The sequence below is a fragment of the Pseudomonas kitaguniensis genome (assembly GCF_049199985.1).
In the GTDB taxonomy this organism is placed as follows: Bacteria; Pseudomonadota; Gammaproteobacteria; order Pseudomonadales; family Pseudomonadaceae; genus Aquipseudomonas; species Aquipseudomonas kitaguniensis.
The window spans coordinates 1-57,671 of record NZ_JBLZPT010000008.1 but is presented as its reverse complement, the minus strand read 5'-3'; the positions used below and the strand labels follow the sequence as shown (position 1 = coordinate 57,671).

Here is a 57,671-nt window from a genome sequence, read left to right as displayed (position 1 = left end):
GCGCGATTGAAGTGGCTTTGAATTTCATTGCGTTGACTCCTGGGGTGGTCGTTGAGCCCACTTTGCCAACCTGCCCGCCCCCCGGCATCGGCCAACCGGAGTCATTTAACTATGCCATTTGGCAGATAGCGCCCAACCCGCCCGGCGAGGTTTAATAGCCTGCCTCGCGTCCGCGAGCCTGTGCCTGCACCGGAGCCTACGCATGCAAAACACGCCACACGACCCCGGTAGTGCCTTGGCTATCCGCGCGCACTATCGACAATCCGAAAGCCGCACCGCGCGTTTACGGCTGTTGGTCGACACCGGGCAGGCGCTCGCGCAATTGGCTCCAAACGCCATGCGCGAATGCGTGCTGGCGCGGGCGTGCGCGTTCCTCGCGATGGACCACGGGCTGATTCAGGAGTGGGACACCGAAGGCAGCGCCACGGCGACCGCGCACCATGGCAGCCAGGAGCGGCTGAGCAGCCTCGGCGCCATCGCCGACCGCAGCCTGCGCGCACCGTGCTGGCTGGAGCTGCCGGGAAGCGCCCTGCCCAGCGTATTGCAAGTGCCGTTGCGCGGCGGCGACGGCGCAGCCTTTGGCGTACTGGTGCTGGGCAACAGCGTGAGCTTGCGCGCGCCAGAGCATGAAGACAGTGAATCGTTGCAATTGCTCGCCACGCTGCTGGCCGCACACCTGGAAAACAATCGCTTGCTCGGCACCCTGCAAACGCGCGACAGAACGCTCTCCGACCTGGTTAACCGCTTGCTTCGCGCGCAGGAAGACGAGCGTAAACGCGTGGCCTACGACCTGCATGACGGCCTGGCGCAAACCCTCGCCGGGTTGCATCAACGCCTGCAAGGGTTTGCCGGCCGTTGCCCGACACTGCCGGGCACCCTCAACGCAGATTTACAGGCGATTCTGAGCCTCGCCCAGCACTCCGTCGGTGAAGGCCGGCAATTGATCGCCGGCTTGCGCCCGACCGTGCTGGATGACTTCGGTTTATTCAAAGCACTCGACAAAGAAGCCGACCGCCTGCGTGACGCTGGCGTCGGCGTGCAATGGACCCTCGCCTACGAGGGGCGTTTGCCCAGCCAGGTGGAAATCGCCTTGTTCAGAATCGGCCAGGAAGCGATCAACAATGTCCTCAAGCACGCGCAGGCCAGCCACGTGCAACTGGCCCTGCAACTGCACGACGACGAGGCCTCGCTGCGCGTCATCGACAACGGCCAAGGCTTTGCCCGCGACCAGCACCCCGGCACTGAAGACGCCCAGCACCTCGGCCTTGCCACCATGCACGAGCGCGCCAGCCTGCTCGGTGGGCGGCTCAGTTGCATCAGCGCGCTCGGTCGCGGCGCCCACCTGCACGCTCGCGTGCCTGCCCTTCTGAATGGAACAGCGCAATGAGCGGCGTATTACGCTTGGTACTGGCGGATGATCATGAAGTCACGCGCACCGGTTTCGTCGCGTTGCTGGCCGGTCATCCGCAGTTTGAAGTGGTCGGCCAGGCGCGCGATGGTCAGCAAGCGGTCGACCTTTGCGAGCAATTGTTGCCCGACATCGTGATCCTCGACATTCGTATGCCGGTGCTCAATGGCCTCGGCGCCGCGCGCCTGCTGCAACAACGCTTGCCGGCGATCAAGGTGGTGATATTCACCATGGACGACAGCGTCGATCACCTGGAAGCGGCGATGAGTGCCGGTGCGGTCGGCTACTTGCTCAAAGACGCCAGCCGCGATGAAGTGATTGGTGCGCTGCAACGCGTCGCTGCCGGTGAAGAAGCGCTGAACACGGCGGTCAGCGCGCGGCTGCTGCGGCGTATGACCGAGCGCAGCGCGGCGGGCGCTACACCGACTGAACATCTCACCCCACGCGAACGCCAGGTGCTTGGGCTGGTCGCGAACGGCAAAAGCAACCGCGAAATAGGCGAACAACTGGGCATCACCACCGGCACCGCTAAAGCCCATGTAGAACGAGTGATTGGCAAACTCGGTGCAGCCGACCGCACCCAGGCCGCCGTGCGTGGCATCGCGTTGGGCCTGGTGACGCAAGCATGAAGGTGTTTTACGCGAAACGCTGGGCCGACCTGCCCTTGCGCGGCAAGGCGCTGGTGGTGATTTCACTGCCGCTGGTGGTGCTGTTGTTGTCGCTGGTGCTGATCTACATCACCGAACGCCAAACCGCGCGCGCGGAAGAGGACGTGCGCCGCGTGCTGCGCGTGCAAGGCGATATTCGCGCCGTGCACACCCTGCTCGCCGAGGCGGCCGCCAGCGTGCGCGGCTACCTGCTGACGCGCCGCGAGGACTTCCTGCCGGGTTACCTCAATGCCAAGCCGCAGATTGAATCGGCCCTGCGCCGACTCGACCGCGAAGTTCGCGATTCGCGCGTGCGCGAACAGCTCGCGTTGATCACGCCACTGATCAACAACAAAATCGATGGGCTGGAAGACATGCTCAGCGACCCGACCACACCCGCTGAGACGCTTACGCAGATTCTGGTCAGCAACAAATACATCCTCGATGCCTTGCGCCAGCACATCGGCACCATGCTCACCCTTGAGGACTCGTTGCTCGCCGAGCGCACCTCGGCGGCGTCCGAAACTCGCCAGCGGCTGTTATTGTCGACCTGGCTGGCGGCCATCTGCGGCCTGTTTGGCGCGATTGTCGCGGTGCTGTTTCTGTCAAAGGGCATCGTCGCGCGGGTGCAACAGGTGCAAGGCAACGCGCAACGCCTGGCCCTCGGCCAACCGTTGCAGCCACAACCGCCGGAAAACGACGAAATTGGCCAGTTGGGCACACGCCTGGTGGAAGCCGGTGTGCTGTTGGCCGAGCGCGAGCGTGCGTTGCGCGAGAATGAAGAACGTTTGCGGCTGATCATCGACGGGGTCAAGGACTATGGCATTTTTGCGCTGGATACCGGTGGCCATGTCACCAGTTGGAATGCCGGTGCCGAACGGATCAAGGGCTACACCGAACAAGAAATCATCGGTCAGCATTTTTCGGTGTTCTACCTGCCGAATGAAAGCCCGCAACACCCGGCGATGGCGCTGGACGAAGCCACCCGCAACGGGCATTACATGGAAGAAGGCTGGCGCTGCCGCCAGGATGGCACGCGGTTCTGGGCCAGCGTGGTGATCACCGCGCAATTCGACGCGACGGGCGCCTTGCGCGGGTTCTCGAAGATCACCCGCGACATCACCGACCGGCGCGCAGCGGAGATCGCACTGGGCACCGCGCGCGAGGAAGCCGAACGCGCCAGCCGCGCGAAAAGCGAGTTTTTGTCACGCATGAGCCACGAGCTGCGCACCCCGCTCAATTCGATCCTGGGCTTTGCGCAACTGCTGGAGATGGACTCGGCAGCGGGGCAAAAAGCCCACGTCGGTCACATCCTGCGCGCCGGCCAGCACCTGCTGACGTTGATCAATGAAGTCCTCGACATTGCCAAGATCGAGGCCGGACGCCTGCCGCTGAACATTCAACCGATGCCGCTGGCGGGCACGCTGCAAGAGGCCCTGGCGCTGGTCTCACCGATGGCCGCCGACGCGGGTATTCAGTTGCAGCCGCTGCCACCCCTGGCGGCGCACCTCGGCATCGTTGCCGACCGGCAACGCCTGACCCAAGTGCTGCTTAACTTGCTGTCGAACGCGATCAAATACAACCGGCCTCAAGGTCAGGTCAGCATTGAAGTCACACTGGCGGAGCAGCGCATCCAGGTGGCCGTGTGCGACACCGGCAAGGGCATCGCCGCCGACAAGCTCGGGCAACTGTTCAAGCCGTTCGAACGCCTCGGCGCCGACCCGAATGTAGAAGGCAGCGGCCTCGGCCTGGCGCTGAGTAAAAGCCTGCTGGAAAAAATGCACGGCCAGCTCAGCGTGCACAGCCAACAGGGCATCGGCTCACGCTTCAGCCTCGAACTGCCGTTCGTGCACGTGCAGGCACCGCATGGGCTGGCGGCTGCCGTGGTAGAGATGCCGTCGACAACGCCGGCCGTGGCGGCGCCCGCGATTCACGGCAAGGTGCTGTATATCGAAGACAACCTCTCCAGCCTGGCGCTGATCGAAACCCTGCTGCAGCGCCGGCCAGGGATAAAACTGCTGTCGAGCATGCAAGGCCAACTCGGCCTGGACCTGGCCGCACAGCATGCGCCACAACTGATTCTGCTCGACGTGTCACTGCCCGACATCGACGGCTTGACCGTTCTGCAGCGTTTGCGCAGGTTGACGATCACCCACGCCACACCGGTGCTGATGATCACCGCCGACGCCAGCGACGTCACCCGCGAGGCGTTGCACAACGCGGGCGCGACCGCCGTATTGAACAAGCCAATTAACGTGCCCGCGTTTCTCGCCCACCTCGACCAGTATTTTCCGGAGCCTGTGTGAACCTCGACCTGCGCATTCTGATCATCGACGACCAACGCCCGAACCTCGACCTGGTGGAGCAACTGCTGGCACGCGAGGGCCTGACCAACGTACTGAGCAGCACCGAGCCGTTGCGCACCCTGGAACTGTTCAACAGCTTCGAACCGGACTTGGTGATTCTCGACCTGCACATGCCGGAACTCGACGGCTTTGCGGTGCTGGAGCAACTCAACCGGCGCATCCCCAACGGCGAGTACCTGCCGATTCTGGTGCTGACCGCCGACGCCACCCGCGACACGCGCCTGCGCGCGCTGGCACTCGGCGCGCGGGACTTCATCAGCAAACCGCTGGACGCGCTGGAAACCATGCTGCGCGTGTGGAACCTGCTGGAAACCCGCGTGCTCTACAAAACCCTGCGCACGCTGGTGCCGGCCGATCAGATCGAGCTGTTGCACCGGCGCGGGGCAGCGCCTGCGCAAACAGCGATTATCCGTCGTTGCTAGCAGGCACGGCTTGCCTGAGCAGGGCAATGTCAGCGACAGCCTATCTTGAGCTGATAGCTACATCATCGCCAAGGCGGTCACATGGAAAACTCCGGGCTATCTTGGTCTAGGTCCTTTTTGTGTTTTTTTTTAGAAACCTCCAGTTGTTTTTTTGCAGACTGGTATTGCTCGCGCACCCGCAACTGCAGGGCCATGGCGAAGGGTTCATCCTCGATCGCCACCACGAACAACCGCAGCGGAAGCTCGCCTGTCTCGCCGCTGCCGAGGATGCGCATTGCGTCGTCAACGGTGTCGAACGGTTCGCCTACGTTTGAGGCGGCATTGCACAAGCCAAAGCTGATAAAGCTGGCCCAGTCGCAACCCGTGGTGCGCACATCCAAATGAAGTGAGGCGGCGTCTGGCTGCCTGTTGCTATCAAGGATGAGTTGCTGCAATGCCTGCGCGGAACTTACCGTCGGCACGGGTGAGTCGAACCGAAAGTCAGGCGACTCGTGATAGAACAGGTAGTAACCCGCTCGCGGCAGTTTGGAAAGCTTGGGCAGTTGCGCCTTCTCGCTGCCGATGTTCGCTGCCCAGTCCTTGGCGCGCTTGGCTTGCAGCAGCACCGCTTTGCGGCACACCAACCCGCCGATGTTGAGGCAGATGATCACCCCGATGTCGGCCCCCAAGCGGGACTCTTCCGGGGTGCCGGCCAAACCCAGAGTGCCCATGTAGGACTGCGACGCCGGGTAGCCGAATAGCGGAATATGCTGGAAAGCGAAGCCAGACAGTGCGTCTTCGACATAGCCGCTGAACCGGCCGTTCAGGGGGTCTTCCATGGCGACGGCACTGGCCAAATAGTCCGCCATTTTTTGTTGGCACTGGAACATCGCCCAGTAAATCGACCAAAGTGCATCAACAGCGTAGTGCTCAGGCGATGCCGCCAGCGTGGTCAGCAACTGCCATTGATCAGCGCTGTGCAGACCGCCAAGCAATTGATCTGAACACGCCGCTTTCAAGTTGGGCGCTGCCAGCTTGGCACTGGCTTCTACGATAGCCGGGAAGCTGCCGGTGATCGGTACGCCGTGATGCCTGGAATAGGCTCGCGTGCGAATGTCCAGAGCCTGGTTGTGCAGGCGTGCGTAAACCGCTGCATCCGGCCGCCGCTGAAAGGCCAATTTAGCCAGGCACTCGCGCGCCGCGCTGAATTTTGCTTCGCGTATCGCCCGGTCGATGCGCATGAGCTTGTCGCCAAAATCCGCCGCCAGCCAGCCCTCGCCGCGCGCCGCCGCCAATGCGGGGGCCGCTTGCGTGGACAACTCACTCAGTGCGCGATGAAACTGAGTGAGTGTGTCCAACGTGATGTTCAGTTTGGCTTTTTCCGCGTGCTGGTCGGCCACGTGTTGATTATGGGCGGCGATCTGGCTGTCGCGCGCGGCCTGAGTCGCAGGCTCATCGTAGGCAAGCGTCGCCTGTTGATGGTCGTGCCTGGCCTGATCGAGTTCGCCGCTGGCATGATAGGTATCAAATGGGCTCAGCAACCAACCCAAGCCATGGCCCTCTTTCTTGTGCTGGTCGTAGCGTTGCTGGCACGTGTGAAGGTGCTCGCGGGTTTGCCTCAGCGCCTCAGTGCGTTCCTCGCTCGCGTCACGCGTTTTCATCTTATTAATCTGCGCAATCCGCGACCGGGTCTGAGTGATTCGCGCGGAGCAATCGCTCAGAGTCTTTGCGAGAAGCTCGCACAGGTCGCAACCCAGTGTGGCGATACCATGACGGTCAGTGGCGTGCAGCGGGGTCATCAACGACTTCCTTGGTCTATTAATGCGGCGGTGATCGAACCTGCCGCCGAGAGGGCTTTGCAAACGAATTTTGCCGTGGCCACACCGCCGCTCACAAGTGGCAATTTTCGCAACCGCTGGTTTAAAAGCCCGATACTTGCGCTTATCGCAACAGTCCTTTGCCATCAAGCGTATTGATAGCTCCCTAACGAAACCCGCATTCTAGAGGGCTAATCTCGCGCTTATATCATTCCGAATGATAGTTACCTTTGCCTCATTCGATTCGTGACACAGCACCTCGCCGCGCATGATCCGCCCATCTTAAATACATTGGCGGATGCACCCATGGAACACTCACTCAAACATTTGCGCTTCCCCCTGGCGATATTGGCCGTGGTGGTGATGAGCGCGTGCGGCAAGACCCCGGATCAAGCGGCCGCCATGCCGGCACCAAAAGTCAGCGTGGCCAAAGTGCTCGAACAACCGGTCAACGAGTGGGACGAGTTCACCGGGCGCCTCGAAGCCCCCGAAACCGTGCAGATTCGTCCACGGGTCTCTGGCCAGATTGACCAAGTCGCTTTTACCGAAGGCGCTTTGGTCAAGAAGGGCGACCTGTTGTTCCAGATCGACCCACGCCCATTCCAGGCTGAAGTACGTCGCCTTGAAGCGCAGTTGCAACAAACCCGCGCCGCCGCCAGCCGCAGCGATAACGAAGCGCAACGCGGCGACCGCCTGCGCCAGAGCAACGCGATTTCCGCCGAACTGGCTGACTCGCGCACCACCGCCGCCCAGGAAGCCCGCGCCGCAGTGGCCGGCATTCAGGCGCAGTTGGACCTGGCCAAGCTGAACCTGAGTTTCACCCGTGTGGCCTCGCCGATCAGCGGGCGCGTCAGCCGTGCCGAAATCACCGCCGGCAACCTGGTCACCGCCGATGTCACGGCGCTGACCAGCGTGGTCTCCACCGACAAGGTTTACGCCTACTTCGACGCCGATGAGCGTGTGTACCTCAAGTACACCGAGCTGGCCCGCCAAGGCCGCCGTGGTGCTACCACGCCGGTTTACCTGGGCCTGTCGAATGAAACCGGCAACCCGCACTTGGGCCAGATGAATTTCGTCGACAACCAGGTCAACCCGGCCACCGGCACCATCCGTGGTCGCGCGGTGTTCGATAACAGCAAAGGCGAATACACGCCGGGCCTGTATGCCCGCCTCAAACTGGTCGGCAGCGGCACCTACTCCGCCGTGCTGATCAATGACGAAGCGGTCGGTACTGACCTTGGCAAAAAATTCGTACTGGTGATGGACGGCGACAAGCCGGCTTATCGCGCGGTGGAACTGGGGCCGAAGATCGAAGGGTTGCGCATCGTGCGCAGCGGCCTGAATAAAGACGACACGATTATCGTCAAGGGCCTGCAGCGTGCTCGCCCTGGGTCGCCGGTCGCCCCGGAAACCATCCCGATGGCCAGCAAGGAAACCCTGGCGGCCTTGGCCCAACAACGACAAGCACTTGAAGCCAGCAACGTGGAGCAAGTGGCGCCGGATAAAACCGCGCCAAAACTTGCGAGCAGCGCGACTCCACGCGGTTAAGGGATACAACTCAAGATGAATTTTTCCAAGTTCTTTATTTCGCGGCCGATCTTCGCAGCGGTGCTCTCGCTGTTGATCCTGATCGCCGGCGCGATCTCGCTGTTCCAACTGCCGATCAGCGAATACCCGGAAGTGGTGCCGCCGACTGTAGTGGTACGCGCCAACTTCCCGGGCGCCAACCCTAAAGTCATCGGTGAAACCGTGGCCGCGCCGCTGGAGCAGGCGATTACCGGCGTCGAGAACATGCTGTACATGTCCTCGCAGTCGACCGCCGACGGCAAACTGACGCTGACCATCACCTTTGCCCTCGGCACAGACCTGGACAACGCGCAGGTGCAGGTGCAAAACCGTGTGACGCGCACTCAGCCAAAGCTGCCTGAGGAAGTTACGCGTATCGGCATCACCGTGGACAAGGCCTCCCCCGACCTGACCATGGTGGTGCACTTGACCTCACCGGATCAGCGCTACGACATGCTCTACCTGTCGAACTACGCGATCCTGAATATCAAAGATGAGTTGGCGCGCCTTGGCGGCGTGGGCGATGTGCAGTTATTCGGCATGGGCGATTACTCCCTGCGCGTTTGGCTGGACCCGAACAAAACCGCCTCGCGCAACCTTACCGCCACCGATGTGGTGACGGCGATCCGCGAGCAGAACCGCCAGGTCGCGGCCGGTGCCCTCGGCGCGCAGCCTGCGCCGAGTGACACCAGCTTCCAGCTGTCGGTGAATACCCAGGGCCGCCTGGTGACCGAGGAAGAGTTCGAGAACATCGTGATTCGTTCCGGCGAGAACGGCGAAATCACGCGGCTCAAGGACATCGCGCGGGTCGAGCTGGGTTCCAGCCAATACGCCCTGCGCTCGTTGATCGACAACCAGCCGGCGGTGGCAATTCCGATCTTCCAGCGCCCCGGCTCCAACGCCATCGACATCTCCAACGACGTGCGCAGCAAGATGGCGGAGCTGAAAAAAAGCTTCCCTGAAGGCATGGATTACCGCATCGCCTATGACCCGACGATCTTTGTGCGCGGCTCTATCGAAGCAGTGGTTCACACCCTGTTCGAAGCACTGATTCTGGTGGTACTGGTAGTCATCCTGTTCCTGCAAACCTGGCGCGCGTCGATCATTCCGTTGGTAGCGGTGCCGGTGTCGTTGATCGGTACGTTTGCGGTGATGCACCTGTTCGGCTTCTCGCTGAACGCACTGTCGCTGTTCGGGCTGGTGTTGGCGATTGGTATTGTGGTGGACGACGCCATCGTGGTGGTGGAGAACGTCGAGCGCAACATCGAGCTGGGCCTGGAACCGTTCCAGGCCACCGAAAAAGCCATGAGCGAAGTGACCGGGCCGATCATTGCCACGGCGCTGGTGCTGTGTGCGGTGTTCATTCCGGCGGCCTTTATCAGCGGCTTGACCGGGCAGTTCTACAAGCAGTTCGCCTTGACCATTGCGATTTCGACGGTGATTTCGGCCTTCAACTCGCTGACGCTGTCGCCTGCCCTGGCCGCCGTGTTGCTGCGTGGGCATAACGCGCCGAAGGATCGTTTCTCGAAGTTCCTCGACAAAATTTTCGGCGGCTGGCTGTTCCGTCCGTTTAACCGCTTTTTCGAAAAAGCCAGCCATGGCTATGTCGGCACTGTGCGCCGAGTCATTCGCGGCAGTGGCATTGCGCTGTTCGTGTATGGCGGCCTGATGGTGCTGACGTTCTTCGGTTTTGCCCACACGCCTACCGGTTTCGTACCGGCCCAGGACAAGCAATACCTGGTGGCGTTTGCGCAATTGCCGGACGCTGCAAGCCTGGACCGCACCGAAAACGTGATCAAGAAGATGTCTGACATCGCCTTGAAACAGCCGGGCGTTGAAAGCGCGATTGCGTTCCCGGGCCTGTCGATCAACGGCTTCACCAACAGCCCGAACAGCGGCATCGTGTTCGTGACCTTGAAACCCTTCGATGAGCGTAAAGACGCGAGCATGTCGGCAGGTGCGATTGCCGGTGCCTTGAACGGCAAGTACAGCGAAATTCAGGAAGCCTACATGGCGATCTTCCCACCGCCGCCGGTACAGGGCCTGGGTACGATTGGCGGGTTCCGCCTGCAGATCGAAGACCGTGGCAACCTGGGTTATGACGAGCTGTACAAAGAAACCCAGAACATCATTACCAAAAGTCGTGGCGTGCCTGAGCTGTTCGGCCTGTTCACCAGTTACACGGTGAACGTGCCTCAGGTTGATGCGGCGATTGACCGTGAAAAGGCCAAGACCCACGGCGTGGCGATCAGCGACATCTTCGACACCCTGCAGATCTACCTGGGCTCGCTGTACGCCAACGACTTCAACCGTTTTGGCCGCACTTACCAGGTTAACGTGCAGGCTGAGCAACAGTTCCGTCAGGACCAGGACCAGATCGGTCAGTTGAAAGTGCGTAACAACAAAGGCGAGATGATCCCGCTGGCGACCTTCATCAAGGTCAGCGAGACCTCCGGCCCGGACCGCGTGATGCACTACAACGGCTTTATCACTGCCGAAATCAACGGCAACGCCGCACCGGGCTACAGCTCCGGCCAGGCACAGGTGGCGATCGAAAAACTGTTGAAAGATGAGCTGCCCAACGGCATGACTTATGAGTGGACCGACCTGACGTATCAGCAAATCCTCTCGGGCAATACCGCGCTGTTCGTGTTCCCGCTCTGCGTACTGCTGGCATTCCTGGTACTGGCCGCCCAATACGAAAGCTGGAGCCTGCCGCTGGCGGTGATCCTGATCGTACCGATGACGCTGCTGTCGGCAATTACCGGGGTGATTATCTCGGGTGGCGACAACAACATCTTCACCCAGATCGGCCTGATTGTACTGGTGGGCCTGGCGTGCAAGAACGCGATTCTGATCGTCGAGTTCGCCAAGGATAAACAACAGGAAGGTCTCGACCCGCTGGCTGCGGTACTGGAAGCCTGCCGCTTGCGTCTGCGGCCGATTCTGATGACCTCGTTCGCCTTCATCATGGGCGTGGTGCCGCTGGTGTTGTCCAGCGGTGCCGGTGCCGAGATGCGCCATGCGATGGGCGTGGCGGTGTTCTCCGGGATGATCGGGGTGACCTTCTTCGGGCTGTTGCTGACGCCAGTGTTCTACGTACTGATCCGTCGCTATGTGGAGCGCCAAGAGGCGCGCAAAGCGGCCAAGGCCTTGAAGCTGGAGACACAGCAATGAGCGTGAAAGTCTTTCTGCCGAGCTTGCTGGTACTGGCGTTGAGCGCCTGTGCCGTAGGCCCGGACTATAAAACCGAACAACTTGAGGCTGCCAATATCACGGCAGCCGCCGACACCAAAAGTTATGACCATGCCAAGTACGAAGGCATTTGGTGGCAGCAGTTCGACGACCCTACCCTCGACCAGTTGGTAACGCAGTCGTTGAACGGTAACCGCGACCTGCGCGTGGCATTCGCCCGTCTGCGAGCGGCCCGCGCGATTCGCGATGACGCCGCCAATGACATCATGCCGGTCGTCACCAGCCGTGCCAGCAGTGAGGTGGGCAAGGGCCAGATTCCCGGCCAGACCACCCAGCGCGTCAACAGCGAGCGTTATGACTTGGGCCTCGACATGGCCTGGGAACTGGATTTGTTCGGCCGCATACGCCGCAACCTCGAAGCCAGCGACGCTGACCAGCAGGTCGCCGAAGCCGACCTGTACCAGTTGCAAGTCAGCATGATTGCCGAGCTGGTGGATGCCTACGGCCAACTGCGTGGCGCACAACTGCGTGAACGCATCGCCCTCGACAACCTGAAGAACCAACAGGACTCGCGCACCATCACCGTCAGCCTGCGCGATGCCGGCGTGGGTGATCAGCTCGACGTGGAACGCGCCGATGCGCGCCTGGCTTCGGTTGAAGCCAGCGTGCCGCAACTGCAAGCCGAGCAAGTGCGCGAGCGCAACCGCATCGCCACCCTCCTCGGCCAGCGCCCCGACAAACTGAGCGTCGACCTGAGCCCCAAAGACCTGCCGGCGATTGCCAAGGCATTGCCGATTGGCGATCCAGGGCAATTGCTGCAACGTCGCCCGGACATTCTCAGCGCCGAACGCAAACTGGCCGCCGCCACCGCGCGTATCGGCGTGGCCAAGGCCGACCTGTTCCCACGGGTCAGCCTCAGCGGCTTCCTCGGCTTTACCGCCGGGCGGGGTTCACAGATTGGTTCAGCGGCAGCGAATGCCTGGTCCCTCGGCCCGAGCATCACCTGGGCCGCGTTCGACCTGGGCAGCGTGCGCGCGCGTTTGCGCGGTGCGAATGCCGAGGCTGAAGGCGCGCTGGCGACCTATGAGCAGCAAGTGTTGCTGGCATTGGAAGAATCGGAAAATGCCTTCAGTGATTACGGCAAACGCCAGCAGCGGTTGGTCTCGTTGATACGCCAGAGTGAGTCGAGTCGCGCCGCGGCTGACCTAGCCGCAATTCGTTACCGCGAAGGCACGGTGGACTTCCTGGTGCTGCTGGATGCGCAACGTGAGCGTTTGGCAGCCGAAGATTCGCAGGCGCAGGCCGAGGTGGATTTGTACCGCGGTATTGTCGCGATCTACAAGGCCCTCGGTGGGGGCTGGCAGCCGAACACGGTAGTGGCCAGCAGCAAGTGATTTAATTTAAAGCGCTCCTTTGGTTGGTCGCATCCAGCCAATTTTTAGCCCCGTGGTCCATTCGGTCACGGGGCTTTTTTTTGAGTTTTTTGGGGTGGTTGGAGTATGTGTTGTGTATACGTTTCTTTGGTTACGGCCGCTTATGATTCCGCCCTTGCGGCGGGTCACTTTTGATAGATCAAGATCACGATCAAAAGCAGGCGGCCCGAAAGCCGACCCAATCTCCCAAGCAGAATGCAGTCAAATGTGGGAGCGGGCTTGCTCGCGATGGCATCAACTCGGTGTACCTCATATACCGAGGTGCCTGCATCGCGAGCAAGCCCGCTCCCACAGAAAGCAGATCTGCTGTGTATGCGAGTGGTGGGGCGAGAGCGGTTTGGTTACTTTTGACTGGGCCAGCTTCCGGCTCTATCAAAAGTGACTCGCTGTAAATGCGAAACCGATATAAGCCGTCACCCAAATAACGGACATACACTCAACCCGCATCGTCGAGAATCAAACTCCGATAATGCCCAGGGTTCGACCCCGACCACTTGCGAAACGCCTTGTAAAACGAACTCGCATCCGCAAACCCCAGTCGCGCGGCGATCTCGGCAAAACTGATCTGCGGCTCAGCCAGCCATACAATCGCCAACTCCTTGCGCACGCTGTCCTTGAGGCCTTGGTAGGTCTGCCCCTCTTCTGCCAGGCGGCGACGCAGAGTGGACGCCGAGATGCAGTGGCTGGCCGCCAGGCCCTCGGTCTCTGGCCAGCTATCGGGAGGCATCTGCCGCAAGTCGTGCTTGATCCGCGCGGCCAGGCTTTCCGGGTCGCGGTATTTGACCAGGATGTTGGCCGGCGCGCGCGCCAGGAAACGCTTGAGTTCCTCAGGGCTGCGCTTGACCGGCAGGTCGAGGCAGTCGGCGGAAAAGATCATGCGCGTGCGTGGACGGTCAAAGCGCAGGTTGTCGGAAAACATCACCCGGTAGTCGTCGCAGAAATCCGGCTGTGCGCACCGCAGCTCTATCGCCAGAATCGGAATGCGCCGCCCCGCCAGCCAGCAGGCAACGCCGTGCACGATCATCCAATAGGTAAAATAGGTAAACGCCCGCTTGGGCTCAAGCGCTGGCTCCAACAGCACGATCTCTGCCAGGCTTTGCTGGCGCACAAGCTGCGCGGGCAAATGCTCGAGCATCAACGACAGAAACCCCAAGCCAGTCTCCAGGCTGGCGCCCAGGTTTGGCTGGGCCATGCACGCACGGCACAAGAACTCCAGGCTGCCGGACTTGAGCTTGCGCGGGTCCATGCCGAAAAACTCATCGTCCCTGCGCCGCGCCAACAACCGCCACAATCGCGCATACGCGGTGGCGGGCACACGGGCGTCGGGCTGCGCCAGCAGCACCGGGTCAATGCCGACTTTGCTCAACGCCTCAAGCGTGGCCGCGCCCGGCGCGCAGCTTTGCAGCAAGGCCTCACGGACAAGATGGATGGAGATGGTGTCTTTTTCCGCCATTGGAAGTCGGTTAATCAACGCTGTAAAAGAGGTTTTGCATCATAAGCGGCTATGCAATTCGCCACCACCGTTCAGGCGCAGTTCAGTAAACAGGCAGATTGCCTGTTTAGTAATGAGTATCATTATGTTACAAATTAGCATCCTCTCCCGTCATGATGCGGTGCCAAATGCTTGTTCCTTTTTTAATCATGCTGCGCGAAGGCATTGAAGCTGCACTGATCGTCGGCATTATCGCCAGCTACCTGCAACAAACCGGCCGTGGCCAGTGGATGCCCGCCGTGTGGATCGGCGTGTTCCTGGCAGCCGCCCTGGCCCTGCTGGTCGGCGGTGGCCTGGAACTGGTCAGCGCTGAATTTCCGCAAAAACAACAAGAGCTGTTCGAAGGTGTGGTCGGTCTGGTGGCCGTCGGCATCCTCAGTTCCATGGTGTTCTGGATGCGCAAAGTGGCGCGGTCCATCAAGCACTCCTTGCACGAATCACTTGATCACGCATTGGCGGGCTCCAAACACCAAGTGATCGCGCTGATCGCCATGGTGTTTTTCGCGGTTGCGCGCGAAGGCCTGGAGACGGTGTTTTTTCTACTGGCGGTGTTCCAGCAAAGCGAAGGCCCGGGCGCGCCGATTGGCGCCCTGCTCGGCCTGATTCTGGCGATCATCACAGGCTTTTTGATCTACACCGGCAGCATGCGCCTCAACCTCGGCGCGTTTTTTCGCTGGACCGGCCTGTTCATCCTGGTGGTGGCCGCCGGCATTCTCGCCAACTCAGTACAAGCCCTGCACGAAGCGGGCGTGTGGAACCACTGGCAAACCGTGTTGTTCGATGTCAGCGCGACGCTGCCGATGGACGGCCCGTTGGGTTCGGTGCTGGCCGGGATGTTCGGCTATCAAGACGCCCCAACCGTGAGCACGCTCGGCGCTTATCTGATTTACCTGGTGGTGGCCCTGGTGATGTTCTTCCTGCCCTCGGCCCCCGCCACGCCTGTCGCCAAAACCTCTTCCGTTTCCAGCCAGTAAGGACCGTCATTTGTCCAGCCAAACCCCTCAACCGGCTCCGCCGTCCCGCGCCCTGCGCTGGGCGGTGGCCGGCTCGGTGGTCGTTATGATCGCCGCCGGTGGCCTGTTTTATTACGCCTCGCAATTGGCCGCCGCCAAACGCCAGACCAACCACGATGAAATCACCGTGACCATTCACGGGCACGCCTGTGAACCCAACGCACTCACCGTGCCCGCCGGGCGCGCAAGCTTTCGTATCATCAACCGCTCCGAACGGGCGGTGGAGTGGGAAATTCTCGACGGCGTGCTGGTGATCGAAGAACGCGAAAATATCGCGCCGGGCTTGAGCCAAGTGATCAATGCCAACCTCGCGCCCGGCGACTATGCGATCACCTGCGGCTTGCTGAGTAACCCGCGTGGCACCTTGCACGTGACGCCGACGGCGGAGTCCGACGCCAAGGCCAAGGCCAAGCCATCGATGGTGGCGTTTATCGGCCCGCTGTCGGAGTTCCGCGTGTACCTGAGCGGCCAAGGCAGTGCACTGATCACCGCCGTCACCGCCCTGGCGCAAGCCGTCGAAGCCGGTGATTTGGCCCAGGCGCAATCGCTGTATGTGCCAGCGCGCGAAGCCTACCAGCGCCTGGCGCCGGCGTCGCAACGCCTGGCCGAGTTGGACAACGCGATCAACGCGCGCGCCGACTACTTTGAAAAACGCGAGCAAGACCCGGCCTTCACTGGCTTCCATCGCCTGGAATACAGCCTGTTCCAACAGCGCAGCCTGGACGGGCTGGCGCCAATCGCCCAAGGCCTGGTCAGCGACGTCACGCGCCTTAAGCAACAACTGCTCGCCCAGTCGCTGCCACCGGAACAACTGGTGAGCATCGTGGTGCGCAACCTCAACAGCCTGGCGGATGTGCGCGCGGCCAGCGGTGAAGAAGAACGCTACAGCCACATCGACCTCAACGGCTTTGCCGCCAACCTGCAAGCCGCGCACAAGGTGGTCGAGCTGATGCGGCCGTTGCTGAGCAAGTCGGCGGCTAACGTGTTGAGCAACGTTGACAGCGCGCTTGAGGCGTTCGATGCACAACTGAACAGTTTGAAAGTCGACGGCCACTACCGCCGCTACGACAGCGTGACCGCCGATCAGCGCAAGCAGATCGCCGACAAGGCCAAGGCTCTGGCCGTTGCACTCGATGGAATCGACCCCGCCCTTGGCCTTTCCGGCCTGCAGTGAAGACGACCGCACACATGAGTGATTCAGAACAATTTTCCGCACAACGTCGCCGTGTCTTGCTGGGCATGGCGGCCACCGGCGCGGCTATTGCCGGTAGCAGCCTGAGCTGCCCGGCGCTGGCCGCCGCTGCCGAGCAGGTCACCACTGCGCCGCGCAGTGACAAGACGCAGGACCACCACGACTTTTTCGGCAAGCACCAAACCGGCATCGTCACGCCGCGCCCGGCGTGCGGCATGCTGGTGGCGTTCGACGTATTGGCCAGCGACCGTGAAGACCTTGAGCGGTTGTTCCGCACCTTGAACGAGCGCATCAGCTTCCTGATGACCGGCGGCACCGTACCGCAGGTCGACCCGAAGCTGCCGCCCACCGACTCGGGCATTCTTGGCCCGGTGGTCACCCCGGACAACCTGACCATTACCGTGTCGGTCGGCGAGTCGCTGTTTGATGAGCGCTTCGGCCTGACTGCGGTCAAACCCAAGCGCCTGACGCGCATGGTGGGCTTCCCCAACGATGCGCTGGAACCGGCGCAGTGCCACGGCGACCTGAGCCTGCAATTTTGCTCCAACACCACCGACACCAATATCCACGCGCTGCGCGACATCGTGAAGAACCTGCCCGACCTGTTGCTGGTGCGCTGGAAACAGGAAGGCAGCGTGCCGCCTCAAGCCCCGGCCAAACCTGGCGAACCGGCGCAGAGCGCGCGTAACTTCCTGGGCTTTCGTGACGGTTCGGCCAACCCGAATTCCAACGACGACAAGAGCATGGACCAGATTGTCTGGGTGCAACCGGCCAGTGACGAACCGGCCTGGGCCGCCAATGGCAGCTACCAGGCGGTGCGCATCATCCGCAACTTCGTCGAGCGCTGGGACCGCACGCCCCTGCAAGAGCAGGAAAGCATCATCGGCCGCGTCAAAACCACGGGCGCGCCCATGGACGGCCAGCAAGAATCGCAAGTGCCGGATTACAGCAAAGACCCGCACGGCAAGTTGACCAAGCTCGATGCGCACATTCGCCTGGCCAACCCGCGTACCGCGCAAACCCAGGCCAACCTGATTCTGCGTCGGCCGTTCAACTACTCCAACGGCGTCAATAAAAACGGTCAGTTGGACATGGGGCTGCTGTTCATCTGCTACCAGGCAGACCTGGAGAAAGGCTTTATCAGCGTGCAAACCCGGCTCAACGGCGAGCCGCTGGAGGAATACCTCAAGCCGGTCGGCGGCGGGTACTTCTTCACCTTGCCAGGCGTCACCGGGCCCAAGGATTTCATTGGGCGCACGTTGCTCGCTGCAACGCACCCGCAAACCACTGCCACTACCTAAAACACACCAGAGCGCACACCTCCCATGAAGAAGTCGACTATCGCGTTGTCGTTGTTAATGACCCTTTCGCCGCTGGCAGCGTTCGCCGCCACCGCGCCGCTGGACCTGGTAGGCCCGGTGTCGGATTACAAGATTTACGTCACCGAAGAAATCGGTGAACTGGTCACGCAGACCAAGGCGTTCACCGACGCCATCAACCAGGGCGACCTGGCCACCGCCAAAAAGCTTTACGCGCCAACCCGCGTTCACTATGAGTCGATCGAGCCGATCGCCGAGCTGTTCAGTGACCTCGACGCCTCAATCGATTCGCGTGTTGATGACCACGAAAAAGGCGTGACTGCTGAAGACTTCACTGGCTTCCACCGCATCGAATACACGCTGTTCTCGCAGAACACCACCAAAGGCCTGGAAACCCTGACCGCCAAGCTCAACACCGACGTCAACGACCTTAAAACCCGTGTCGACGGCCTGACCTTCCCGCCCGAGAAAGTCGTGGGCGGCGCCGCTGCGCTGCTGGAAGAAGTCGCTGCGACCAAAATCTCCGGTGAAGAAGACCGCTACAGCCACACCGACCTGTACGACTTCCAGGGCAACATTGACGGCGCGAAAAAAATCGTCGACCTGTTCCGTGGCCAGATCGAGAAACAAGACAAAGCCTTCCTGGCCAAGGTCGACAAGAACTTCGCCAGCGTCGACAAGGTGCTGGCCAAGTACAAAACCAGGGATGGCGGCTTTGAAACCTACGACAAAGTCAAGGAAAACGACCGTAAGGCGCTGGTGGGCCCGGTCAACACCTTGGCCGAAGACCTGTCGACCCTGCGCGGCAAGTTGGGTTTGAACTGATAAAAAGCGCCCAGGTCTGGATTCAGGCCTGGGCGGTTGTCTCGAGCAGTCATCCCGCTCACAGGCGTCAACTCGATTCGGGGGTGAACTCCTGCAGTGGTAGCCCGCCAGGTCTATGACTGAAGGGGTTGATTGCATACCACACGCCGTCTTTTTCAACTGCAGTGACTTCCTGGTTTCCACTCCAGCCTTTCCTGGCGCCCGGCCAAGCGCTCTCTGCTTGACTGGAACCATCCAGCGTATCCCACGCGCCCAAGGTCCACCGCAACTGCTCGGATGCTTTGATCGGCAGGTAAATATCCGACCCGATGTGAGTCGGCAAGCCGGCATTTATCTTGTTTAGCGCGGGGATCCCCTTCGGCCCCCCGCGCACAAGCGTAGGGATGTTTTCCAATGGGTTGAACAGACCGCGAATAAATGAACCTCCTCCTTTCAGCCCAGTCATGCTGAACGGCTTGCCGCTGAAAGGAATCAACATTCTTAAACCCTTGGCGAAAGTCTTTGCACCCGCCAGCCCACCGGTAGCAAGAAAAGACGCAAGGTCAATCAGCAAGCCTTTCACTCCCGCCTCTATTTTGCCCTCTACCAAATCAGCAACGGCACCCACAAAAGGGATCAGGCTGACTACCGCGCGGGCATTTTCAGCCGTGAATATAGTGGTGTCGGTGCGCGCTTGCAGCGCTGACGGTTTGTTGGCATGAGCGATCCGCGCATCACGGTTGCCGTCAAAGCTATGGGCCAACAACCTTTCCACGATCCTGGACGTCTTGGAAGAAGAAAAAGTGTTGGGTATGCGCTGAGTTGCGGTATCCGACGTTGGTGTCTGCGGCAACTCGGCCCCGAGGCGCTCGATAATCACCTGCGATATCGCTCCGGAACGTGGCGCAGAGCCTGTGCTATAGGCATCAAAATCAAACGGCTGTGCCATACCGTTGCGGATTACAGGGCCAGCATAGGTATAAAGCCTGTCACGTAACACCTTGTTTTCCACCCTCCCGTTCAGCTGCAACTGGATGCCCAAGTTTCGTTTGACCATTTTCATGGAGCCCGGAAAAACTTCGTAGTACCCGAACCTGGGCCAGGCGTCGGGGGTTTCATAACGCAGCAAGAGGCCATGAGTGCCCTTGCTCTTTTCGACTTTCGAGTCTTGACCTTCATCGACCCGCAAAGAGTCTCCGGTTGTTTTGCGCAGGGTGTAGAACGTAATCTTCCCCAACTCCAACCCCTTGCGTTCGTTAAGAGGTAAATCAGCAATCATCAGCTTCAATGCAGTGGCTTGGGCCGACCGGGAGTCGGTGATGAAGGTGTCAATGGCAGGCACCACCAAAGGTTTAAGCTTTGGCAGTTGGTCGAGACGTTCCCTGAACGCAGCAAGGGAAATATTTGGATGAATAAACTCATCACCCACCCAGCTCTCGTCTTCACCAAATGGCGGATTACCTTTCCCAAGATTCATCATGATTATATCGACCAACGACGTCGGGCCCAGATAACGAAACGGTTGCGGATTGTCGTATTCTATAGAGGGCCTGGAATTAGCTGTGTTTGTTACAAAATCGGGATACTTTTTCAACGTGATATTGCTAATTGCCTCCGCGGTCATCTCCGGGTACAACTTGGCCAATTGCTGGACCAACACGGTCCTTTGGGTAGGCGACTCGCTCGATAACGTGCCAAAGGCCTCGCGCGTTTGGTTTTCGCGCTGGGTAAAGGCGTTCGCCGCAGCCTGGTAGTCCACCAGAGAGTATTTGCCATCTGAAGTCGCGGGAAAAACGCCCGACATTACGGCCCAGTCCAACAGCGCCTGAGTGCCCAGCTCTTTGATCAACGCTTCTTGCACAGGCCCGCCAACCTCCTGGCGTGCCAACGCCATGGCTTGCGTAAAATTCAACCGTGAATCGCCGGCTATTGCACTGCCCAGGCGCAGGTTCATCCAGCCGGTAGATCCGACCTTGATGTTTTCCGGGTCCCGGTTGAGTACTTGGTCGGTAGTGGCAGATACCGTAGGGTCTTTCTTGACCAGCATCTCTGGTGCTGACTGGGCCAGAAACACATGGGCCATCAACGACGCGACATTAGGGTCAACACCTTTGCTTTGCAGATGCGCCTCCACGTCACCACGCACTTGTTTGAGCGTGCGCCCCAAATTGCCCGGTTGATACAAACTGTACCCGGCCACAGTGCCTGGCTGGCCCGGGATAGACGCATCCACACTGGACTTCATGGCCGTGGCCAGAACCTGATGGCGGTCTGCCCTTGAAAGCGCTTGCCCATCGAACACGGCGTAATGCTTGAGGGACCTGGCAATCTCGTCGGCTATGGCGATGGCCTTCGGAGAGTCAAAAAATGAAGCGAGCTTATTATCTGGATCAGGGTAATTCTGGAAGCCGGTGGTGCTGGTTGAAAAAGCCTTGAACAACGCCATGACCTGCGTCGACGCCTTTTTCAAGGTGCTACCGGCCTCGGCGGATAACGCGCCATCAACCTGCGAATAAGGTGTCATAGCTGCATAGTCGCCTGCCAATGGGGGCGTTGCCAGTTGTATGCCCAACCATCCCAGCGAACCGCGTAACTGGCCGACGTTTTGCGGTGTGTCGAGAGCATACAACGCAAAGGTTTGACGCGCGTCATAGGTACGGGTGGAGTACAACGCGTTCCCGACTTTCTCGCTCTTCTTCACTAGCTCGTCGAAATCCGAGTTCATCCTGCGGGCGCTGTGCCCATCTGCGTCGTCAACCCTGGACGCGCTCTCGACTTCATAGTCGAACTTCTCCTGCAAAGAATCCCAGGCACCTCTCAGATTGCGCGTCTGCAGGTCGCCGTCAGATAGCCTGAAATCAACACCGGTAAAAGCATAACCGGTCTTCTTGAGAAAGGCCTGGAATGTCGCTGACGCCAGGAACTCGATAAACAGCTCACGCGGTCGCTTACTGTGTTGGTCCAGGGATGAGTTGGGTCCGGCAACCACGGCGTACTCATCCAGTGTGAACACGTTATAGTCGGGCTCATTCTTGAACAGAGATCGAAATTGCTCTACCAGCCCCGCGCGTATCGCACTGTCGTCACGATGCCGGGCCAACTGTTTAAACTGCCCAGCCCACTGATCGCGTTGTGTTTCTGCGATCTGCGGCCACCCGTTCAGCGTGAGTTGTTCGCCCAGTTGCGGCGCAGACTGTTCACTCAGAGGCGGCTTGACCCCGTAAAAATCCAACAGCACATCGTTGCTAATCGCACTGTAGGCAGCGCTCGGGCCTGGGTTTCCGGGCAGGCCAAGATCATTGGGCGAGAGCACTTGTTGTAAGGACACAATGGTCTTACTGACTTGCCCCCAACCCGACCCATCCGTAATGCTAAAACGTTGAATGGTTTCCTTGCCATCGCGCAGGACCACGCCCACCACGTAGCCACTGAATACTCGCACAGTGCCAGGTTTCAAGTGTTGGGATGTGAACCAGGCCTGTACGGCAGGCTCATTGATAGCTTGGTGATACATCTCGATAAAGGGTGCAATAGACGCCTTTTTTGGAATGTTTTCTTCATCCACCTCGCCAGTTTTTAAGCGCTGAATCAGGATTTTTTGTAACCGAGTGTCCGCCGCCGTAGCGTCAGGCTTGGCAGGGTAACGATGCCTCACTTGGCTTTCACTGACGGGCGCAGCTACCGGTTGATCGGGGATACCGCGTTTGGCCCGACCGGCCTGTTGCTCCAGGCTCAATTGCCGAAGTGAGGACGTCGCGCTGAATAATTGATGACCGGAGGGGCTGAAGGCTACACCGGGGGCCGTGGGAGCAATGGGTTTATCGGGTTGTGGCAAGAGCGGCGCAGGCCCTTGATAGGTTGATGGCTGGCTAAAAATAGTTAAGGTATTTTTTGCTTGGATTGTCGACATTTCTACGGGTCTCTATCGGGGGGAACAGAGTCCTTGTCCTTAAGAACAGTCGATAGAAAGCGTATGAAAAAATAAGCTGGCAAAGCATAGGTAAACTCGCACTGAATGTAGGAAAACAACCTGACGCTAAGGCTGCCAGGCTTGCTTCCATTTACCGTGCCAGCCGCGATGGCTTACAGGATGCGGTAAAGCAACCGTTCAATGCGCACCCGGCTGACCCGTCGCAAGAACTTGCCGACCGCTTGCGGGTAATCCACCAGCGTCTGCAACTGCTGGTAACCCGCGATGCGCGTGGTGTGCTGGAAAATCTGCGCCAGTTCGGTACGCCGTGGTGCCAGCCACTCGCCTTGCGGGTCGTCGATCAACAGGGCATTTTCCAGATCGAGGCGGAACGCCCGGGGGTTGAGGTTGTTGCCGGTAAGCAAGGTGTAACGCTGGTCAACCCAGAGGCCTTTGAGGTGATAGGTGTTGTCGCCGTCGCACCACAGGTGCAGGTTCAACTGGCCGCTGTCGATCATCGGCTGATGACGCTTGGCGAAACGCCGCAGGCTGATTTCATACAGGTAAGGCAACGCTGCGATGACCTTGAACGGCTCGCTGGGCGGAATGTAGAAATCGTTGGCGGTTTTGTCACCGACGATGATGTCGATCTTCACCCCGCGCGCCAGGGCGCGGTTGATCTCGCGGGTCACCGGCAGCGGCAAATTGAAGTACGGCGTGCAGAGGGTCAACTGGTGCTGGGCACTTGCGATCAGTTCGAGGATTACCCGGTTCAGCGGGTTGTTTTTGCCGACACCGAGCAACGGGCTCACCGACATGTGGCCATTGGGCACCAGGCCCGTGGTGGTGTCATAGGTCGCGTGCTTGAGGCGGCTGCGCAGGTCGCCAATATCATTGCGCAAGCTGCGGGTGGTGGGCGGGTTGGGCAAGTCCAGGCGATGCACGGCCTTGGAGGCCAACAGGCCGTGTTCCACCAGATGCTGCATCGAATCCGCCAGCGGCGCGCTGTGGATCAGGTGGTAGCGGTCATAGCGGTACTTGTCGAACTTGTGCAAGTACACGTTGTTTAAACTGGCGCCGCTGTACAGCACGCTGTCGTCGATCACAAAACCCTTCAAGTGCAGCACGCCGAACAGCTCGCGGGTCTGCACCGGCACGCCGTACACCGGTACTTCACTGGCGTGCGCTTGGGTCATGGCCTGATACCAGGCGCTGTTGCCCGGCTGCTTGCCGGCGCCGATCAAGCCGCGCTGGGCGCGCAACGAATCGACCACCACCACCACGTCCAACTCGGGCCGCGCCGCCTTGGCGGCGTGCAACGCGTCGTAGATTTCCTGCCCGGCTTCATCGTGCTGCAAGTACAGCGCGACGATATAGATACGCCGCGTGGCGTGGGGGATTTTTTCCAGCAGGCAGCGACGGAACTCAGCGGCGCCGGACAGCACCTCAAGGGTCTCGGGAGACACTGGGAAACCGCGCAGTTTAGGCAACAGGGAGCGTTTGAAGAACGACGGCATAAGGCTCGCAATGGGTCGAATCCGAAGAGGCCCAAAGCTTACACCATGGGGCTGCTCAGGTCTCGCCGGGGAACATGGAAAAAATAAATTGACCATGAAGAACGATCGTTCTAGTGTACGCAACATGAACGACATAGCCCACAATGAAACCCGCGACATTATTCTCGACGTGACCGAGAAGTTAATTTATCGGCACGGCATCGCCGCCACCGGTATGGCGTTGCTGGTAAAAACCGCCGGCGTCTCGCGCAAGAGTATTTACCATTACTTCGCCAATAAAGATGAGTTGGTGCTCGCCGCCCTGCAACGTCGCGACGAACGCTGGATGCACTGGCTGCGCGAGGAAGTAGAGCGCCGCGAAGGCAGCGGCGAGCGCTTGCTGGCGCTATTCAGCGCCCTTAAAGCCTGGTTCGACTCAGCCGACTTTCGCGGTTGTGCCTTCATCAACACCAGTGGTGAAACCGGCAATGCACAAGACCCGGTACGCCGGCTGGCCAAGGCGCATAAACAAAAACTGTTTGAGTACGCACTCCAACTCTGTGAAGCGCATGGCAGCCCCGCGCCCGAACAGCACGCGGCGCAACTGCTGATACTCATCGATGGCGCGATTACCGTCGCGCTGGTCATGGGCGATTCCAGCGCGGCTGATCATGCGCAATGCATGGCGCAAAAATTGTTCGGCCTGTGAACGCAGGCCTTTGCACACGTCGATAAACCTTACTACTTCAGGAGTTGCCCCATGTCATCTGATGCCGAAGTACGCCCACCGTTGCCGCCGTTTACCCGCGAGTCAGCGATTGAGAAAGTCCGCCTCGCCGAAGACGGCTGGAACTCCCGAGACCCGCAACGCGTGTCGTTGGCGTACACCGTGGACACCCAGTGGCGTAACCGCGCCGAGTTTGTGCAAAACCGCGAACAAGCCAAGGGTTTCCTGACCCGTAAATGGGCCAAGGAGTTGGATTATCGGCTGATCAAGGAATTGTGGGCGTTCGGTGGAAACCGTATCGCCGTGCGGTATGCCTATGAATGGCACGACGACTCCGGTAACTGGTTCCGCTCCTACGGCAATGAGAACTGGGAGTTTGACCAGAACGGTCTGATGGCCAAGCGGTTTGCCTGCATTAACGACCTGCCGATCGAGGCCAGCGAACGCAAATTCCACTGGCCGCTGGGGCGGCGCCCGGATGATCATCCAGGGCTGTCGGACCTCGGGCTTTAAGGCCCACCTGTGGGAGCGGGCTTGCTCGCGATGCAGTGAACTCGGTTTGCCTGATGTACCGAGATGCCTGCATCGCGAGCAAGCCCGCTCCCACAAAGGCGCTGGCGTTAGTCCTGGTTCAAGCCCACCCGATACAACACACCGTCATCCTCATCAGTAAGCACATACAGATACCCATCCGGCCCCTGCCGCACGTCTCGGATACGCGCATTCAAACCGCCCAGCAAGCGCTCCTCATGCACCACCTTGTCGCCATCAAACTGCAAACGAATCAGCTCCTGACTCGCCAACGCACCGATAAACACATTGTGCTGCCAAGGCTTGAACCGGTCAGCGTCGTAAAACGCCATACCCGAAATACCCGGCGACTTTTCCCAGACATGATGAGGCTGCACTGTACCCTCAACTTCCTTGCCCTTGGCCTCGGGAATCGGCGTCAGGGAATAGTTGATGCCGTGCGTCGCCAGCGGCCAACCGTAGTTCTTGCCACGCTCGATGATGTTGATTTCATCACCGCCACGCGGCCCGTGTTCGTTTTCCCAGATCGTCCCACTCCAGGGGTTCAACGCCAGCCCCTGCGGATTGCGCTGACCATACGACCAGATTTCCGGTCGCACACCCGCCTGACCGACAAACGGATTGTCATCCGGCACACGGCCGTCCGGGTAAATGCGCACCACCTTGCCTTGCAACTTGTCCAGGTCCTGCGCGGTCGGCCGGTCGTTATTCTCGCCCAGCGTCACAAACAGGTAACCGTCACGGTCAAAGGCCAAACGCGAGCCGAAGTGATTGCCGGTGGACAGCTTGGGCTCCTGGCGCAGGATCACTTTAAAGTCCTTCAAGCCGCTCAAATCATCGGCCAGACGCCCACGCCCAACGGCGGTGCCGGCCTTGCCGCCCTCACCGCCGCCCTCGGCATACGACAGGTAAACCATGCGGTCTTGCTTGAAGTCCGGCGACAGCACCACATCCAGCAAACCGCCCTGCCCTTTGGCCCATACCTGGGGCACACCGCTCAACGGCGCAGAAAGCTTGCCGTCAGGGCTCACAAAGCGCAGGTGGCCTGGGCGTTCGGTGACCAAAAAGCCTTGCTTGTCCGGTAGAAACGCCACGGCCCAAGGATGGTCCAGGCCTTTGGCAATCGGGGTGGCGGTGACACTGCCCTGCTCACTCGGAAACTGCTGGGCATCGGCTGCAAAAACCGCCGTGACCGGCAGCAGCGAGGTGGCACACAGTGCGGCTAGAAGCGTTTTGCGTAGCAACATAAGACGGAGTCCTTACCGGCGATTGCCGTTGGCATCGTAAGTGGGGGCTTTGGTTTCGGTGTTTGGACGGCTGGGCGCGGCGTCGCGCTTGGGATAGCTATTGCCGATACCGCCGTTTTGCAACGTGGGTGCGGGGCTGCTCGGCCCGGTCTGAATGCCGCGAGTGGCCGGCGCATTGGGCTGGGTGCCCTGCATGCTGTTGGGGTTGGCGCGATGAATCGGGCTGTTGTTGGAGTCGTTGCTGCCGGGCAGGGTTTGCGCCTGGGCCAACGAGGTGAATGCCAAGCCCAACGCCAGCACGGCAAGGTGACGCACACAACTGTTCATAACAAAGCCTCTCTTGAGCGAGTGGTACGTGCTTTCGATAACACGCTACGCCTTGGGTTCGGCTTTCGACACTAAATACTTCCTCATCAGGTGTAACACGATTTGTCCACGCATCTACCCGCCGAAACTTTTGCCAGCGCCTGCGAGTCACCAGAACACAGTCTTTTCTCAAGGAATCGCAACCATGCCACGGGCAATCTGGAAGGGCGCAATCAGTTTTGGCTTGGTTCACATCCCGGTATCACTGGTTTCAGCCACGTCTTCACAAGGCGTTGACTTTGATTGGCTGGACAAACGCAGCATGGCCCCGGTCGGTTACAAGCGCATCAACAAGACCACCGGCAAAGAAGTCACTAAAGAGAATATCGTCAAGGGCGTGGCCTTCGAAAAAGGCCGCTATGTGGTGCTCAGCGAGGACGAAATTCGCTCGGCGCACCCCAAGTCCACGCAGACTATTGAGATCATCGCGTTTGTCGCAGGCGATCAGATCCCTTTGCAAAATATCGACACGCCCTACTTCCTGGCCCCGGACAAACGCGGCGGCAAGGTTTACGCCTTATTGCGCGAAACCCTGAAAAAAACCGGCAAAGTGGCGTTGGCTAACGTGGTGTTGCACACCAAGCAACATCTGGCGGCGGTAATGCCGCTGGACTCGGCGCTGGTGCTGGTAATGCTGCGCTGGCCCGCCGAAGTGCGCAGCCTGGACGAGCTGGAATTAGGCGCCGATGTGACCAAACCGAGCCTGGCCAAAGGCGAGTTGGACATGGCCAAACGCCTGGTGGAAGACATGAGTGCAGACTGGCAGCCGGACGAGTACCGCGACAGCTTCCAGGAAAAGATCATGGCGCTGGTGGCCAAGAAGGCCAAGGCCGGCAAGATCGAAAATGTCGAAGACCAAGAGGACAGCGAAACACGCCAGTCAGCCGATGTCATCGACCTCACCGAGTTGCTCAAGCGCAGCCTGGCGGGTAAACCTGCGGCCAAGACCACGGCGAAAAAACCAGCGGCAAAAAAGGCCACTAAAAAGGCTTCTTAAGCCTGCCATACGCCGGAGAACGACATGGCAAAGCCCCTGAGCGAATACCAGCGCAAACGCGATTTCCAGATCACCGCCGAGCCCTCGGGCAGCGCAACCACAGGCAAACGCGCGGCGTCGGCGCTGTCATTCGTGATTCAAAAACACGACGCGCGCAACCTGCACTATGACTTTCGCCTGGAACTCGATGGCGTGCTCCTGAGCTGGGCCGTGCCCAAAGGCCCAAGCCTGGACCCCAGCCAAAAACGCTTGGCGGTACACGTTGAAGATCATCCGCTGGGCTATGGCGATTTCGAGGGCAATATTCCTGCCGGCCAATATGGCGCAGGCGATGTGATTGTGTGGGACCGTGGCGTTTGGCAACCGCACGACGATCCGCATAAGGCGTATGCCGCCGGCAAGCTCAAATTCACCCTGGTCGGTGAAAAACTCGCCGGCGACTGGGCGCTGGTGCGCACGCGCCTTAAAGGCAGCGGCGACAAGCAGCAATGGTTGCTGATCAAGGAAAAAGACCAGCAAGCGCGCGCGGCGGCCGACTACGACATCCTCAAAGACCAACCGAAAAGTGTGCTCAGCGACGCCTCGGTAGGCACCCCCAAAGCGCGTGCAAAACGCCCCAAAGCGTCCGCGACTAAAACCCGCCAAGCCCTCCCCGAGCAATTCACGCCGCAACTGGCAACCCTGGTCGACCGCGCCCCCGACGGCGATTGGCACTACGAAATCAAATTCGACGGCTACCGCATGCTCGCGCGCATCCTCGACGGCGAGGTGCGCCTGTTTACGCGCAACGGGCATGACTGGACCGACCGCCTGCCGCGTCAGGTCAAGGCTTTGCAAGCGCTGAAGCTGGGCGACAGTTGGCTGGACGGTGAAGTGGTCAGCCTCAATGACGACGGCTTGCCGGATTTTCAGGCACTGCAAAACGCGTTCGAGGTCGACCGCAGCCTGGACATTGTGTATTACCTGTTCGACGCGCCGTTTCTGGAAGGTGAGGATCAGCGCGAGGCCCCTGTAGAGGCACGCCGCGCGGCGCTCAAGTCCGCGCTGTCGAGTAGCCGCAGCAAGCTGCTGCGGTTCTCCGAAGCGTTTGTCGCCAACCAGCGCGACATCTTCGAAAGTGCTTGCGACCTCGCACTCGAAGGCCTGATCGGCAAACGCCTCGGTAGCCCGTATGTGTCGAGCCGTAGCACCGACTGGATCAAACTCAAATGTCGCCTGCGCCAGGAGTTCGTGATTGTCGGCTACACCCGGCCGCAAGGCTCGCGCAGTGGCTTTGGCGCGCTGCTGCTGGCAGTCAATGATGATACGGGGCTGGTGTACGCCGGGCGCGTGGGCACTGGTTTTGACCAGGCGGCGCTGAAGGCGGTTTATGCGCAGCTCAAACCGTTGGAGCGCAAAACCTCACCGCTGCAAAAACCGCTGACCAGCCCCCAGGCGCGCGGCGTTCACTGGGTTGAGCCGAGCACGGCGTGCGAGGTGAATTTTGCCGAATGGACCCGCGAGGGTGTGGTGCGCCACGCCTCGTTCATTGCGCTGCGCAGCGACAAACCGGTGGCGCAGATCATCCATGAACAGCCACGCAAGGCCAGCTCGGTTAAACCGGCGGCACCCGCGAAAAAAACCAGCGGCGGCGTAAACATCACTCACCCGGAGCGCGTGATTGACGCGCAAAGCGCTACGCAAAAACATCAGTTGGCGGCGTTTTACCAGAATATCAGCGAGTGGATATTGCCCTTCCTGCGCCATCGCCCGGTCTCACTACTGCGTGCGCCCGAAGGAGTCGACGGCGAGCAATTCTTCCAAAAACACTCGGAGCACCTGGCCATTCCGCACATTAAGCAGTTGGACCCGGCGCTGGACCCGGGCCATGCACGCCTGATGGAAATCGATCAACCAGGCGCGCTGATCGGCGCCGTGCAGATGGGCACCATAGAACTGCACACGTGGGGCGCCACCTCGGACAAAATCGAAACCCCCGACCTGTTTGTGCTCGACCTCGACCCGGACCCGGCGCTGCCCTGGAAAACCATGCTGGAGGCCGCGCAACTGACGTTGTCGGTGCTCGATGAGCTGGGGCTGGCAGCGTACGTCAAGACCAGCGGCGGCAAAGGCCTGCACCTGATCGTTCCGCTCGCGCGCCGGGATGACTGGGGCACAGTAAAGGCCTTCGCCAAGGCCATTGCTCAGTTCATGACGCAGCAACTGCCCGAACGCTTTACCGCGACTTCCGGCCCGAAAAACCGCATCGGCAAGATCTTCATCGACTACCTGCGCAACGCGCGCGGCGCCAGCACCGTAGCGGCTTACTCTGTGCGCGCCCGGCCAGGCCTGCCGGTGTCGGTGCCGGTGAGTCGAGAGGAGTTAAAGGGCTTGCGCGGTGCCCAACAATGGACAGTGGCCAACCTGCACGAGCGGTTGGCGCACCTGAAAGAAGACCCGTGGGCCGGTTATGCCAACCGGCAAAAGATCAGCAAGAAGATGTGGGACAAGCTCGGCGCGAAACCACCCGCGTGATTCGCGCCCAACGCTGGGTTAGATAAGGATAAAGATCAGCGCCAATCCCGCAAAAATCGCCCACTTTTCCAAGTAGTAGCGCGTGCGGTTGCGCTTTTTCAGTTCTTTGCCGCGCAGGCGAATCTTGTACAGGCGCGTGAACGCTCGATTCAGGCCGCCGGTCTTGTCGCCCGCATCATTCGGCGAACCCGCCGACGCCATCACATTACGGCTGAACCAGCGGTTGAACGCCGCCGCCCAGCGGTACTTCATGGGCCGCTCGATGTCGCAAAACAAGATGATGCGGTTCTGCTGCGTGGTGTTTTCCGCGTAATGAATGTAGGTCTCGTCGAACATCACCGGCTCGCCGTCGCGCCAGTAATAGCTTTCGCCATCGACGTTGATGTAGCAGCCAGGGTCGTTAGGCGTATCCAGACCCAGGTGATAGCGGTAGGAGCCAGCGTACGGGTCGCGGTGGCGAACCAGCTTGGAGCCCGGTGGCAGCTCGGCAAACATGGCGGCCTTGATCGAACCGATGCTCTGCACCAGTTCAGTCGTGCGCGGGCACAGCTTCATCGCAGACGGGTGACTGTCGCCATACCACTTAAGGTAAAAGCGCTTCCAGCCCGACTTGAAGAACGAGTTGAAACCCACATCGTTGTACTGCTCGGAACGCTTGATCTCGCCGGCGCGCATCAGGTTCTGGGCTTCCTCGCGGATCTCCTGCCAGTGCTCCTGCAACGGGCTCAAATCAGGAAAATCGCCGGGGGCCAGATAGGGGCGGCTTGGCTGCCTGGAAAACAGGTAGAGGAAGCAGTTGATCGGCGCCAGGAACGTCGAGTGATCGCTGAGCTGGCGACCCAACTTGTGTCGCACCCGGCCGCGCAGGTGTACATACGCGATGGAGGCAACGTAGAGAAAAACAATGATGAGTTTCAAGAGATTCGTCACATGTCAGTAGAAAACAGGCTGCTCCTGCGTGCCCACAACGGCCGAGGATTGAAGATGCAGCACCTGAAATCACAATTCACAAATACGCGGCATTAGCGGTTTGTCGACAACCGGTTCATAGCCATTGGCAGTTATTTAGCCACAGTTTGTAACCAAAGGTTAGCTAAGATTTGTGAAAAGCTGTCTATGGAACCGATAGATTTGCCAGTGGGCAGGGGTTTCCACCCGCCCACTGCCCGCCCTGTTTACGGCAGCGGCTGATCATCCTTGCTCTCGTAGCGAGGCAAGCGGCCATCGGTTAATGGCGAATGATATTCAGCCTTTCGATGGTTCCGGATGAAGTAGCGCAACACCGCTATCAGCACGCCCAGGAACAGACCTGCGATCAAACTGATAGCGATGATCAGCGATTTTTTCGGCTTGATCGGCGACAGCGGCTCCTGAGCGCGGCGGTCAATGGCTACCAGCTTCAAGTTAGTCATGTCGATATTCAGCGAACGCAAGCGGGCCACTTCAGCGCGGAGCGGTTGCACGTCCTGCAGGAAAATATCCTCGTTGGCGCGTTTTTGCAGAACCTCAACTTCACGGTTCGACTGCAGCAGTTGCAGTTCCTTGCCAATTTCAGCGATGCGCGTGCTGGTGAAGTCATCGCTGGTGCGCTTTTGCAATGCGCTTTGCTCGGCTTCCAGGGCTTCGGTACCCATGAAATACAACGGTATTTTCTGGTTGTTGACCTCGGTGCGCATCACCTGATTGGAACCTGAACGCGTGGCATCGCCCATCGCTGACGGTGTGGTTGGGGTTCGGATACCCATCGATTTGGCAATCGAGATCGCTTCGGCCAACTCTGCCAAACGATCGCCACGCTCCATTTTCATCTGCAGGCGCAGTGCGCTGAGTTCATCTTGCAACTGGGCACGTTTGAGCCTGTCAGCCTCAAGCAGCTTGGCGATCTTGGATTCTTTTTCGGTCTCGTAATTGGCGCGAGCGGCGTCGATCTTGCCTTTGAGTTCGCTCAAGCGGTTATTCACGATGACCTTGAGGTCGGCCCCCACCTGCTCACGTTCCGCCGCAATCGCGTAGTCGACAAACCCGTTGAGGATGGCCACGCCATCCACGTCCGACGGGTATTGCATCTCCAGACGGATGTAACTGGACAGCGAATCTGATTTTTTCGAGTCCGGCGCGATCACGTTGACCGCGTTCCGGTTGAAATCTTCAAAACTCTGCTCAAGGCTTTGCCCGGGCTTGCGGAAAGCCTGGAACAATTGTTCATGGCTTTTGAAAAAATCCAGGCGCGCGCCGTAGGAATCCAACTGAGCACCGACTTTTGCCAGCGCATCTGCGGGCGGCAGTTTGTAGACTTCCGAGCGGTTCAAGGCATCCAGTTCGTTGATCGCCGCAGGCCGTAGCACACTGCTGACCTCATACACCTTGGGCGCCAAAAACGCATAGCTGGCGCCCAAAACTCCCACCAGGATGGTGCAACCCAACACCAGTTTTTTTTGCCGCCAAATCGAGTCAGCTACCTCAACCAAGTCAATTTCATCTGACACTGCAGGCACATTGAGCGAAGAAGTTCGATTCAAAATAAGAACACCTTAAAACTGATATTAAAAAGCCGCTACGCCCTGAACCCCGATTTTTCAGCCCGAACGGCCTGAGAATCAGAAACAACGCCCTAATCACAACTGGCTAATGGCAATCTGACCATTTCACTGCAGGAAAAGTCCGACGTCATTAGAGATTATTTCTACTGCATGTCAATCACTGCAGGATAGCTTTCATGCGGGCGATCATGCTGCCAAAAGCATAGCTAATGCAGGATAACGGGCTGTCAGCCAAAAAAATTTAGCTTCAGGGCCTCAGTTCCAGCGTGCTATCGATACAATTCCAACTGCTTAACCCTTAGCACTTTTGCACTCATCCAGCGTTTAAGCCCTCAGCAAGAAGGAATTTGCATGCACGTTTCAGACCCGGACTATCAACAGCTTCAAGGCACGTGGGAACAAATATCCCTGGAAGACAGCGGCGTGCTCAACCCCGCCGATGCGCACACTGCCCCTGGCGCGATCACCACCATTGCAGGCGACCAGTTCGAGGTGAGAACGGTGAGTGGCGAAATTTTGCTGGCTGGCCGGTTTCTTCTGGACAGCACCACCGCGCCAAAAAGTATCACCTGGGTGGACGCCATGGGCGAAGACGCCGGCAAGGCATTGCCCGCCAGCTATCGCCTCGAAGGCGATGACTTCGTGTTTATTGCCGCAGATGAAGGCATGCCGCGGCCGACACTATTCAGCACCGGGCCAGGGCAAACCATGCGCACCTTCGTACGCCGCCGCGCAAAGGCGCTCGCCGAGTAAAAGCACGGGGCGTAGCCGAAACTAATTTCAAGGCGTGCAGGTCATTAACACACGAAGCATTCAGCCCCTGAATGCCCCTCTCGAAGACCTCGCCATGGCCCTTCAGCCCGACCTGCGTAATAACTTGCCTCTGGACAGCCTGAATTTCTTCCTCGCAGACGTCCGCGACGGGCTTGGCCCGTACCTGGCGATTTACTTGCTGGCCGTGCACCACTGGGACCCCGCCAGCATCGGTGTGGTCATGACCCTGGCGGGCATTGCCGGGCTGGTCACCCAAGGCCCGGCCGGCGCGCTGATCGACCGTACGCGCAGCAAGCGCGCGGTGGTGGTGGTGGCCGCGATCCTCGTCACCGCCAGTTGCCTGATGCTGCCGTTTGTCAGCGCGTTCAGCTGGGTGGCGTTGACCCAAGCTGCGAGTGCCGTTGCCGCCTCGGTATTTGCGCCGGCTATTTCAGCAATCTCGTTAGGCATTACCGGGCCGCGTGCCTTCACCCGCCGCACCGGGCGCAACGAAACCTTCAACCACGCGGGCAATGCCGTCGCGGCGTTACTCGCCGGTGGCCTGGCGTACCTGTACGGCCCGGTGGTGGTGTTTTACTTGATGGCGTTTATGGCGCTGGCAAGTATCGTCGCGGTCAGTTGCGTGCCGGCCAAGGCGATTGACCATGAAGTTGCACGCGGCTTCGACCCGGCGCACAGCAGCGATCACGAGCAACCGTCCGGCGTGAAGGCGTTGCTGGGTAACCGCCCACTGTTGTTGTTCGCCATTTGCTGCGCCTTGTTCCACCTGGCCAATGCCGCGATGCTGCCGCTGGTCAGCCAGAAGTTATCGCAAATTAACCTGCACATGGCCACGCCGCTGACGTCGGCGTGCATCGTTGCCGCACAATTGGTGATGGTGCCGATGGCCTGGCTGGTGGGGCTCAAGGCCGACGTGTGGGGGCGCAAGCCGCTGCTGCTGGCCGGTTTCATGATTCTGCCGCTGCGGGGCGTGCTGTATACCGTGTCCAACGACCCCTATTGGCTGGTCGCCGTGCAAATGCTCGACGGCATCGGCGCGGGGATTTTCGGCGCGCTGTTCCCGGTCATCGTCAAGGACCTGACCCAAGGCACCGGCCGCTTCAACGTCAGCCTTGGCGCGCTGTCGACGGTATTTGGCCTCGGCGCGGCACTGAGTAACAGCCTGGCCGGGTTTGTGGTGCAACAGGCCGGCTACAACGCAGCTTTCCTGACGCTGGCGGCGGTCGCGGCCGTGGCCCTGGCGTTGTTATGGCTGGCCATGCCGGAGACGCTGGCAAAACCATCCCTCGCTCGCCATACAACTGTCGCCTGACATATGCGACAATGCGCGCCAAATTCCAACACACATTCAAAATTTTCTGCTCAGCGACCGGGTTTCGCGCCTTGATGTCGCTGTTGACGCATGCCTGAAGGCTCCTGCCGCCACGCTCGCAACTCATTGATAGGTAAAGTAATTGATCTCCACAGCTAACATCACCATGCAGTTCGGCGCCAAGCCGCTCTTCGAGAACGTCTCGGTCAAGTTCGGCGCCGGTAACCGTTATGGTTTGATCGGTGCCAACGGTTGCGGCAAGTCGACCTTCATGAAAATCCTTGGCGGCGACCTCGACCCGTCCGGCGGACAGGTCATGCTGGAGCCGAATGTGCGCCTGGGTAAACTGCGCCAGGACCAGTTCGCCTACGAAGAATTCACCGTGCTCGACACCGTGATCATGGGCCACGAGGAGCTGTGGAAGGTCAAGGCCGAGCGCGATCGTATCTACTCGCTGCCGGAAATGAGCGAAGACGACGGCATGGCCGTGGCCGAGCTGGAAACCGAGTTCGCCGAGATGGACGGCTACACCGCCGAATCGCGTGCCGGTGAACTGCTGTTGGGCCTGGGTATTCCGCTGGAACAACATTTCGGCCCGATGAGCGAAGTGTCGCCCGGCTGGAAACTGCGTGTATTGCTGGCGCAGGCGTTGTTCTCCGACCCGGAAGTGCTGCTGCTCGACGAACCGACCAACCACTTGGACATCAACACCATTCGCTGGCTGGAAAACATCCTGACCCAGCGCTCCAGCCTGATGATCATCATCTCTCACGACCGTCACTTCCTGAACAGCGTGTGCACCCACATGGCTGACCTGGACTACGGCGAGCTGCGCCTGTTCCCGGGCAACTACGACGAGTACATGACCGTGGCGACCCAGTCCCGCGAGCAACTGCTGTCGGACAACGCCAAGAAGAAAGCGCAAATCTCCGAGCTGCAATCGTTTGTCAGCCGCTTCTCGGCCAACGCCTCGAAAGCCAAGCAGGCCACTTCGCGTGCCAAGGCGATCGACAAGATTCAACTGGCCGAGGTCAAGCCTTCGAGCCGTGTGAGCCCGTTCATCCGTTTCGAGCAAACCAAAAAGCTGCACCGTCAGGCGGTTATCGTCGACCGTATGGCCAAAGGCTTCGACGGCAAGCCGCTGTTCAAGGACTTCAGCTTCCAGGTTGAAGCCGGCGAGCGCGTGGCGATCATCGGCCCTAACGGTATCGGCAAAACCACCCTGCTGCGCACGCTGGTCAACGAACTGACGCCGGACGCCGGCAGCATCAAGTGGACCGACGCCGCAGAGCTGGGCTACTACGCCCAGGACCACGCCTCCGACTTCGAAGACGACATGAGCCTGTTCGACTGGATGGGCCAGTGGACCCAAGGCGAGCAAGTGATTCGCGGCACGTTGGGGCGGATGCTGTTCTCCAACGACGAAATTCTCAAGTCGGTCAAAGTGATTTCCGGTGGTGAGCAAGGCCGTATGTTGTTCGGCAAGCTGATCCTGCAAAAGCCGAACGTGCTGATCATGGACGAACCGACCAACCACTTGGACATGGAATCCATCGAAGCGCTGAACCTGGCGCTGGAAAACTACCCGGGCACGCTGATCTTCGTCAGCCACGACCGTGAGTTCGTATCGTCCCTGGCCACCCGCATTATCGAGTTGAGCGCCAACGGCGTGATCGACTTCAGCGGCACCTACGATGACTACCTGCGCAGCCAAGGCGTGGTGTTCTAAATAGCGCCAGCTCTGTGGCGAGCGGGCCTGTGTGGGAGCGGGCTTGCTCGCGATGGGCTGCGCAGCGGCCCTAAAACCGGACACCGCGTTTTGCCTGGCAGAACGCGGTGTTTTTTTTGGGGCCGCTGCGCAGCCCAGCGCGAGCAAGCCCGCTCGCCACAGGAAGCCCTGTCGCCATAGAAGCCTGCTCGCTACATAAGCCCGGCACACCACAACAATCCCGAGCTCCCCACTCGCCAAAGTAGTTAGCCTGCTTCCTTTTCCCCCAAGCCCTTGCCATCATGCGTTCACCGCCCGCCCGCGAATAAGTGACCATGCCTGCCACCGCCCCCAGCTCACTGTCGATCACCCTGCAGATCGTCTCCATCGTTTTTTATACCTTCATCGCCTTCATCTGCATCGGCCTGCCGATTGCGGTAATCCCTGGCTATGTGCATGAACAACTGGGGTTCAGCGCGGTGGTAGCCGGTGTCACCATCGGCTCGCAATACCTGGCCACCCTGCTCAGCCGTCCCATGGCCGGGCGCATGTCGGACAACGTGGGCACCAAACGCGCGATTGTGCTGGGCCTGGCCGGTATTCTCGTCAGTGGCGTGCTCACGTTGCTTGCGACGTTGGTTGAAAGCCTGCCCGCGTTGAGCTTGGGCATTCTGATCGTCGGCAGGCTGCTGCTCGGCGTGGCGCAAGGGCTGATCGGCGTGGGCACCATCAGTTGGTGCATGGGCGCGGTGGGTGCCGAACACACCGCACGCTCAATTTCGTGGAATGGCATCGCCTCCTACGGCGCCATTGCGATTGGCGCGCCCTTGGGCGTGGTGATGGTGGCCGAGTTTGGCTACACCAGCCTCGGCATTGCGCTGTCGGTATTGGCGGCGCTGGGTTTGTTGCTGATTCGGCATAAACCTTCGGTGCCGGTGGTGCGCGGCGAGCGGCTGCCGTTCTGGGCGGTATTCGGGCGTATCGCACCGTTTGGCGCGAGCCTGTGCCTGGCGTCGATCGGCTACGGCACACTCACCACCTTTATCACGCTGTACTACCTGGATCGCGGTTGGGCGGGCGCGGCGTACTGCCTGACGGTATTTGGCGTGTGCTTTATTGTGTCGCGCCTGGTGTTTATTTCCGCTATCAGCCGTTTTGGTGGGTTCAGCGCGGCGATTGCCTGCATGACCATCGAAACCCTCGGCCTGACGCTGCTGTGGCTGGCACCGTCCACCGGCGTCGCGTTGATGGGTGCGGGGCTGACTGGCTTCGGCTTGTCACTGGTGTACCCGGCATTGGGCGTTGAAGCCATCAAGCAAGTGCCCAATAGCAGCCGTGGCGCCGGGCTAAGTGCTTACGCGGTGTTTTTTGACTTGGCCCTGGCGATTGCCGGGCCGTTGATGGGCGCCGTGGCACTGAACCTCGGCTATGGCTGGATCTTCTTTTGCGCCAGCCTGCTGTCGGTCGCGGCGCTGGGCCTGACGCTGCTGCTCAAGCGCCGCGTTTACTGATCAGCGGTCTGCAACCCCGCGCGGGTCGACTTGCCAAGGGTGTGCACGAAAAAACGCCCCGCCTCGGAAATCAGGTCGCGGTGGATGCCTTCGCGGTCGACACCGTCGGCATCCGTGCAAATCGCCGGCATTGCCATCAATTGATCATCGTCACACGGCGCCATGAACACGAAGTGCCCTGCCCCGGCCAACAACTTGAAGTCCGGCGGCTCCGGCAGTTTGCGCGCCAGCGCTGCGGCGTTCTTGTCGACGGCCACCAGTTTGTCGCCATCGCCGCTGTAAAGCAGCACCGGCACGTGCACGTCGGCCAGCGTGTGGCGACCGAACATCAGGCTCAGTGGCGCCATCAGCATCAACGCGTGGATGCGCGGGTCGGCCTGCGGCTGCAGGTCGTCGCGGTCGACCACCAGCTCGCCTTTGGTGGTGCAGGCATCGTGGTCTTCCGGGCGTTCCTGGCAATAACGGCGCAGTCGGTCGAAGTCGGGCTTGGCGCCCGCCAGGATCAGCGCGGTTTCGCCGCCAGCGGAATAACCGATAACCCCCACCTGGTCGACGTTGACGAACGGCGACAGCATCGGGTCGCCCAACGTGGCGGTGATCGCTTCGGAAATCTGGATTGGCCGGCCATACAAGTTGCTCACGGTGCCGAGGCGGCTGTGATCCTTGTAGTTATCGCCGGGGTGCAACACCGCAACTACCACAAACCCCTTGCGGGCCAGCGAGGTGGCCAAGTCGTGCAGGGCCAGCGGCGTGCCTGTGTTGCCATGCGACAGCAGCAACATCGGGAATCGGCCGATGGCGACCTTGGAGTCTTCGGCGGCGGCAACGTGGTACGCGCCTATTTGCGTGGCCTGCTCAGCGTCGGTCGAGGGGTAAAACGCGATGGCTTTCATCGGCTGCGAATCCAGCGGGTCGAGAAAAGTCATGCGATGAAAGCCCACACTCCAATGTGGGTGCGGCGCAGAGGCGGCCTGCACTGAAATCAGGCCAGCGAACAGGGAAAGAACCAAAACGGCACAAAGACGCATCATGGGGATGTCCACCTTTGCTGCGCAATCACGTCAACACCCGCGGCATGTCTGTTTGAAAAGTCCATAGTTCAAGGCGCTCAAGCCGGGTGATAAACCCATACGTGCATAACCTGGGCCAAAGTAGTGACAGCGGGTAAACGAAAAAACTCCATACTCCGGTCGTTTTCAGGCGACCAGAATACAGAGTTTAGGCGCCCGGCTTCAGATTGAAACCGGTCAAAGGCGAAATTTACACAAGCCTTACGCGGCGGCGAACAATTGCTCGTTGATCGCTGTGTTGGCATCGCTCAACGCCTTGCTGCGCACTTCTTCACCGTAAGCCAAGCCTTGCGCGCGGACAAACTCGATGTCAGTGATGCCGAGGAAGCCGAATACCAGCTTCAAATAGTCTTCATGGCCGACGTTGCTCGCCTGGCCGGCGTGCAGGCCACCGGCGGTGGAGACGATGATCAGCTTTTTGCCACCGCACAGGCCTTCAGGGCCGGCTTCGGTGTAACGGAACGTCTGGCCAGCCACCGCGATGCGGTCGATCCAGGCCTTGAGCTGCGAAGGCACCGAAAAGTTGTACATCGGCGCGCCAATCACGACGGCGTCGGCAGCGATAAATTCAGCCAGCGACGATGCGCTCAGCTCAGCTTCGTGCTGTTGTACCGCGTCACGCAGTTCGGCAGCCGTGCCCAGCGCGCCGAGGGTCAGGCCGGAAAAGTGGCTGATGCCTTCGCTCGCCAGGTCACGGTAAGTCACTTGCACGCCCGGTTGTGCTGTTTGCCATGCCTTGACCACCGCAGCGCTGAGCTGACGCGATGCCGAGTTGTCGCCGAGAATGCTGGAATCGATATGCAACAGTTTCATGCGGGATCTCCAAGTGAGGATCGCGACGAGGCGATCGAATGAGGTTAATCCTACAGGTGAAGCGAATGCTCGATTAGAGGGCGCAATTGTGACTGTTCGTTCTATCAGCAGGACAATGCGCAACCCGCCCCGCGCGGCCCCATGCAGTGACTGCACAAGGCTGATAATCCCCACCGGTTTTGTCGGAAAAACCCGTTCCAAATGGAACTCTCAAAGATTCTATTTTCAAAGTTTGATAACGTATCGCCGACTTTTTGGAGCGAATGAAATTGGCGACCTAAAGCTAAGCAGGCCTCCGCCAACCGCTTCTGACGCCTTAAAGAGGAAAGGATTTTGAGCCCCACCGACACCGCACAAGCGCTTCTGGCCGCTATCGATAACTGTGCCCGCGAACCCATCAGAACGCCAGGCAGCATCCAGCCTCAAGGGTTTCTGTTGGTGATTGAAGAAGCCACGATGAGCATCATCCAGGCCAGCGCCAACGTTGCCGAGTGGGTCGGCATTGAGGTGGCCGAGCTGCTCGGCACCCCGTTCGACGAGCTGGTGAGCCATGGCTCTGCGTTTGTCGACCAACTCAGTGAGCTTGACGAAGACCAGTTGCAAGCGTTCCACGTGGGTGACGCAAGGATTCTCAAGGGCGACAAGCAGGGCATGCTGGTCGCGATGATGCTGCACCGAAACGACGGCGTGCTGATTGCAGAATTTGAGCCCGCCAGCGATGTGGCTGTTGGGCACGGCCGTCTGTATCCGCTGATTCGCGCGTTTATCAGCCAAATGCGTGAAGACGAAGGCATTGATGAGCTGTGCCTGCGCGCCGTCGGGTTTATCAAACGCATCACCGGCTACGGACGTGTCAACGCGTACCGCTTCGATGCCGCGGGCAACGGCGTGGTCAACGCGGAGTTGGCGGATGAAGGCTTTGACCGGTATTACGGCCTGTGCTTCCCGGCCTCTGATATTCCGCAGCAAGCGCGTGATCTTTATTGCGCCAACCGCATCAGGATCATCGCGGACGTCGACTACACGCCCTCCCCGATCGTGCCCGCTGAAAACCCGAAAACCGGCCTGCCACTGGACCTCAGTTACGCCACGCTGCGCAGTGTTTCGCCGGTGCACCTGCACTACATGCGCAACATGGGCACCGGTGCGTCCATGTCTATCTCAATCGTGATGGACGGCACGTTGTGGGGGCTGATTTCCTGCCACAACACCCTGCCACGCGCCGTCAGCTTTCAATCACGCACGGCCTGCGAGTTATTGGGCCGTGTGCTGTCGTTGCAGCTGGAGACCAAATCTGCGCATTTGCGCGCCCACAAGTTGCTCAGCCTGCGCAAGCAAATCGTGCAAATGCTGGCCGCGATGGCCGACCACGACAGCGTGTTAAAGGGCATTCGAGCCGTGCCTGAAGTATTTTTGGGCTTTGTCGGTGCCTCGGGCGCGGCGGTGGTTTCCGACACCGAATGCGACCTGTATGGCATCACCCCGACTGAAAGTCAGGTGATGGCGCTGACCACTTGGCTGGATGAACGCGGCGGCTCCCACCTGTTCTCCAGCGACAATGTGGGGCGCGATATTCCTCATCTGCCCGGCATTGCCAAGTCGGTGGGCGGGCTGCTGTCGGTGTCGATCTCGGAGGTCCATTCCAGCTACATCATTTGGTTTAAACCGGAACAAGTCCAAATCGTCAATTGGGCGGGCAAACCTCAAAAGCGGGTTGAGGATAACGGCCAACTTTCACCCCGCCAGAGCTTTGCCATGTGGCAAGAGACGGTCGAGGGTTTCTCCACGCCATGGGACAACAGTGAAATCGAAGGCGTGTCGGAACTGCGCCTGGCCGTGCTTGGCATCGTCTTGCGCAAGGCTGAAGAACTCGCGCAGCTGGCGAATGAGTTGAAACGCTCGAACAAAGAGCTGGAAGCGTTCTCGTACAGCGTTTCGCACGACCTGCGCGCGCCGCTGCGCCACATTGCAGGCTATGCGGAGCTGCTTGGCGACATGGAACAAGGCAACCTGACGGAGCGCGGGCAGCGCTTTTTGGGCACGATTGGCGAGTCGGCAAAGTTTGCCGGCACGCTGGTCGACAACCTTTTAAGCTTTTCCCAGATGGGCCGTTCGGCCATGCGGCTAAGCGAGGTCAACCTTGCCGCGATGATCGAATCGATTCAACGCGAGATGAAACCGGAATACGAGGACCGCACGATTGAATGGCGCGTGCTCGATTTGCCGGTCATCGTCGCCGACCCGGCTTTTCTGCATTTAGCGCTGCGCAACCTGGTGTCCAACGCCATCAAGTACACGCGCAATGAGCCTGTGGCGGTGATTCAGATCGAAGCCGTCAACGCATCGGACCATGTGATGGTGAGCATTAAAGACAACGGGGTCGGGTTCGATATGAAATATGCCGACAAGCTGTTCGGCGTGTTCCAGCGCCTGCACCGCATGGACGAATTTGAAGGAACCGGCATCGGCCTGGCAAACGTGAGGCGCATCGTCGAACGTCATGGCGGTACGGTCACAGCGCAAGGCAGCCTGAATCAAGGCGCGACGTTTTCTTTTTCGTTGCCAAAAAAACACCTTAGCCCTTTGGGCTGAAAAAACCGAGATAAAGCCATGCTTAAACCGATATTACTGGTAGAAGACGACCCCAACGACTTGGAACTGACGCTGGTTGCGCTGGAGCGCAGCCAGCTTGCGAACGAAGTGATCGTGGTGCGTGACGGCGCGCAGGCGCTGGACTACCTGTTCAAGCGCGACACATTCGCCGACCGCGCCGACGGCAACCCTGCGGTTCTTTTGCTCGACCTTAAACTGCCCAAAGTTGATGGCTTGCAAGTGCTCGAAGCGATTCGCGCCACCGAAGCGCTGCGCAGCATCCCCGTGGTGATGCTGACCTCCTCCCGGGAAGAGCCCGACCTCTCGCGCGCTTATCAGTTGGGAGTGAATGCCTACGTGGTCAAACCCGTGGAATTCAAGGAGTTTGTCGGGGCCATTTCTGACTTGGGTATCTTCTGGGCTGTCTTGAACGAACCCCCACCGGGATCTGTCAGAGCGGTACGCCGCCCAAATTCCTGATAGCGCTACATTTAAGAACAGCTCATTTCCATGTCCGTGAACACGATCAAAATACTCCTGGTAGAAGACAGCCCTCACGACGCGGAGCTGACCATTCTGGCACTGGAAGCCAGTGGATTCGTGGTTGATTCCTCGCTGGTTCACAACCATGCGCAAGCGGAGCAAGCGCTTCGTTCGGGTGTATTTGATGTGGTGCTGTGCGATTACCTGCTGCCGGGGTCATCCGGTGCAGAGGTGTTGCGCATCGCCCAGCAGCTCGCGCCAAAAACGCCGTTCATTTTTTTATCGGGCATGTTTGGCGAGCAGCAAGCTGTAGAAATGATTCGCCTGGGCGCCGTCGATTATGTTCTGAAGCAGAACATGAAGATGCTCCCCAAGGCCGTCAGACGCGCTGTGCTTGAGGTTCGAGAGCGCGAGCAACGGCTCAAGGCCGAGGCGGCACTGCAGGAAGTAGAGGTGCGCGCACGCCTGGCCATCGAAGCGGCAATGATGGGCGTTTGGGAACTCGACCTGGTCTCGGGCCGGTTGCTGTGGGACGAGCGTTGCAAAGCGTTATATGAATTGCCGCCCACCCTGAATATAGATTTGGACTACTTTTTTAGTCGCTGCCACCCCGATGACCGCCCTAACGTCGAGAAAAACGTTCAGGAAGCAATCACCTTTCAAAAAAACTACCAGGTTGAGTACCGCATAGTGCTGCCCGGCAACCGGGAACGCTGGGTTTTCGCCAACGGCAGATCGGTGTTCGAACACGGAAAGTGCGTGCGCTTCACCGGCGTCGTGCAAGACATCAGTGAACGCAAGCGTGCGACCAAAGAGCTGGTCGAACGCAATGAAGAACTGGGTCAACGCGTTGAGCAGCGAACGCGCGAGCGAGACCGCACGTGGGAGTTGTCCCGAGAATTGCTGGCAGTCTTGCGCTTTGACATGACGCCCATCGCGATCAACCCCGCATGGCGGTCTGCACTCGGTTGGTCTGACACGCAGATCAACGACATGCGCCTGTGGGAGCTGATCCATCCCGAAGACCTTGAGGCCACGGTAAAAGAGACCGAGAACATCGCGCGCGGGCACATCTCGACGCGCTTTGTGAACCGCATGCGTCACGTCTCGGGCGGCTATCGCTGGTTGTCGTGGACGATAGTGCCCGAGAACGGGCTGATGTATGCAGCGGTGCGTGACATCACCGATGAGCGCGCCGTTGTCGAAGAACTCGCCGCGGCCAACCAAAGGCTGCGTGACCAGATTAAAGAGCGAGAGCGCGTTGAAGCGGCATTACAGCAACTGCAACGACTCGAAGTCGTTGGCCAGCTTACCGCCGGTGTTGCGCATGACTTCAACAACCTGTTGACGGTCATTCTGACCAGCACGACGTTTGCCATTCGCGACATTGAAAAGGGCACCTTGGCCAAAACCATCAATCGTCTGAGCCACGTAAAAGAAGCCGGCGAGCGTGGCGCCAAGCTCACGGCGCAGTTGCTGTCGTTCTCGCGGCGCCAACGCCTGGTGCCTGTGGTGATCAATTTAAATGACGTGATCCGGGGCATGGGCAGCCTGATCGCCAGGGCGCTGGGTGCAAAAAACTCTATCCGCTATGAGTTGGCGCCGGACCTGCGCAATGCCATGGGCGACCCTACGCAAACAGAAATGATCATTCTCAACCTGGCGATCAACGCGCGAGATGCCATGCCTGCGGGCGGCACCATTACCTTTTCGACGGCGAACCTCAGCGTCGACCGCCCGCCGCTACACCCTGAGGACCCTGAACCCGGGGTATACGCCGTGCTGACCATCAGCGACACCGGCAGCGGCATGCACGCGGACACGTTACGCAAGGCGTTTGAGCCGTTCTTCACCACCAAAGAAGTCGGCAAAGGTTCAGGCTTGGGACTTGCTCAGGTGTTCGGGTTTGCCAAGCAGTCTGGCGGCGGCGTCAATATTGAGTCGGCGATGGGCGTGGGTACCTCGGTCAGGGTCTACTTGCCCAGCGTAGAGGAATCCCAACACGCGCCAGAACCGCTGATGCCGAGCCCCTCGCCTAAGGTCATTGCCGGCAGTAAAACCGTTTTGCTGGTGGATGATGACTCAGCCGTCAGGGCGGTCACCTCTCAAATGCTTGAGTCACTGGGTTACAACGTAGTCGAAGCCTGCGACGGCGTGCAGGCGCTGGAAAAGATTGATTCTGTGATTGATGCGGTGGTCACTGACTTTGCGATGCCTGGCATGACCGGCGGCGAGTTGGCCTCGACCATTCGCCAGACGCGCCCCACGATGCCGATTGTTTTCGTCACAGGCTACGCAGACGTCGATGTGCTGGGGCTGCAAACGGCCACGGTGATTCAAAAGCCGTTTGATGAAAAAATGCTTCAGGACCGACTGATCATGGCGCTTAGCAACACTGGCATCTGAGCTGCGAGCACTACCGGGCACTGCGCCTTTGACGAATCGCTCGCCCCCATGGGACTACCGTGGGCGGATGGCAGATTCATAATCTCTCTGTAATATGGGCGACTGTACGTTTCCCTAGGTTCGGTTTTCATGCATCAGTTGCTTGAGCAGCTTCTCAATCGTGCGCTCGATGTCATGTCATCCGGCTCACCTGCCGTGCCCCTGCTGGGGGAACTCGCGAGTTTGCTGCAGGGTAATCTGCCGGGCTGCGTGGTGGGCATTAACGTGCTCGACAAGCCCGGCCGAACGTTCCGCCATTCAATTTTCCCCAACCTGCCCGATGAGTTCGCGCGCGAACTGGAAGGCAATGTCATCACCGGAAAAAGAGGCTCGTGCGGGCTGGGCGTGCTGACCGGCCAAATAGTCAACGTGCCTGACGTGGCTAATGACGAGCGCTTTTCGGATGAATGGAAAGCCCTGTTTGCGCAGTATGGATTAGCGTCCCTGGTCTCCATACCCGCATTGAGCGCAGACGGCGAGGCGCATGGCAGCCTGGCGATCATTCATCCTCACGCCGCACCGCTTGCGCCTGAACAGATCAATGACTTGAAACCGGTCGCCGCACTCTGCGCAAAAATCTGCGCGTACAGCAGAACGCGTGAAACCACGCAGTTCTTGCTGGGTGAGCTTGAGCACCGTATTCGAAACCTCTATATGACCGTGGGTGGTTTGGCCAACCTGACCATCAAAAGCTACCCGGACCCGGGTAAATTTCGCAGCGTCTTCGGCGAACGCCTGACCCTGATGCACCGCGCCCACTCACTCGCGTTCAGCGAGCGTGAAATGGGCCTGGCGCAGTTGATAAATGAAATGCTCGCGCCGTATACCCAAGACTATGCCATCAGCATCAACGGGCCAGACATCAACCTCACCCCGGACGCCGCGTGTGCGTTGGCGTTGGCCATCAATGAGCTGGGCACGAACGCGTCGAAATATGGCGCACTGTCCAAGGCCGGCGGCATGCTCACGGTGAACTGGAACATCGTGGCGATGGACGAATCAGGCGCTGGCACAGCCTTCAAACTTCAATGGACCGAACGCAGCGGCCCAACCGTTCTGCCACCCACACGCCAGGGCTATGGAACACGGATGATAAGCGGCACGCTGAGTAACGCATTTGATGGGCGTGCGCTGTTTTCCTTCGAGCAGGAAGGGTTGAGTTGCGAGATCTCTGCGCCGTTTTCTGCAAAGCTCAGCAGCGAACATTCCCGCCTCCGCAACTGACTGAGGTGAACAATGCAAGGTAACGTCTTTAAGGTAATCGGCCTGCTACTGGCCTTGTGCACTGCGCCGGTGGCGAAGGCTGAGGACACCCTGTTCGTGCATCCGGGGATGCTCAGTACGGAGGATGATTTTGCGCGTGCCAAAAGAATGATCAACGCCACAGTATCGCCTGCGATTGACAGTTGGAACCTGCTGAGAAAAAGCCGCTATGCAGCCGCCGACTACACACCCCGCCCGGTCGATAAAGTAGTGCGTGGCAACCCGTCATGGGGCAAAGACAATTACGCCCTGCTCTACCAGGACGCCGCCGCTGCTTACCAACTGGCTGTGCGCTGGAAAATCTCTGGAAATGTCGAATACGCGACGGCGGCCATTGCGGTGCTTGATGCGTGGGCAGGCACACTGACCGACGTGATCGGCACCAGCGATAAATACCTGGCGTCCGGCCTGTATGGGTATCAACTGGCCAACGCCGCAGAGATCATGCGAACTTACCCCGGCTGGACAAAATTCCCGGCGTTCAAACAGATGATGCTCAAGGTTTTTTACCCGATGAACCATGACTTCATTACCCAACATAATGGTTACGGCGAAGCGGGGCTGCATTACTGGGCCAATTGGGATTTGGCCAATCTTGCCTCGATGATGGCCATCGGCATCCTGACCGACCGCCACGACATTTATCAAGAATCGCTTGAGTATGTACGCCACGGAAAAGGCAACGGCGCCTTCAACCACGCCATGTGGGCCGTGTATCCCGGCACAGGAACCGACGTCGGCCTGGCTCAGGTTCAGGAAAGCGGCCGTGATCAGGGCCACTCCACGTTAGACATTGCGTTGATCGGAGTGATTTGCCAAATGGCCTGGAACCAAGGCGATGATCTATTCAGCGCTAACGACAATCTGGTATTGAAAGCCAGTGAATACGTTGCGAAGTACAATCTTTTCCATGATGTTCCGTGGACCCCCTACACCACCGCTAACGGCTCGGTACAGACTCAAATCTCGCCGGCAAGTCGCGGCAGTACCCGCCCGATATGGACGTTGATTTACAACCATTATGCGGGGATCAGCCACCTGCAAGCCCCTTACACCAAACAAATGATGGACAATTTCGGCCCTGAAGCCGGTGCCTATGGAACCACCAGCGGGGGTTTTGATCAGCTCGGTTACGGTTCGCTGCTGTTCAGCAACTACCTGGCATCCACGCCTCTAAAACACTAACGTTCACGCGCGGCGGGTAATTGATCGTCGAGCATCATTGGGTTCTGTTTGATGAAAACGCCGCGCCGACTCTGCCTTGTTTTGGGCGACCAATTGTCGTTTGACCTCGCCTCATTGCAAGACCTGGACGCCGAACACGATACGGTGCTGCTGGTCGAGGTCATGGAGGAAGCCAGCCACGTCCCTCATCACCCGCAAAAAATCGCCTTGATCTTCAGCGCCATGCGCCACTTCGCCGAGGCTTTGCGCCAACGCGGGGTCAACGTGCACTACGTCACACTCGACGATCCGCACAATAGCGGCTCGGTGGCGGGCGAACTGCAGCGCTGGCAGGCGCTGCTGGGGCCAGTTGAAATACACGCGACGGAATGCGGCGACTGGCGTCTGGAACATTCGCTCAAGCATTGTGGCGTGGCGATCGAGTGGCACAGCGACACACGTTTTCTGTGCACACGCGACGAATTCTCCAACTGGGCGCGAGGCAAAAAGCAGCTGCGCATGGAGTTTTTCTACCGCGAGATGCGTCGCAAGAGCGGGTTATTGCTCAATGGCGACGGCACCCCGGTCGGCGGCGCGTGGAACTTTGATGCCGAAAACCGCAAGGCATTGCCCAAAGGCGTGAGACCGCCCTCACCCGCGCGCTATGCCCCGGACGCCATCACCCAGGATGTACTCGCGTTGGTGGCCAAACATTTCAGCGGTCACTACGGCGCACTCGACACCTTCGACTACCCGGTTACCCACGCCGACGCTCAGGCGTTGTGGGCGTATTTTCTGGACTGGGGCCTGGCCGCCTTCGGCGATTATCAAGACGCCATGGCCAGCGACGAGCCGTTTCTGTTTCACGCCAGAATCAGCGCTGCGCTGAATATTGGCCTGCTGGACCTGCGCACGCTGTGCAGCGATGTGGAGGCGGCCTATTGGTCGGGCAATGTCGCACTGAATGCTGCCGAAGGCTTCATTCGCCAACTGATCGGCTGGCGCGAGTACGTGCGTGGCGTCTACTGGTTGAAAATGCCCGACTACGCCGACGGCAATGTGTTCGGCAATACGCGCGCGCTTCCCGAGTTTTACTGGACCGGCAAAACCCGCATGAACTGCATGCGCCAAGCCATCAACCAAAGCCTTGAGCACGCCTACGCTCACCATATTCAACGGCTGATGGTCACGGGTAACTTCGCCCTGCTTGCCGGCATCGCGCCGAGTCAAATCTGCGAGTGGTACCTGGCGATTTACATGGACGCTTTCGACTGGGTTGAGCTGCCCAATACCTTGGGCATGGTCATGCACGCCGACGGCGGTTATCTTGGCTCCAAGCCTTACTGTGCGAGCGGCCAGTACATCAAGCGGATGTCGGACTATTGCGGCGGGTGCGCCTACAAAGTGACTGAAAGTACCACCGACAATGCCTGCCCTTTCAACGCGCTTTATTGGCATTTTCTGATGCGGCACCGTGACCTGCTGCGCGGCAACCACCGGATGAGCATGCTGTACAAAAACCTCGATCGCATGGCTGAATCCAAACAGCAGGCGCTGTGGCACCGTGGCCAGGCATTGCTGGCAAAACTGGATGCGGGTGAGTCACTTTGAAAAAGGCCGAGCTGCCGGTCAAAACCTGCGCGACCTGCGGGCTGCCCTTCGCGTGGCGAAAAAAGTGGGCGCGCAGCTGGGACCAGGTACGCTATTGCTCAGAACGCTGCCGACGCAACAAGTCGGTCGCAGTGGACCCGGCATGAATCCGAAAAATAGGCTGATACGTTGAATATTCAGGTTTTGTTATGACCTTGTCAGATGGCACCGCGAGGAATCTGTCTGACCTCTATTATTTCGCCAAAGTCGTCGAAGCCGGTGGTTTCGCGGCGGCTGGCCGGCTACTCGGCATTCCCAAATCGCGGCTGTCGCGGCGCATTGCCGAACTCGAAGAACGCCTGGGCGCACGCCTGTTGCAACGCACCACCCGGCAACTGACCCTCACCGCGGTGGGCGAGCGCTACCTGCGCCACTGCCAGGCGATGTTGCTGGAAGCCGAAATGGCCGACGAGGCGGTGGCGAGTATGTCCAGCGAACCGCGCGGGCGGCTGCGGGTCAGTTGCCCGGTGGGCATGGGCCAGCACATGCTGCAGGAGATGGTCGCGGGGTTTCTCGCCGCCCACCCGCTGGTGCAACTGGAAATGATTTTGGTCAACCGCCGTGTCGACCTGGTGGCCGAAGGCATCGACGTGGCCCTGCGCGTGCGCGAGCTCGGCGATGAAGACCCGCTGCTGGTGACCAAGCGCCTGCGTCAGGCGCAGACCCTGCTGGTGGCAAGCCCTGAATTCCTGCAGGGCCGACAGGTCACTGCGCTGGCAGACCTCAAGCAATTGCCGATACTCGGTGCGCTCGAAGCCGACCGCCTGGTGCACCTGCGCCTGATCGACCCGCAAGGCCACAGCGAAGTCTTGATGATGGAAGCACGCTTGGGCATCGACGATTTCATCGTCCGCAAGGCCTGCGCCCTGAAAGGCCTGGGCTTTACGCTACTGCCGATGATGTACTGCGAAGCAGAATTGGCCAGCGGCGAGTTGGTACAACTGCTGCCGCAATGGTCGTCGCCGGGCGGTTGGTTGCAGGCGGTCTACCCGCACCGGCGTGGCGTGCTGCCGGCGATTCGGGCGTGGATCGACTATCTGGAAGAAGCCTTTAAAGGCTGCGGGGACCGTTTGTTATGAACATGACCGAGCAACAGGTGGCGGCCTTCTGCCTGAGCCTGCCCGGCGCGCGGGAAGACTACAAATGGGGCGGCGTGAGGGTGTTCTCGATCGCCGGCAACAAGATGTTTGCCCTGCAAAACCTGCGCGGCGAGTCGCTCGCGTTCAAGGTCGACAAAGAGTTGTTTCTGGGCCATGTAGACCGCCCGGGCATCCACCCGGCGCCTTACCTGGCACGGGCGCAGTGGGTGATCATGAACACGCCCTACCCGCTCGGCGCCGAAGAGCTGCGCAGCCTGTTGCAGCGCTCTCACCAACTGGTGGTGAGCAAACTGCCCAAACGCACGCAGATCGGCTTGCGCCTGGACGACTGATCACAAGGTGCCGCCGAGGAACAACTGGTCGAGCCAGAACACTTGGTGCAGCAACACAATCACCCAAAACAGCACCTGGTAAGACACCTTGCGCGTCTTGTGCCGCAGCACCTGCTGGGCGATCAATGCACCCGGCCAGCCGCCCGCCAGTTCCACGGCGTGCAGGATGTTTTCCGGGGTGCGCCGGCCTTCGGTTTGCGCCTTGCGCTTGTCGTTCCAGTACAGCAAAAACGCCAGCACACTGACCACCGCGTAAGCGGCGAGCGGCAAAACCGTCTCGCCGCTCTGCCACACCAATACCGAACCGGTCAGCGGTGCCGCGCACACCAACGCAAAGATCAGCGCCTTCAAGCGTGGCCGCTGAAGGGTCATGGTTTTACGGCGGTCCAGTCGATCCAGCCAAACTGCCAGGTCGCCAGGATCACCAGACCGAACGCAATCCGGTACCAGGCAAACGCTGCGTAGCTGTGGCTGGCAATAAACTTGAGCAAGGCCTTGACCGCAATCATCGCGAAGATGAACGAGGTGACAAAACCGATGGCGAAAACCGGCAGGTCATCGGGCTGGAACAGGTGACGGTACTTGTAACCCGAATACACCGCCGCGCCGACCATGGTCGGCATCGCGAGGAAGAACGAAAACTCGGTTGCGGTCTTGCGCGACAGGCCAAACAGCAAGCCGCCGATGATGGTTGCGCCGGAACGCGAGGTGCCCGGAATCATCGCCAGGCATTGGGCCAGGCCGACCTTGAGTGCGTCTTTCCAGGTAATGTCGTCCACGCTGTGTGCATGCACCGCATGTTCGCGGCGCTCGGCCCACAACATGATCACGCCACCGATCACCAACGCTGTGGCCACGGTGATCGGGTTGAACAGGTAGTGCTTGATCAGGTCGGCGAAAATCACCCCCAGCACCACGGCCGGCAGCACCGCGATGATCAGGTTGACGGTGAAGCGCTGGGCATTGCGCTGGGTTGGCAAGCCAATCACCACGTCGAAAATCTTGCGCCGAAACTCCCAGACGACGGCGAGGATCGCACCCAACTGGATAATGATGTTGAACGCTTCGAAGCGTTCGCCGCCGAAGCCGATCAAGTCGGCGACGATGATCTGGTGGCCGGTACTGGAGATCGGCAGGAACTCTGTCAGCCCCTCCACCACGCCAAGAATCAATGCCTGTATGGCGGTCCAAAAATCCATGCTTTCTCCAAAGGTCATGCCCATCGGCGTGCCTTGTTAGTCTTTTTTAAGGGTTCACCGACGACGAGCGCACTCAAGGCCCGGGGTTGATTCTCAACACCGGACTGCAAAATTTCCGTGAAAAATCAGCGAGTACTCAGGTTTTTCAATTTCAGGCCGAAAGCCTATCAGACACGCGGGAAATGTCGATGCAGCGCCCACAATTATAAAAAGCACGGAGTGACAGTACGATGAACAGTTTGCGCAGCATGTCGATCAGCCGCCGGCTCTGGCTGATCCTGGTAGTTGCCGTGTTGATGCTGCTGACCCTGGGGCTGCTGATGCTCAAACAGATCCATGGCGACCTCTACCAGGCCAAGCGTCAACAAACCCAGCACGTGGTGCAAACCGCCAGTGGCGTACTCACCTATTACCAGAACCTCGAAAAAACCGGCGTACTGACCCGCGAAGCGGCGCAGCAACAAGCCCTGAGCGCGGTGCGTGGCCTGCGCTACGACCATGACGACTATTTCTGGATCAACGACCTGACGCCCGTGATGATCATGCACGCGGCCAACCCCAAGCTCGACGGCCAGAACCTCTCGGCGATTCGTGACCCTGACGGTTTTGCGGTGTTCAACGAGTTTGTGATCCTGGCCAAGGCCAAGGGCGCCGGTATCGTCAACTATCGCTGGCCCAAACCTGGCGCCGACGCGCCGGTGGAGAAAACGTCGTATATCCAGTTGTTTGAGCCGTGGGGCTGGATTATCGGCTCCGGCGTGTACGTGGACGACGTGCAGGCCGAGTTCAAGGGCCAGGTGTGGAAAGCCTCGCTGATCGGCCTGGCTATTGCGCTGGTGATGGCCGCCTTGGTCATGCTGATCGCGCGCAGCATCGTCAACCCGTTGCAGGCGGCGGTGAACGCCATGGCCAACATCGCCAGCGGCGAAAGCGACCTGACCCGCAGCCTCGACACCCACGGGCACGACGAAATCAGCCAATTGTCTGTGCACTTCAACAGCTTTACCGCCAAGCTGCACCGCGTGGTCAGCCAATTGCAGACCTGCGCCAGCGCGCTTGGCCAGTCATCGACCGAGCTGGGCAACAGCGCCAGCCAGGCGCATGACCGCAGCCAGCAACAGTCGCAACAGATGGAACTGGTGGCGACCGCGGTCAACCAAGTCACCTACGGCGTGCAGGACGTGGCAAAAAACGCCGAACATGCCGCCAGCGAAATGCGCAATGCTCAGGCCCAGGCGCAACAGGGCCAAATCAATATCGACGGCAGCTTACAGCAGATCGACCAGCTCTCCAGCACCATCAGCCAAGCCGTGGAGGTGATCCGCACACTCTCCAGTGAAAGCACGCAGATTGGTGGCGTGCTGGAAGTGATTCGCTCCATTGCCGACCAGACCAACCTTTTGGCGCTCAACGCCGCTATCGAAGCCGCACGCGCGGGTGAACAAGGCCGTGGTTTTGCCGTGGTGGCGGATGAAGTGCGCTTGCTGGCCCAGCGTACGCAAAAATCAACCGCCGAAATCCAGGTGATGATCGAGCGCCTGCAAGGCCACTCCGAAGCGGCGGTCAAGGTGATCAGCGACAGCCACAGCGCCTCGCAGTTGACCATCGAACAAGCCGGCCAAGCCGGTGCCAGCCTCAATGCCATCGGCCAGGCGCTGCTCAACCTGAGCGGGCTGAACGCCTCGATCGCCAGCGCCACGCTGCAACAGGCGCACGTGGTGGAAGACATCAACCAGAACGTCACACAAGCCGCCGGGCTGTCCCACAGCACCGCGCTGGCCGCTGAACAGTCCAGCGTCGCGAGTGAGCATTTGCGTGGGTTGAGTGAACAGCTTGATGGGCTATTGCGGCTGTTCAAGGTTTAGGTCGCACTCGATCAAACTGTGGGAGCGGGCTTGCTCGCGATGGCGTCAACTCGGTATGCCTGATGGTCCGAGGTGCCTGCATCGCGAGCAAGCCCCACAAAAAGCCCTTTTGATCTGCTTCAACCACTCAGGTCGGCTTTCAGGCCGCCGTGCTTTTGCTTCTGATCTTGATCTTGATCTGAGAAGCGCCCCGTTAAACCACGATGGCCGCACGCAGGCTTCCGGATCTATCAAAAGTGACTCGGTGTAAAAGCGAAACCAATATAAGCCATAACCCAAATACCGGATGTATACCCAATCCAAAGAACACCCCGCGCCAGTTTGCTGCGCGACAGCGCAACACCAAATGCACTGGAGCCTCCCACCCCCCCTCAACTGTACGGATAAATCCGCGCTTAGCTGTAGGCCCGCAATCGGCGAAGGTTGTGGCTAGATGGGCTTCCCTTGAAGCCCTTTTGATCCCGGTCCCGCCACCATGAGTTCGCGCGAAAACACCGGCATGGCCCTCGGCCTGCTGGGCGTCATCATCTTCAGCCTCACCCTGCCCTTCACCCGCATCGTGGTGCAGGAAATGCACCCGCTGCTCAATGGCCTGGGCCGCGCGCTGTTGGCGGCAATCCCGGCGGCGGCGCTGTTGCTGTGGCGGCGTGAACGCTGGCCGACCTGGCGCCAGGTGCGCGGGTTGTGCCTGGTGATTGCCGGCGTGATCCTGGGCTTCCCGGTGTTGTCGGCGTGGGCCATGCAAACGTTGCCGGCGTCGCATGGCGCGCTGGTCAATGGCTTGCAACCACTGTGCGTGGCGCTGTATGCGGCGTGGTTGTCGCACGAGCGGCCGTCGAAAGCCTTTTGGGCCTGCGCGGCGCTGGGCAGTGCGTTGGTGTTGAGTTATGCGTTGATCAGCGGTGCCGGCAGTATCCAGGCGGGCGATTTGCTGATGCTCGGCGCGATTGCCGTGGGCGGTTTAGGCTATGCCGAAGGTGGCCGGTTGGCCAAGGAGATGGGCGGCTGGCAAGTGATTTGCTGGGCACTGGTGCTGTCGACACCGGTGTTGATCGGCCCCGTGTGGTACTTGGCGGCGCAGCATCAAGGTGCGATTTCGATGCGTGCCTGGTGGGCGTTCGGCTATGTGTCATTGTTCTCGCAGTTTCTGGGGTTCTTTGCCTGGTACGCCGGGTTGGCCATGGGCGGGATCGCCCGGGTCAGCCAGATCCAGCTGTTGCAGATATTCTTCACCATCGCGTTTTCAGCGTTGTTTTTTGGTGAGCATATCGAGCCGATTACCTGGCTGTTTGCCGGTGGCGTCATCGTGACAGTGATGCTTGGGCGCAAGACTGCGGTGCAGCCTGCGCCCGTGCTGAAGGTCAACACTGCCTGATGTGGGAGCAGGTGTTCAGTTCAGATACGGCCTGAGCTCTTGAAGTTCTACAACACACAGCTCAAGTTTGCCGCGGAACCTGGCGAGTTCAATGTACAGATAGGGCTGGACTTCCAGGCGGTGCAGCAGCAGACCTTCGAGTTGCTGTAATACGTGCAGCCCCCTCTCGCCAAAGAGGGGGCTTGCGCACTGGGCGACCTTAGCCAGTAAAAAGTTAACTTTCACACCTCGCTACAAGCCAAGTCCTACATCATTTCCCCGGCACATTCACACACCCTGTGAGCCCAATTTTTTTACAGGTGTGCGGACAATGTCGCCCACGAAAACTACCCGAGCCGCAGTTAGCAACGCGCCCGCTCAATCATCTTTCAAGCGAAACGCCATCGCGTTTTGTGTACTCGGTTGCCTGTCGGGCATGCCTGTGCAAGCCGCACGTTATGTCGAACAAGGCCGGCTGCACGATGCCGCCAGTTGGCGCAGTGAAGAGTTCAAGAATAACTGGGGGCTGGGCGCAATCGGCGCCGATTACGCTTATGCAAGAGGGTTGAGTGGCGCCGGGGTTAGAATGGGCGTTTACGACTCCGGCACCGATTTGCGCCATAGCGAGTTTGCGGGAAAACCCAATGACGGCGTGCTCATGGCTGACACTGGCTGCATGAGTGGAACCGTGCTGGAAAAAGGCTGCTTCTACACCGTAGGTGATCGCGCTGCGGTAACCCTTATAGACTCATTGCCACCTGAAGCATTGGCGAGCCTTGAAGAACTTATTGCCGACGGCATTCTCACCAGAGCGGAACTTGATAATTATCTCGCGGTTGTAGGCGCTAACTATGACGCGCATGGCACTCACGTTGCAGGCACAGCACTCGCCAATCGTGATGGCAACGGCGTTCATGGAGTGGCTTACGCGGCCAACTTGAGTGCGGTGCGCAAGTACGGCAATACCTACCTGGCAGGCCCCATTTCCATCACAGATATAGTGCGTGCGCCTCTTCCTACAGCGGCAGCGGTAGACGTCGCCTATGCCCAATTGCACAGGCAGAATGTGCGTGTGGTCAATAATAGTTGGGGCAGTGCATTTTCTCCTGTGAATGAAACAGAGCTGGACATCGCGCTAGGCCAAACCGACACCTTCGTTTATGCAGAACTCAAAGCCATCGCAGACAACACTATCAAGTATGGGATGCTGCAAGTCTGGTCAGCAGGCAATGTAAGCGTGGCAAACGAATCCCCCCAAAAGGCACCCAATTCCGGACTTCATCCCAGCCTGCCACGTGCCATTGCAGAGCTGGAGCCCTATTGGTTAACGGCCGTCAACGTAAATAAAGACATGACCCTGGGTGATTACTCAAAACGCTGCGGCTTTAGCAAAGACTGGTGCCTGGCCGCACCCGGAACCGATATCAACTCGTCCTGGATTACAGGTTCAATACAAACCGAAAACCACAATGACCAAGACGGGAATGTCGACGGGTTCGCAGTGACAGGTGATACACCCCAGTTAGGCTATGCGTTAAGTTCCGGCAGCTCGATGGCCGCCCCCCACGTCGCCGGTGGTCTGGCGTTGTTGATGGAGCGCTTCCCCTACTTGAGCAACCCGCAAATCCGCGACGTGTTGCTCACCACCGCCACCGACCTCGGCGAACCAGGCATAGACGACATTTACGGCTGGGGGCTGATGAACCTGAAAAAAGCCATCGATGGGCCCGGCCAGTTAAGGGTTGATACCAGCGTCAACATGGACCGCCCCGCCGGCGGCGCAATCGTCTGGCAAGGCGGCGCCTGGGACGATTGGCGCAACGATATCGGTGGCCCGGGCCGTCTGGAAAAAAGCGGCATCGGCTGGCTGCGCCTGAGTGGCAACAACAGCTTCGCCGGGGCCACCATCAAGGAAGGCATTCTGGAGTTGGACGGGGCTAACCACCTCAAGGGCGACGTAAACCTTGAAGGCGGTGTTCTGCGCCTGAACGGTTCATTGGCCGTCGAGGGCGATTACACCCAAGCGGCCGGTTCAACCCTGATGACCGGGCTGGT

The 57,671-nt window shown here is 59.5% G+C and carries 44 protein-coding genes and 1 pseudogene (1 of these 45 running past the window's edge); 32 read left to right on the top strand and 13 right to left on the bottom strand.

Annotated elements, in window-relative coordinates:
* Window positions 1-28 carry the beginning of an SgcJ/EcaC family oxidoreductase gene (locus ACOZK9_RS12745; RefSeq protein ID WP_152747849.1) on the bottom strand. 491 nt of this gene lie to the left of the window's left edge, so 28 of the gene's 519 nt are visible here — the first part of the coding sequence; the start codon lies at window positions 26-28; the stop codon falls past the left edge of the window.
* A 174-nt stretch (window positions 29-202) separates the two neighbouring features.
* Here ACOZK9_RS12745 and ACOZK9_RS12740 point away from each other — a divergent pair, with 174 nt between their 5' ends.
* The 4 genes from ACOZK9_RS12740 to ACOZK9_RS12725 are packed head-to-tail and all read left to right on the top strand — an operon-like array spanning window position 203 to window position 4,843.
* Window positions 203-1,387: a sensor histidine kinase gene (locus tag ACOZK9_RS12740; protein WP_421555953.1), complete on the top strand. Its 1,185-nt coding sequence runs from the start codon at window positions 203-205 to the stop codon at window positions 1,385-1,387.
* The gene (locus ACOZK9_RS12735; protein ID WP_421555952.1) at window positions 1,384-2,037 is read left to right on the top strand and encodes a response regulator; all 654 of its coding nucleotides are present in this window, start codon (window positions 1,384-1,386) and stop codon (window positions 2,035-2,037) included. The genes ACOZK9_RS12740 and ACOZK9_RS12735 overlap by 4 nt, the downstream gene beginning before the upstream one ends.
* Complete coding sequence (locus tag ACOZK9_RS12730) at window positions 2,034-4,361, top strand: ATP-binding protein (protein ID WP_421555951.1); 2,328 nt, start codon at window positions 2,034-2,036, stop codon at window positions 4,359-4,361. Before ACOZK9_RS12735 ends, ACOZK9_RS12730 begins: the two co-directional genes overlap by 4 nt.
* On the top strand, window positions 4,358-4,843 hold the full coding sequence (locus tag ACOZK9_RS12725; RefSeq protein ID WP_058414623.1) for a response regulator: 486 nt from the start codon (window positions 4,358-4,360) through the stop codon (window positions 4,841-4,843). The genes ACOZK9_RS12730 and ACOZK9_RS12725 overlap by 4 nt, the downstream gene beginning before the upstream one ends.
* A gap of 77 nt (window positions 4,844-4,920) precedes the next feature.
* On the opposite strand, the gene ACOZK9_RS12720 is transcribed toward ACOZK9_RS12725, so the two are convergent.
* Complete coding sequence (locus ACOZK9_RS12720) at window positions 4,921-6,483, bottom strand: hypothetical protein (RefSeq protein WP_421555950.1); 1,563 nt, start codon at window positions 6,481-6,483, stop codon at window positions 4,921-4,923.
* A gap of 462 nt (window positions 6,484-6,945) precedes the next feature.
* On the opposite strand from ACOZK9_RS12720, the gene mexE reads away from it, so the two are divergent.
* From mexE to ACOZK9_RS12705, 3 genes are read left to right on the top strand one after another with little or no spacing between them, the layout of a single operon-like run.
* Complete coding sequence (gene mexE / locus ACOZK9_RS12715) at window positions 6,946-8,187, top strand: multidrug efflux RND transporter periplasmic adaptor subunit MexE (RefSeq protein ID WP_058414625.1); 1,242 nt, start codon at window positions 6,946-6,948, stop codon at window positions 8,185-8,187.
* Between the two features lie 15 nt (window positions 8,188-8,202).
* Window positions 8,203-11,382 (top strand): efflux RND transporter permease subunit, encoded by a 3,180-nt coding sequence (locus ACOZK9_RS12710; protein ID WP_122250265.1) that lies wholly within the window; start codon window positions 8,203-8,205, stop codon window positions 11,380-11,382.
* A complete protein-coding gene (locus ACOZK9_RS12705) occupies window positions 11,379-12,794 on the top strand; it encodes an efflux transporter outer membrane subunit (protein WP_152747853.1) in 1,416 nt (471 codons plus the stop codon). The genes ACOZK9_RS12710 and ACOZK9_RS12705 overlap by 4 nt, the downstream gene beginning before the upstream one ends.
* Window positions 12,795-13,269: 475 nt before the next feature.
* Here ACOZK9_RS12705 and ACOZK9_RS12700 read toward each other — a convergent pair whose 3' ends face one another.
* Window positions 13,270-14,286: an AraC family transcriptional regulator gene (locus ACOZK9_RS12700; protein WP_421555949.1), complete on the bottom strand. Its 1,017-nt coding sequence runs from the start codon at window positions 14,284-14,286 to the stop codon at window positions 13,270-13,272.
* Window positions 14,287-14,453: 167 nt separating this feature from the next.
* On the opposite strand from ACOZK9_RS12700, the gene efeU reads away from it, so the two are divergent.
* From efeU to efeO (ACOZK9_RS12680), 4 genes are read left to right on the top strand one after another with little or no spacing between them, the layout of a single operon-like run.
* Complete coding sequence (gene efeU, locus ACOZK9_RS12695; protein ID WP_421555948.1) at window positions 14,454-15,299, top strand: iron uptake transporter permease EfeU; 846 nt, start codon at window positions 14,454-14,456, stop codon at window positions 15,297-15,299.
* Window positions 15,300-15,309: 10 nt separating this feature from the next.
* Window positions 15,310-16,512 carry an iron uptake system protein EfeO gene (gene efeO, locus ACOZK9_RS12690; RefSeq protein ID WP_421555947.1) on the top strand — a complete coding sequence of 401 codons (1,203 nt, stop codon included), beginning with the start codon at window positions 15,310-15,312 and terminating at the stop codon, window positions 16,510-16,512.
* A 14-nt stretch (window positions 16,513-16,526) separates the two neighbouring features.
* Window positions 16,527-17,831, top strand: a complete 1,305-nt coding sequence (gene efeB / locus ACOZK9_RS12685) for an iron uptake transporter deferrochelatase/peroxidase subunit (RefSeq protein ID WP_122250279.1) — start codon at window positions 16,527-16,529, stop codon at window positions 17,829-17,831.
* Between the two features lie 24 nt (window positions 17,832-17,855).
* Window positions 17,856-18,674, top strand: coding sequence for an iron uptake system protein EfeO (gene efeO / locus ACOZK9_RS12680; protein ID WP_058413477.1), 819 nt, complete (start codon window positions 17,856-17,858; stop codon window positions 18,672-18,674).
* Between the two features lie 67 nt (window positions 18,675-18,741).
* Here the strand turns inward: efeO (ACOZK9_RS12680) and ACOZK9_RS12675 are convergent, their stop codons facing one another.
* Window positions 18,742-22,563, bottom strand: coding sequence for a hypothetical protein (locus tag ACOZK9_RS12675; RefSeq protein WP_421555946.1), 3,822 nt, complete (start codon window positions 22,561-22,563; stop codon window positions 18,742-18,744).
* A gap of 173 nt (window positions 22,564-22,736) precedes the next feature.
* Complete coding sequence (pssA, locus tag ACOZK9_RS12670) at window positions 22,737-24,080, bottom strand: CDP-diacylglycerol--serine O-phosphatidyltransferase (protein ID WP_421555945.1); 1,344 nt, start codon at window positions 24,078-24,080, stop codon at window positions 22,737-22,739.
* 124 nt (window positions 24,081-24,204) lie between these two features.
* Between pssA and ACOZK9_RS12665 the strand changes: the two genes are divergently transcribed.
* Both ACOZK9_RS12665 and ACOZK9_RS12660 read left to right on the top strand, forming a co-directional pair.
* Entirely contained in the window at window positions 24,205-24,768 is a 564-nt protein-coding gene (locus tag ACOZK9_RS12665; RefSeq protein WP_152750479.1) for a TetR/AcrR family transcriptional regulator, read from the top strand.
* A 51-nt stretch (window positions 24,769-24,819) separates the two neighbouring features.
* Window positions 24,820-25,299 (top strand): nuclear transport factor 2 family protein, encoded by a 480-nt coding sequence (locus ACOZK9_RS12660; RefSeq protein ID WP_058413479.1) that lies wholly within the window; start codon window positions 24,820-24,822, stop codon window positions 25,297-25,299.
* Window positions 25,300-25,406: 107 nt separating this feature from the next.
* Here ACOZK9_RS12660 and ACOZK9_RS12655 read toward each other — a convergent pair whose 3' ends face one another.
* Both ACOZK9_RS12655 and ACOZK9_RS12650 read right to left on the bottom strand, forming a co-directional pair.
* Window positions 25,407-26,564 (bottom strand): PQQ-dependent sugar dehydrogenase, encoded by a 1,158-nt coding sequence (locus tag ACOZK9_RS12655; protein WP_058413480.1) that lies wholly within the window; start codon window positions 26,562-26,564, stop codon window positions 25,407-25,409.
* Between the two features lie 12 nt (window positions 26,565-26,576).
* Entirely contained in the window at window positions 26,577-26,891 is a 315-nt protein-coding gene (locus ACOZK9_RS12650; protein WP_421555944.1) for a hypothetical protein, read from the bottom strand.
* A 184-nt stretch (window positions 26,892-27,075) separates the two neighbouring features.
* On the opposite strand from ACOZK9_RS12650, the gene ku reads away from it, so the two are divergent.
* The gene (gene ku, locus ACOZK9_RS12645; protein ID WP_421555943.1) at window positions 27,076-27,927 is read left to right on the top strand and encodes a non-homologous end joining protein Ku; all 852 of its coding nucleotides are present in this window, start codon (window positions 27,076-27,078) and stop codon (window positions 27,925-27,927) included.
* 24 nt (window positions 27,928-27,951) lie between these two features.
* The gene (gene ligD / locus ACOZK9_RS12640; RefSeq protein ID WP_421555942.1) at window positions 27,952-30,441 is read left to right on the top strand and encodes a DNA ligase D; all 2,490 of its coding nucleotides are present in this window, start codon (window positions 27,952-27,954) and stop codon (window positions 30,439-30,441) included.
* A gap of 18 nt (window positions 30,442-30,459) precedes the next feature.
* On the opposite strand, the gene lpxO is transcribed toward ligD, so the two are convergent.
* Both lpxO and ACOZK9_RS12630 read right to left on the bottom strand, forming a co-directional pair.
* Window positions 30,460-31,359, bottom strand: a complete 900-nt coding sequence (gene lpxO / locus ACOZK9_RS12635) for a lipid A hydroxylase LpxO (protein ID WP_058413484.1) — start codon at window positions 31,357-31,359, stop codon at window positions 30,460-30,462.
* Window positions 31,360-31,616: 257 nt separating this feature from the next.
* The gene (locus ACOZK9_RS12630) at window positions 31,617-32,960 is read right to left on the bottom strand and encodes a Wzz/FepE/Etk N-terminal domain-containing protein (protein WP_421555941.1); all 1,344 of its coding nucleotides are present in this window, start codon (window positions 32,958-32,960) and stop codon (window positions 31,617-31,619) included.
* Between the two features lie 372 nt (window positions 32,961-33,332).
* Here ACOZK9_RS12630 and ACOZK9_RS12625 point away from each other — a divergent pair, with 372 nt between their 5' ends.
* The 4 genes from ACOZK9_RS12625 to ACOZK9_RS12610 all read left to right on the top strand — a co-directional run bounded on the left by ACOZK9_RS12625 (window position 33,333) and on the right by ACOZK9_RS12610 (window position 38,286).
* Complete coding sequence (locus tag ACOZK9_RS12625; RefSeq protein ID WP_122250277.1) at window positions 33,333-33,734, top strand: TIGR03067 domain-containing protein; 402 nt, start codon at window positions 33,333-33,335, stop codon at window positions 33,732-33,734.
* Between the two features lie 94 nt (window positions 33,735-33,828).
* Window positions 33,829-35,067 carry an MFS transporter gene (locus ACOZK9_RS12620; RefSeq protein ID WP_421555940.1) on the top strand — a complete coding sequence of 413 codons (1,239 nt, stop codon included), beginning with the start codon at window positions 33,829-33,831 and terminating at the stop codon, window positions 35,065-35,067.
* Window positions 35,068-35,209: 142 nt separating this feature from the next.
* The gene (locus tag ACOZK9_RS12615; RefSeq protein WP_082649047.1) at window positions 35,210-36,796 is read left to right on the top strand and encodes an ABC-F family ATPase; all 1,587 of its coding nucleotides are present in this window, start codon (window positions 35,210-35,212) and stop codon (window positions 36,794-36,796) included.
* A 314-nt stretch (window positions 36,797-37,110) separates the two neighbouring features.
* The gene (locus tag ACOZK9_RS12610; RefSeq protein WP_122250448.1) at window positions 37,111-38,286 is read left to right on the top strand and encodes an MFS transporter; all 1,176 of its coding nucleotides are present in this window, start codon (window positions 37,111-37,113) and stop codon (window positions 38,284-38,286) included.
* On the opposite strand, the gene ACOZK9_RS12605 is transcribed toward ACOZK9_RS12610, so the two are convergent.
* Both ACOZK9_RS12605 and ACOZK9_RS12600 read right to left on the bottom strand, forming a co-directional pair.
* Window positions 38,280-39,317, bottom strand: a complete 1,038-nt coding sequence (locus tag ACOZK9_RS12605; RefSeq protein WP_099236826.1) for an alpha/beta hydrolase family protein — start codon at window positions 39,315-39,317, stop codon at window positions 38,280-38,282. The genes ACOZK9_RS12610 and ACOZK9_RS12605 overlap by 7 nt on opposite strands.
* Before the next feature lie 240 nt (window positions 39,318-39,557).
* On the bottom strand, window positions 39,558-40,169 hold the full coding sequence (locus ACOZK9_RS12600; RefSeq protein WP_421555939.1) for an FMN-dependent NADH-azoreductase: 612 nt from the start codon (window positions 40,167-40,169) through the stop codon (window positions 39,558-39,560).
* 333 nt (window positions 40,170-40,502) lie between these two features.
* Between ACOZK9_RS12600 and ACOZK9_RS12595 the strand changes: the two genes are divergently transcribed.
* The 9 genes from ACOZK9_RS12595 to ACOZK9_RS12555 all read left to right on the top strand — a co-directional run bounded on the left by ACOZK9_RS12595 (window position 40,503) and on the right by ACOZK9_RS12555 (window position 51,198).
* On the top strand, window positions 40,503-42,761 hold the full coding sequence (locus tag ACOZK9_RS12595; protein ID WP_058413500.1) for an ATP-binding protein: 2,259 nt from the start codon (window positions 40,503-40,505) through the stop codon (window positions 42,759-42,761).
* Window positions 42,762-42,779: 18 nt separating this feature from the next.
* Entirely contained in the window at window positions 42,780-43,241 is a 462-nt protein-coding gene (locus ACOZK9_RS12590) for a response regulator (RefSeq protein ID WP_058413501.1), read from the top strand.
* A gap of 30 nt (window positions 43,242-43,271) precedes the next feature.
* Complete coding sequence (locus tag ACOZK9_RS12585) at window positions 43,272-45,650, top strand: hybrid sensor histidine kinase/response regulator (protein ID WP_152749286.1); 2,379 nt, start codon at window positions 43,272-43,274, stop codon at window positions 45,648-45,650.
* Window positions 45,651-45,779: 129 nt separating this feature from the next.
* A complete protein-coding gene (locus tag ACOZK9_RS12580; RefSeq protein ID WP_421555938.1) occupies window positions 45,780-46,913 on the top strand; it encodes an HWE histidine kinase domain-containing protein in 1,134 nt (377 codons plus the stop codon).
* Between the two features lie 12 nt (window positions 46,914-46,925).
* Complete coding sequence (locus tag ACOZK9_RS12575; protein WP_421555937.1) at window positions 46,926-48,137, top strand: alginate lyase family protein; 1,212 nt, start codon at window positions 46,926-46,928, stop codon at window positions 48,135-48,137.
* Between the two features lie 51 nt (window positions 48,138-48,188).
* Window positions 48,189-49,727: a cryptochrome/photolyase family protein gene (locus ACOZK9_RS12570; protein ID WP_421555936.1), complete on the top strand. Its 1,539-nt coding sequence runs from the start codon at window positions 48,189-48,191 to the stop codon at window positions 49,725-49,727.
* Entirely contained in the window at window positions 49,724-49,873 is a 150-nt protein-coding gene (locus tag ACOZK9_RS12565; protein WP_082649048.1) for a DUF2256 domain-containing protein, read from the top strand. Before ACOZK9_RS12570 ends, ACOZK9_RS12565 begins: the two co-directional genes overlap by 4 nt.
* A 42-nt stretch (window positions 49,874-49,915) precedes the next feature.
* Window positions 49,916-50,845: a LysR substrate-binding domain-containing protein gene (locus ACOZK9_RS12560; protein ID WP_421555935.1), complete on the top strand. Its 930-nt coding sequence runs from the start codon at window positions 49,916-49,918 to the stop codon at window positions 50,843-50,845.
* Entirely contained in the window at window positions 50,842-51,198 is a 357-nt protein-coding gene (locus ACOZK9_RS12555) for an MmcQ/YjbR family DNA-binding protein (RefSeq protein WP_058413506.1), read from the top strand. Before ACOZK9_RS12560 ends, ACOZK9_RS12555 begins: the two co-directional genes overlap by 4 nt.
* Here the strand turns inward: ACOZK9_RS12555 and ACOZK9_RS12550 are convergent, their stop codons facing one another.
* Window positions 51,199-51,570, bottom strand: coding sequence for a DUF1294 domain-containing protein (locus tag ACOZK9_RS12550; protein WP_421555934.1), 372 nt, complete (start codon window positions 51,568-51,570; stop codon window positions 51,199-51,201). It lies immediately after the preceding gene.
* Window positions 51,567-52,397, bottom strand: coding sequence for an undecaprenyl-diphosphate phosphatase (locus ACOZK9_RS12545; protein WP_058413508.1), 831 nt, complete (start codon window positions 52,395-52,397; stop codon window positions 51,567-51,569). The genes ACOZK9_RS12550 and ACOZK9_RS12545 overlap by 4 nt, the downstream gene beginning before the upstream one ends.
* A gap of 230 nt (window positions 52,398-52,627) precedes the next feature.
* Between ACOZK9_RS12545 and ACOZK9_RS12540 the strand changes: the two genes are divergently transcribed.
* The 4 genes and pseudogenes from ACOZK9_RS12540 to ACOZK9_RS12525 form a co-directional block, all read left to right on the top strand.
* Entirely contained in the window at window positions 52,628-54,262 is a 1,635-nt protein-coding gene (locus ACOZK9_RS12540) for a methyl-accepting chemotaxis protein (RefSeq protein ID WP_058413509.1), read from the top strand.
* A gap of 475 nt (window positions 54,263-54,737) precedes the next feature.
* Window positions 54,738-55,637: a DMT family transporter gene (locus tag ACOZK9_RS12535; protein WP_152751789.1), complete on the top strand. Its 900-nt coding sequence runs from the start codon at window positions 54,738-54,740 to the stop codon at window positions 55,635-55,637.
* A gap of 39 nt (window positions 55,638-55,676) precedes the next feature.
* Window positions 55,677-55,787, top strand: a pseudogene (locus ACOZK9_RS12530) (glycoside hydrolase family 3 C-terminal domain-containing protein); the annotation flags it as partial.
* A gap of 160 nt (window positions 55,788-55,947) precedes the next feature.
* Window positions 55,948-57,671: S8 family serine peptidase (locus ACOZK9_RS12525; protein ID WP_421555933.1), on the top strand; the 1,724-nt coding region annotated here is incomplete at its 3' end.

Coding starts and splice junctions, on each gene's coding strand:
- ACOZK9_RS12600 (WP_421555939.1), bottom strand. CDS start 40,169: ATGAAACTGTTGCATATCGATTCCAGCATTCTCGGCGACAACTCGGCA.
- ACOZK9_RS12545 (WP_058413508.1), bottom strand. CDS start 52,397: ATGGATTTTTGGACCGCCATACAGGCATTGATTCTTGGCGTGGTGGAG.
- ACOZK9_RS12580 (WP_421555938.1), top strand. CDS start 45,780: ATGCATCAGTTGCTTGAGCAGCTTCTCAATCGTGCGCTCGATGTCATG.
- ACOZK9_RS12625 (WP_122250277.1), top strand. CDS start 33,333: ATGCACGTTTCAGACCCGGACTATCAACAGCTTCAAGGCACGTGGGAA.
- ACOZK9_RS12550 (WP_421555934.1), bottom strand. CDS start 51,570: ATGACCCTTCAGCGGCCACGCTTGAAGGCGCTGATCTTTGCGTTGGTG.
- ACOZK9_RS12660 (WP_058413479.1), top strand. CDS start 24,820: ATGTCATCTGATGCCGAAGTACGCCCACCGTTGCCGCCGTTTACCCGC.
- efeU (WP_421555948.1), top strand. CDS start 14,454: ATGCTTGTTCCTTTTTTAATCATGCTGCGCGAAGGCATTGAAGCTGCA.
- ACOZK9_RS12675 (WP_421555946.1), bottom strand. CDS start 22,563: ATGTCGACAATCCAAGCAAAAAATACCTTAACTATTTTTAGCCAGCCA.
- mexE (WP_058414625.1), top strand. CDS start 6,946: ATGGAACACTCACTCAAACATTTGCGCTTCCCCCTGGCGATATTGGCC.
- ACOZK9_RS12610 (WP_122250448.1), top strand. CDS start 37,111: ATGCCTGCCACCGCCCCCAGCTCACTGTCGATCACCCTGCAGATCGTC.
- efeB (WP_122250279.1), top strand. CDS start 16,527: ATGAGTGATTCAGAACAATTTTCCGCACAACGTCGCCGTGTCTTGCTG.
- ACOZK9_RS12605 (WP_099236826.1), bottom strand. CDS start 39,317: ATGATGCGTCTTTGTGCCGTTTTGGTTCTTTCCCTGTTCGCTGGCCTG.
- ACOZK9_RS12540 (WP_058413509.1), top strand. CDS start 52,628: ATGAACAGTTTGCGCAGCATGTCGATCAGCCGCCGGCTCTGGCTGATC.
- ACOZK9_RS12710 (WP_122250265.1), top strand. CDS start 8,203: ATGAATTTTTCCAAGTTCTTTATTTCGCGGCCGATCTTCGCAGCGGTG.
- ACOZK9_RS12740 (WP_421555953.1), top strand. CDS start 203: ATGCAAAACACGCCACACGACCCCGGTAGTGCCTTGGCTATCCGCGCG.
- pssA (WP_421555945.1), bottom strand. CDS start 24,080: ATGCCGTCGTTCTTCAAACGCTCCCTGTTGCCTAAACTGCGCGGTTTC.
- ACOZK9_RS12575 (WP_421555937.1), top strand. CDS start 46,926: ATGCAAGGTAACGTCTTTAAGGTAATCGGCCTGCTACTGGCCTTGTGC.
- ACOZK9_RS12590 (WP_058413501.1), top strand. CDS start 42,780: ATGCTTAAACCGATATTACTGGTAGAAGACGACCCCAACGACTTGGAA.
- ACOZK9_RS12700 (WP_421555949.1), bottom strand. CDS start 14,286: ATGGCGGAAAAAGACACCATCTCCATCCATCTTGTCCGTGAGGCCTTG.
- ACOZK9_RS12655 (WP_058413480.1), bottom strand. CDS start 26,564: ATGTTGCTACGCAAAACGCTTCTAGCCGCACTGTGTGCCACCTCGCTG.
- efeO (WP_058413477.1), top strand. CDS start 17,856: ATGAAGAAGTCGACTATCGCGTTGTCGTTGTTAATGACCCTTTCGCCG.
- ACOZK9_RS12735 (WP_421555952.1), top strand. CDS start 1,384: ATGAGCGGCGTATTACGCTTGGTACTGGCGGATGATCATGAAGTCACG.
- ACOZK9_RS12665 (WP_152750479.1), top strand. CDS start 24,205: ATGAACGACATAGCCCACAATGAAACCCGCGACATTATTCTCGACGTG.
- ACOZK9_RS12560 (WP_421555935.1), top strand. CDS start 49,916: ATGACCTTGTCAGATGGCACCGCGAGGAATCTGTCTGACCTCTATTAT.
- ku (WP_421555943.1), top strand. CDS start 27,076: ATGCCACGGGCAATCTGGAAGGGCGCAATCAGTTTTGGCTTGGTTCAC.
- ACOZK9_RS12555 (WP_058413506.1), top strand. CDS start 50,842: ATGAACATGACCGAGCAACAGGTGGCGGCCTTCTGCCTGAGCCTGCCC.
- ACOZK9_RS12535 (WP_152751789.1), top strand. CDS start 54,738: ATGAGTTCGCGCGAAAACACCGGCATGGCCCTCGGCCTGCTGGGCGTC.
- ACOZK9_RS12570 (WP_421555936.1), top strand. CDS start 48,189: ATGAAAACGCCGCGCCGACTCTGCCTTGTTTTGGGCGACCAATTGTCG.
- ACOZK9_RS12585 (WP_152749286.1), top strand. CDS start 43,272: ATGTCCGTGAACACGATCAAAATACTCCTGGTAGAAGACAGCCCTCAC.
- ACOZK9_RS12720 (WP_421555950.1), bottom strand. CDS start 6,483: ATGAAAACGCGTGACGCGAGCGAGGAACGCACTGAGGCGCTGAGGCAA.
- ACOZK9_RS12705 (WP_152747853.1), top strand. CDS start 11,379: ATGAGCGTGAAAGTCTTTCTGCCGAGCTTGCTGGTACTGGCGTTGAGC.
- ACOZK9_RS12730 (WP_421555951.1), top strand. CDS start 2,034: ATGAAGGTGTTTTACGCGAAACGCTGGGCCGACCTGCCCTTGCGCGGC.
- ligD (WP_421555942.1), top strand. CDS start 27,952: ATGGCAAAGCCCCTGAGCGAATACCAGCGCAAACGCGATTTCCAGATC.
- ACOZK9_RS12620 (WP_421555940.1), top strand. CDS start 33,829: ATGGCCCTTCAGCCCGACCTGCGTAATAACTTGCCTCTGGACAGCCTG.
- ACOZK9_RS12650 (WP_421555944.1), bottom strand. CDS start 26,891: ATGAACAGTTGTGTGCGTCACCTTGCCGTGCTGGCGTTGGGCTTGGCA.